This is a genomic window from Paraburkholderia sp. RL17-347-BIC-D (genome assembly GCF_046027915.1).
Taxonomy (GTDB): domain Bacteria; phylum Pseudomonadota; class Gammaproteobacteria; order Burkholderiales; family Burkholderiaceae; genus Paraburkholderia.
The window spans coordinates 55,772-111,225 of the sequence record NZ_JARESS010000027.1 but is presented as its reverse complement, the minus strand read 5'-3'; the positions used below and the strand labels follow the sequence as shown (position 1 = coordinate 111,225).

Annotated in this window: 58 protein-coding genes, 1 tRNA gene, 1 pseudogene and 1 riboswitch (2 of these 61 running past the window's edge); of the genes and pseudogenes, 12 read left to right on the top strand and 48 right to left on the bottom strand. The window is 63.3% G+C overall.

Features of this window, described 5'->3' with window-relative positions:
• The 7 genes from P0D96_RS30105 to P0D96_RS30075 all read right to left on the bottom strand — a co-directional run.
• Positions 1-25: transfer RNA gene (locus tag P0D96_RS30105), tRNA-Thr, on the bottom strand (it extends 51 nt beyond the left edge of the window).
• Positions 26-44: 19 nt separating this feature from the next.
• The gene (locus P0D96_RS30100; RefSeq protein ID WP_132376758.1) at positions 45-554 is read right to left on the bottom strand and encodes a ClpXP protease specificity-enhancing factor; all 510 of its coding nucleotides are present in this window, start codon (positions 552-554) and stop codon (positions 45-47) included.
• A 70-nt stretch (positions 555-624) separates the two neighbouring features.
• Positions 625-1,236, bottom strand: a complete 612-nt coding sequence (locus tag P0D96_RS30095) for a glutathione S-transferase N-terminal domain-containing protein (protein ID WP_006052302.1) — start codon at positions 1,234-1,236, stop codon at positions 625-627.
• Between the two features lie 95 nt (positions 1,237-1,331).
• Positions 1,332-2,087, bottom strand: a complete 756-nt coding sequence (locus P0D96_RS30090) for a cytochrome c1 (RefSeq protein WP_408317076.1) — start codon at positions 2,085-2,087, stop codon at positions 1,332-1,334.
• A 22-nt stretch (positions 2,088-2,109) separates the two neighbouring features.
• On the bottom strand, positions 2,110-3,489 hold the full coding sequence (locus P0D96_RS30085) for a cytochrome b (protein ID WP_408179077.1): 1,380 nt from the start codon (positions 3,487-3,489) through the stop codon (positions 2,110-2,112).
• Positions 3,489-4,109, bottom strand: coding sequence for a ubiquinol-cytochrome c reductase iron-sulfur subunit (gene petA / locus P0D96_RS30080; protein WP_012434493.1), 621 nt, complete (start codon positions 4,107-4,109; stop codon positions 3,489-3,491). Before petA ends, P0D96_RS30085 begins: the two co-directional genes overlap by 1 nt.
• 231 nt (positions 4,110-4,340) lie before the next feature.
• On the bottom strand, positions 4,341-5,087 hold the full coding sequence (locus P0D96_RS30075; RefSeq protein ID WP_106284204.1) for a Nif3-like dinuclear metal center hexameric protein: 747 nt from the start codon (positions 5,085-5,087) through the stop codon (positions 4,341-4,343).
• A gap of 19 nt (positions 5,088-5,106) precedes the next feature.
• On the opposite strand from P0D96_RS30075, the gene P0D96_RS30070 reads away from it, so the two are divergent.
• Entirely contained in the window at positions 5,107-6,327 is a 1,221-nt protein-coding gene (locus tag P0D96_RS30070) for a Do family serine endopeptidase (RefSeq protein WP_408286954.1), read from the top strand.
• A 153-nt stretch (positions 6,328-6,480) separates the two neighbouring features.
• Here P0D96_RS30070 and P0D96_RS30065 read toward each other — a convergent pair whose 3' ends face one another.
• From P0D96_RS30065 to P0D96_RS29915, 31 genes and pseudogenes are all read right to left on the bottom strand, one after another.
• Positions 6,481-6,699: a DUF1493 family protein gene (locus P0D96_RS30065; RefSeq protein ID WP_408286952.1), complete on the bottom strand. Its 219-nt coding sequence runs from the start codon at positions 6,697-6,699 to the stop codon at positions 6,481-6,483.
• Positions 6,696-7,181 (bottom strand): annotated as a pseudogene (locus tag P0D96_RS30060) (STM2901 family protein). Before P0D96_RS30060 ends, P0D96_RS30065 begins: the two are co-directional and overlap by 4 nt.
• 182 nt (positions 7,182-7,363) lie before the next feature.
• Positions 7,364-8,143, bottom strand: coding sequence for a twin-arginine translocase subunit TatC (gene tatC / locus P0D96_RS30055; RefSeq protein WP_408286950.1), 780 nt, complete (start codon positions 8,141-8,143; stop codon positions 7,364-7,366).
• Positions 8,144-8,177: 34 nt separating this feature from the next.
• Positions 8,178-8,696: a Sec-independent protein translocase protein TatB gene (gene tatB, locus P0D96_RS30050; RefSeq protein WP_408317074.1), complete on the bottom strand. Its 519-nt coding sequence runs from the start codon at positions 8,694-8,696 to the stop codon at positions 8,178-8,180.
• Positions 8,697-8,735: 39 nt separating this feature from the next.
• Positions 8,736-8,975: a Sec-independent protein translocase subunit TatA gene (gene tatA, locus P0D96_RS30045; RefSeq protein WP_132376752.1), complete on the bottom strand. Its 240-nt coding sequence runs from the start codon at positions 8,973-8,975 to the stop codon at positions 8,736-8,738.
• A 228-nt stretch (positions 8,976-9,203) separates the two neighbouring features.
• Positions 9,204-9,569 carry a histidine triad nucleotide-binding protein gene (locus P0D96_RS30040; RefSeq protein ID WP_342960584.1) on the bottom strand — a complete coding sequence of 122 codons (366 nt, stop codon included), beginning with the start codon at positions 9,567-9,569 and terminating at the stop codon, positions 9,204-9,206.
• An 81-nt stretch (positions 9,570-9,650) separates the two neighbouring features.
• Positions 9,651-10,046 (bottom strand): DUF4870 family protein, encoded by a 396-nt coding sequence (locus tag P0D96_RS30035; protein WP_408179074.1) that lies wholly within the window; start codon positions 10,044-10,046, stop codon positions 9,651-9,653.
• Positions 10,047-10,138: 92 nt separating this feature from the next.
• On the bottom strand, positions 10,139-10,534 hold the full coding sequence (locus P0D96_RS30030) for a phosphoribosyl-ATP diphosphatase (protein WP_408286946.1): 396 nt from the start codon (positions 10,532-10,534) through the stop codon (positions 10,139-10,141).
• Entirely contained in the window at positions 10,531-10,941 is a 411-nt protein-coding gene (gene hisI, locus P0D96_RS30025) for a phosphoribosyl-AMP cyclohydrolase (protein ID WP_207915672.1), read from the bottom strand. Before hisI ends, P0D96_RS30030 begins: the two co-directional genes overlap by 4 nt.
• 1 nt (position 10,942) lies before the next feature.
• A complete protein-coding gene (hisF, locus tag P0D96_RS30020) occupies positions 10,943-11,716 on the bottom strand; it encodes an imidazole glycerol phosphate synthase subunit HisF (protein ID WP_408317071.1) in 774 nt (257 codons plus the stop codon).
• Between the two features lie 152 nt (positions 11,717-11,868).
• On the bottom strand, positions 11,869-12,621 hold the full coding sequence (gene hisA / locus P0D96_RS30015; RefSeq protein ID WP_042329166.1) for a 1-(5-phosphoribosyl)-5-[(5-phosphoribosylamino)methylideneamino]imidazole-4-carboxamide isomerase: 753 nt from the start codon (positions 12,619-12,621) through the stop codon (positions 11,869-11,871).
• Between the two features lie 214 nt (positions 12,622-12,835).
• Positions 12,836-13,477 (bottom strand): imidazole glycerol phosphate synthase subunit HisH, encoded by a 642-nt coding sequence (gene hisH / locus P0D96_RS30010; RefSeq protein ID WP_408235018.1) that lies wholly within the window; start codon positions 13,475-13,477, stop codon positions 12,836-12,838.
• The gene (locus P0D96_RS30005; protein WP_132376748.1) at positions 13,474-14,094 is read right to left on the bottom strand and encodes a MarC family protein; all 621 of its coding nucleotides are present in this window, start codon (positions 14,092-14,094) and stop codon (positions 13,474-13,476) included. The genes hisH and P0D96_RS30005 overlap by 4 nt, the downstream gene beginning before the upstream one ends.
• 90 nt (positions 14,095-14,184) lie before the next feature.
• Entirely contained in the window at positions 14,185-14,772 is a 588-nt protein-coding gene (gene hisB, locus P0D96_RS30000) for an imidazoleglycerol-phosphate dehydratase HisB (protein WP_064267519.1), read from the bottom strand.
• A 115-nt stretch (positions 14,773-14,887) separates the two neighbouring features.
• Positions 14,888-15,958: a histidinol-phosphate transaminase gene (gene hisC / locus P0D96_RS29995; protein ID WP_408317069.1), complete on the bottom strand. Its 1,071-nt coding sequence runs from the start codon at positions 15,956-15,958 to the stop codon at positions 14,888-14,890.
• Between the two features lie 180 nt (positions 15,959-16,138).
• Positions 16,139-17,461, bottom strand: a complete 1,323-nt coding sequence (gene hisD / locus P0D96_RS29990) for a histidinol dehydrogenase (RefSeq protein ID WP_408317067.1) — start codon at positions 17,459-17,461, stop codon at positions 16,139-16,141.
• Between the two features lie 53 nt (positions 17,462-17,514).
• Positions 17,515-18,213, bottom strand: a complete 699-nt coding sequence (gene hisG / locus P0D96_RS29985) for an ATP phosphoribosyltransferase (protein ID WP_408286939.1) — start codon at positions 18,211-18,213, stop codon at positions 17,515-17,517.
• Complete coding sequence (gene murA / locus P0D96_RS29980) at positions 18,210-19,472, bottom strand: UDP-N-acetylglucosamine 1-carboxyvinyltransferase (protein WP_408179071.1); 1,263 nt, start codon at positions 19,470-19,472, stop codon at positions 18,210-18,212. The genes hisG and murA overlap by 4 nt, the downstream gene beginning before the upstream one ends.
• Before the next feature lie 111 nt (positions 19,473-19,583).
• Positions 19,584-19,823, bottom strand: a complete 240-nt coding sequence (locus P0D96_RS29975; RefSeq protein ID WP_006052280.1) for a BolA family protein — start codon at positions 19,821-19,823, stop codon at positions 19,584-19,586.
• Between the two features lie 15 nt (positions 19,824-19,838).
• Positions 19,839-20,594: an ABC transporter permease gene (locus P0D96_RS29970; RefSeq protein WP_408317065.1), complete on the bottom strand. Its 756-nt coding sequence runs from the start codon at positions 20,592-20,594 to the stop codon at positions 19,839-19,841.
• A complete protein-coding gene (locus P0D96_RS29965; protein WP_132376743.1) occupies positions 20,591-21,523 on the bottom strand; it encodes an ABC transporter ATP-binding protein in 933 nt (310 codons plus the stop codon). The genes P0D96_RS29970 and P0D96_RS29965 overlap by 4 nt, the downstream gene beginning before the upstream one ends.
• Positions 21,524-21,693: 170 nt before the next feature.
• A complete protein-coding gene (locus P0D96_RS29960; RefSeq protein ID WP_408179069.1) occupies positions 21,694-21,987 on the bottom strand; it encodes an STAS domain-containing protein in 294 nt (97 codons plus the stop codon).
• Positions 21,984-22,616: an MlaC/ttg2D family ABC transporter substrate-binding protein gene (locus P0D96_RS29955; protein ID WP_408179068.1), complete on the bottom strand. Its 633-nt coding sequence runs from the start codon at positions 22,614-22,616 to the stop codon at positions 21,984-21,986. The genes P0D96_RS29960 and P0D96_RS29955 overlap by 4 nt, the downstream gene beginning before the upstream one ends.
• Before the next feature lie 114 nt (positions 22,617-22,730).
• Positions 22,731-23,738, bottom strand: a complete 1,008-nt coding sequence (locus tag P0D96_RS29950; protein ID WP_132376740.1) for an MlaA family lipoprotein — start codon at positions 23,736-23,738, stop codon at positions 22,731-22,733.
• A gap of 11 nt (positions 23,739-23,749) precedes the next feature.
• Positions 23,750-24,304, bottom strand: coding sequence for an outer membrane lipid asymmetry maintenance protein MlaD (gene mlaD, locus P0D96_RS29945; RefSeq protein ID WP_408286937.1), 555 nt, complete (start codon positions 24,302-24,304; stop codon positions 23,750-23,752).
• Between the two features lie 91 nt (positions 24,305-24,395).
• A complete protein-coding gene (mlaE, locus tag P0D96_RS29940) occupies positions 24,396-25,163 on the bottom strand; it encodes a lipid asymmetry maintenance ABC transporter permease subunit MlaE (RefSeq protein WP_132376738.1) in 768 nt (255 codons plus the stop codon).
• Positions 25,160-25,981, bottom strand: a complete 822-nt coding sequence (locus P0D96_RS29935) for an ABC transporter ATP-binding protein (protein WP_408286936.1) — start codon at positions 25,979-25,981, stop codon at positions 25,160-25,162. The genes mlaE and P0D96_RS29935 overlap by 4 nt, the downstream gene beginning before the upstream one ends.
• Positions 25,982-26,075: 94 nt before the next feature.
• The gene (thiE, locus tag P0D96_RS29930; RefSeq protein WP_408286935.1) at positions 26,076-27,179 is read right to left on the bottom strand and encodes a thiamine phosphate synthase; all 1,104 of its coding nucleotides are present in this window, start codon (positions 27,177-27,179) and stop codon (positions 26,076-26,078) included.
• Positions 27,176-27,991 carry a thiazole synthase gene (locus tag P0D96_RS29925; RefSeq protein ID WP_012434521.1) on the bottom strand — a complete coding sequence of 272 codons (816 nt, stop codon included), beginning with the start codon at positions 27,989-27,991 and terminating at the stop codon, positions 27,176-27,178. Before P0D96_RS29925 ends, thiE begins: the two co-directional genes overlap by 4 nt.
• Positions 27,992-28,047: 56 nt before the next feature.
• On the bottom strand, positions 28,048-28,245 hold the full coding sequence (gene thiS / locus P0D96_RS29920; RefSeq protein WP_132376735.1) for a sulfur carrier protein ThiS: 198 nt from the start codon (positions 28,243-28,245) through the stop codon (positions 28,048-28,050).
• Positions 28,246-28,326: 81 nt separating this feature from the next.
• Positions 28,327-29,457, bottom strand: coding sequence for an FAD-dependent oxidoreductase (locus tag P0D96_RS29915; RefSeq protein WP_408179065.1), 1,131 nt, complete (start codon positions 29,455-29,457; stop codon positions 28,327-28,329).
• 216 nt (positions 29,458-29,673) lie between these two features.
• A riboswitch (TPP riboswitch) is annotated at positions 29,674-29,797 on the bottom strand.
• A 380-nt stretch (positions 29,798-30,177) separates the two neighbouring features.
• Between P0D96_RS29915 and P0D96_RS29910 the strand changes: the two genes are divergently transcribed.
• The 5 genes from P0D96_RS29910 to P0D96_RS29890 all read left to right on the top strand — a co-directional run bounded on the left by P0D96_RS29910 (position 30,178) and on the right by P0D96_RS29890 (position 35,057).
• Positions 30,178-31,929 carry an ABC transporter ATP-binding protein/permease gene (locus tag P0D96_RS29910; RefSeq protein ID WP_408286932.1) on the top strand — a complete coding sequence of 584 codons (1,752 nt, stop codon included), beginning with the start codon at positions 30,178-30,180 and terminating at the stop codon, positions 31,927-31,929.
• A complete protein-coding gene (locus P0D96_RS29905) occupies positions 31,926-32,735 on the top strand; it encodes an SDR family NAD(P)-dependent oxidoreductase (protein WP_408317062.1) in 810 nt (269 codons plus the stop codon). The genes P0D96_RS29910 and P0D96_RS29905 overlap by 4 nt, the downstream gene beginning before the upstream one ends.
• 310 nt (positions 32,736-33,045) lie before the next feature.
• The gene (locus P0D96_RS29900; protein ID WP_408179062.1) at positions 33,046-33,516 is read left to right on the top strand and encodes a hypothetical protein; all 471 of its coding nucleotides are present in this window, start codon (positions 33,046-33,048) and stop codon (positions 33,514-33,516) included.
• A 79-nt stretch (positions 33,517-33,595) separates the two neighbouring features.
• Positions 33,596-34,237, top strand: coding sequence for a hypothetical protein (locus P0D96_RS29895; protein ID WP_408179061.1), 642 nt, complete (start codon positions 33,596-33,598; stop codon positions 34,235-34,237).
• A gap of 91 nt (positions 34,238-34,328) precedes the next feature.
• Positions 34,329-35,057 carry a response regulator gene (locus P0D96_RS29890; protein ID WP_408179060.1) on the top strand — a complete coding sequence of 243 codons (729 nt, stop codon included), beginning with the start codon at positions 34,329-34,331 and terminating at the stop codon, positions 35,055-35,057.
• 76 nt (positions 35,058-35,133) lie between these two features.
• Here P0D96_RS29890 and P0D96_RS29885 read toward each other — a convergent pair whose 3' ends face one another.
• The 3 genes from P0D96_RS29885 to P0D96_RS29875 all read right to left on the bottom strand — a co-directional run bounded on the left by P0D96_RS29885 (position 35,134) and on the right by P0D96_RS29875 (position 36,764).
• The gene (locus tag P0D96_RS29885) at positions 35,134-35,805 is read right to left on the bottom strand and encodes a flagellar basal body L-ring protein FlgH (protein ID WP_132376729.1); all 672 of its coding nucleotides are present in this window, start codon (positions 35,803-35,805) and stop codon (positions 35,134-35,136) included.
• 74 nt (positions 35,806-35,879) lie between these two features.
• Complete coding sequence (locus P0D96_RS29880) at positions 35,880-36,593, bottom strand: hypothetical protein (RefSeq protein ID WP_408317059.1); 714 nt, start codon at positions 36,591-36,593, stop codon at positions 35,880-35,882.
• A 3-nt stretch (positions 36,594-36,596) separates the two neighbouring features.
• Positions 36,597-36,764 carry a DUF6726 family protein gene (locus tag P0D96_RS29875; RefSeq protein WP_308706150.1) on the bottom strand — a complete coding sequence of 56 codons (168 nt, stop codon included), beginning with the start codon at positions 36,762-36,764 and terminating at the stop codon, positions 36,597-36,599.
• A gap of 648 nt (positions 36,765-37,412) precedes the next feature.
• Here P0D96_RS29875 and P0D96_RS29870 point away from each other — a divergent pair.
• Positions 37,413-38,153 carry a response regulator gene (locus P0D96_RS29870; RefSeq protein WP_132376725.1) on the top strand — a complete coding sequence of 247 codons (741 nt, stop codon included), beginning with the start codon at positions 37,413-37,415 and terminating at the stop codon, positions 38,151-38,153.
• Positions 38,150-39,421: an ATP-binding protein gene (locus tag P0D96_RS29865; protein WP_408179055.1), complete on the top strand. Its 1,272-nt coding sequence runs from the start codon at positions 38,150-38,152 to the stop codon at positions 39,419-39,421. The genes P0D96_RS29870 and P0D96_RS29865 overlap by 4 nt, the downstream gene beginning before the upstream one ends.
• A gap of 162 nt (positions 39,422-39,583) precedes the next feature.
• Here P0D96_RS29865 and P0D96_RS29860 read toward each other — a convergent pair whose 3' ends face one another.
• Positions 39,584-40,534 carry a tyrosine-protein phosphatase gene (locus tag P0D96_RS29860; RefSeq protein WP_408286926.1) on the bottom strand — a complete coding sequence of 317 codons (951 nt, stop codon included), beginning with the start codon at positions 40,532-40,534 and terminating at the stop codon, positions 39,584-39,586.
• Between the two features lie 335 nt (positions 40,535-40,869).
• On the opposite strand from P0D96_RS29860, the gene P0D96_RS29855 reads away from it, so the two are divergent.
• Positions 40,870-42,129, top strand: coding sequence for an MFS transporter (locus P0D96_RS29855; RefSeq protein ID WP_132376722.1), 1,260 nt, complete (start codon positions 40,870-40,872; stop codon positions 42,127-42,129).
• Positions 42,130-42,146: 17 nt separating this feature from the next.
• Positions 42,147-43,421 carry a D-amino acid dehydrogenase gene (locus P0D96_RS29850; protein ID WP_408317057.1) on the top strand — a complete coding sequence of 425 codons (1,275 nt, stop codon included), beginning with the start codon at positions 42,147-42,149 and terminating at the stop codon, positions 43,419-43,421.
• A gap of 181 nt (positions 43,422-43,602) precedes the next feature.
• Here P0D96_RS29850 and P0D96_RS29845 read toward each other — a convergent pair whose 3' ends face one another.
• From P0D96_RS29845 to P0D96_RS29835, 3 genes are all read right to left on the bottom strand, one after another.
• A complete protein-coding gene (locus P0D96_RS29845; protein ID WP_408317055.1) occupies positions 43,603-45,072 on the bottom strand; it encodes a glutamate synthase subunit beta in 1,470 nt (489 codons plus the stop codon).
• A gap of 120 nt (positions 45,073-45,192) precedes the next feature.
• Positions 45,193-49,896, bottom strand: coding sequence for a glutamate synthase-related protein (locus tag P0D96_RS29840; RefSeq protein WP_132376719.1), 4,704 nt, complete (start codon positions 49,894-49,896; stop codon positions 45,193-45,195).
• Between the two features lie 295 nt (positions 49,897-50,191).
• On the bottom strand, positions 50,192-50,899 hold the full coding sequence (locus tag P0D96_RS29835; protein WP_007180173.1) for a transposase: 708 nt from the start codon (positions 50,897-50,899) through the stop codon (positions 50,192-50,194).
• 187 nt (positions 50,900-51,086) lie between these two features.
• On the opposite strand from P0D96_RS29835, the gene P0D96_RS29830 reads away from it, so the two are divergent.
• Both P0D96_RS29830 and P0D96_RS29825 read left to right on the top strand, forming a co-directional pair.
• Entirely contained in the window at positions 51,087-51,812 is a 726-nt protein-coding gene (locus P0D96_RS29830; protein WP_342960587.1) for an OmpW/AlkL family protein, read from the top strand.
• A 351-nt stretch (positions 51,813-52,163) separates the two neighbouring features.
• Positions 52,164-52,544, top strand: coding sequence for an ElaB/YgaM/YqjD family protein (locus P0D96_RS29825; protein ID WP_132376718.1), 381 nt, complete (start codon positions 52,164-52,166; stop codon positions 52,542-52,544).
• A 121-nt stretch (positions 52,545-52,665) separates the two neighbouring features.
• Here the strand turns inward: P0D96_RS29825 and P0D96_RS29820 are convergent, their stop codons facing one another.
• From P0D96_RS29820 to P0D96_RS29810, 3 genes are all read right to left on the bottom strand, one after another.
• Positions 52,666-53,871, bottom strand: coding sequence for a deoxyguanosinetriphosphate triphosphohydrolase (locus P0D96_RS29820; protein WP_408317053.1), 1,206 nt, complete (start codon positions 53,869-53,871; stop codon positions 52,666-52,668).
• Positions 53,872-53,942: 71 nt separating this feature from the next.
• Positions 53,943-55,028: a 3-dehydroquinate synthase gene (gene aroB / locus P0D96_RS29815; protein WP_408317051.1), complete on the bottom strand. Its 1,086-nt coding sequence runs from the start codon at positions 55,026-55,028 to the stop codon at positions 53,943-53,945.
• A protein-coding gene (locus P0D96_RS29810; protein WP_106284162.1) for a shikimate kinase crosses the window boundary here: on the bottom strand, positions 55,028-55,454 show its 3' portion. 125 nt of this gene lie beyond the right edge of the window; only the last 427 of its 552 coding nucleotides appear in the window; the start codon falls outside the window, past its right edge; its stop codon occupies positions 55,028-55,030. The genes aroB and P0D96_RS29810 overlap by 1 nt, the downstream gene beginning before the upstream one ends.

The following is a 55,454-nucleotide window of genomic DNA, read 5'->3' as shown; positions in this document are numbered from 1 at the left end:
GCTCTACCTGATGAGCTAAGCCGGCATGAGGCCGTGATTCTACTTCATTTTACGATCTTGAGGCGAGCCCTTCCGCCGCCTTTCGATCCATCGTCGTCAGGCTGCGGACCGTCCGTCTCGCTATCCGCTTTGGCGGTGGCGGCATCCGTTGCCGGCGCCGTTTCGACCACGCGTGGCGCGGGCGCCTCGGTCTCGTCCGCCACTTCCGCGTCGGCGCCCGAATCCTGCGCTTCACCGCCCGTCGACTCGACCGGGAACGCCATGCCCTGCCCGTTTTCGCGCGCGTAAATCGCGAGAATATTGGCGATCGGCACCTCGATCTTGTGCGACTTGCCGGAGAAACGCGCGCTGAACTCAATCCACTCGTTGCCCATCTGCAACTGGCTGGTCGCCTCGAAGCTGATGTTCAACACGATTTCGTTGTCGCGCACAAACTGACGCGGCACGCGCGTCTGATTGTCGACCCGGACCGCGATGTGCGGCGTATAGCCGTTATCCGTGCACCACTCGTAGAGCGCGCGCAGCAGGTAAGGCTTGGTGGAAATCTCTTGCATCAACAGTCCTCTTACCGGGCGCGGGCCCGCGCTCACTCCGCCGCGCGGCGCCCTCGCCCCAAAGCCAAACTCAACGACGCATCACCTTTTCCGAAGGCGTCAGCGCTTCGATATAAGCCGGGCGGCTGAAAATGCGTTCGGCATACTTCATCAGCGGTGCGGCGTTCTTCGACAGCTCGATGCCGTAATGATCCAGACGCCACAGCAACGGCGCGATCGCGACGTCGAGCATCGAGAACTCTTCGCCGAGCATGTACTTGTTCTTCAGGAAGATCGGTGCGAGTTGCGTCAGACGATCGCGAATCGCGAGACGGGCCTTCTCGTGATTCTTCTCGGCGGCCTTACCCTTTTCGTTTTCGAGCGTGCCGACGTGAACGAATAGTTCCTTCTCGAAGTTCAGCAGGAACAGGCGGGCGCGGGCGCGCTGCACCGGATCGGCCGGCATCAGTTGCGGGTGCGGGAAGCGCTCGTCGATATACTCGTTGATGATGTTCGATTCGTACAGAATCAGGTCACGTTCGACGAGAATCGGCACTTGACCGTACGGATTCATCACGGCGATGTCTTCCGGCTTGTTAAACAGGTCGACGTCGCGGATCTCGAAGTCCATGCCCTTTTCGAACAACACCAGCCGGCAGCGCTGGGAGAACGGGCAAGTTGTGCCGGAGTACAGAACCATCATGTTTACGTTTCCTCAAAAAGCTGAAAGGCCAGCGCGCGGAAAAACCGTTCAGCAGGTTTTTCCTGGCGCCGGCCCCACGCCGGGTGACGGCGTGATTATTTGATATGTTTCCAGTACGCGGCGTTCAATCGCCAAGCGAAAAAGCTCAGGATACCGAGGAACAACAGCACCCACACGCCAAGCTGTTTGCGGGTTTTCTGGGTCGGTTCGGACATCCATGACAGGTACGACACAAGGTCGGCCACAGCAGAATCATAATCTACCGGCGACATCGTCCCCGGAGTGACCTGCTGGAAGCCGACAAATTTGTGTACCGTCTCGCCAGTTTTTTCGTCGGTTTCGTCACCGAACTTCGCGGTACGTTGCCCCTGAAGCTGCCACAGCACGTGAGGCATGCTCACGTTTTCATACACCAGATTGTTCCAGCCGGTCGGCCGCGTATTGTCGCGGTAAAAGCTGCGCAAATACGTGTACAGCCAATCCTTGCCGCGCGCTCGCGCTTCCACCGACAAATCCGGCGGACTCGCGCCGAACCACGCTTGCGCGTCGGCCGGACGCATCGCCACGGTCATGGTGTTGCCGACTTTATCCGTGGTGAAGAGCAGGTTTGCCTGAATTTCGTTCGGCGTAATGCCGATGTCGGTCAGGCGGTTGTAGCGCATCAGGTTCGCGCTGTGGCAATTCAGGCAGTAGTTTACAAACAATTGCGCGCCGTGCTGCAAAGAAGCGAAATTCTCCGCGTTATCCGGCGCGCGGTCGAGAGGGAAATTCTCGTCCGCGTAAGCCGGGGCGGCCAGCACCGCGAGCAGTGTCGCGCCGATCAGCGCGCACTTCGTAAGCAGTTTTTTCATTTCGTGTTCTCCTGGCTCGCGATTAGTGAGGCTTGAACCGCACCCGTTCGGGCGGCTGCTTGAACGTGCCAAGCCGCGTCCAGAACGGCATACCGAGGAAAAACGCGAAGTAGATCAGCGCGCAGATCTGGGCGATCAACGTGGCGGCCGGCGACGGCGGTTTAGTGCCGAGGAAAGCCAACGTCAGGAACGCGGCCACGAAGATGCCGTAGAACACCTTGTGAAAAAACGGCCGGTAACGGATCGACTTGACCGGCGAGCGGTCGAGCCACGGCAGGAAGAACAGCGACACCACCGCACTGCCCATCACCACCACGCCCCAGAACTTCGACTCCGTGAACGCCATGGCCAGAATCACCAGCACCGCGAGCGCCGGCAGGCCGAGCTTCCACTTGCCGCGCGCGCGCACCAGCGCGAGCAGGCCGAGCAGCCCGATCACGACCATTAGCACGATCTTGAACGGATCCGTAGTGGCGCGCAGCATCGCGTAGAAGGCGGTGAAGTACCACACCGGGGCGATTTCAGGCGGCGTCTGCAGCGGGTTGGCCGGCACGAAGTTGTTCGCTTCGAGGAAGTAGCCGCCCATCTCCGGCGCGAAAAAGATGATCGCCGCGAAGATCAGCAGGAACACCGTCACGCCCATGAAATCGTGCACCGAGTAGTACGGGTGGAACGGGATGCCGTCGAGCGGAATGCCGTCCGGGCCCTTCTTCGCCTTGATTTCGATGCCGTCCGGGTTGTTCGATCCCACTTCGTGCAGCGCGACCAGGTGGGCGACCACCAGACCGATCAGCACCAGCGGAATCGCGATCACGTGAAACGCGAAGAAACGGTTCAGCGTGACGTCGGAGACCACATAGTCGCCGCGAATCCACAGCGACAGATCCGGCCCGATGAACGGAATCGCCGAGAACAGGTTCACGATCACCTGCGCGCCCCAGAACGACATTTGCCCCCACGGCAGCAGATAGCCGAAAAAGGCCTCGGCCATCAGGCACAGGAAAATCGCGCAGCCGAAGATCCACACCAGTTCGCGCGGCTTGCGGTACGAGCCGTACATCAGCCCGCGGAACATATGCAGATACACGACGACGAAAAACATCGACGCGCCCGTGGAGTGCATATAGCGGATCAGCCAGCCCCACGGCACCTCGCGCATGATGTACTCGACCGACGAGAACGCAAGCGTCGCGTCGGGCTTGTAGTTCATGGTGAGGAAGATGCCGGTGACGATCTGGTTGACCAGCACCAGGAGCGCAAGCGAACCGAAGAAGTACCAGAAGTTGAAGTTCTTCGGCGCGTAGTACTCGGAAACGTGCTTCTTCCAGGTGGAAGTCATCGGAAAGCGCCGGTCGATCCAGCCGACCAGCCCGGTCGTCTCTACTTCGTGTTCGATCGCCATTACGCTTCTCCTTTCTCGTCCTTGCCGATCACGAGGCCGGTGGCCGAGGTGAACATGTAAGGCGGGATGTCGAGGTTCTGCGGCGCAGGTTTGTTCTTGAAGACGCGGCCGGCCATGTCATAGGTGGAGCCATGGCAAGGGCACAGGAAGCCGCCTGGCCAGTCGTCTGGAAGATTGGGCTGCGCGCCCTCCTGGAAGCGCGGCGTCGGCGTGCAGCCCAGATGGGTGCACACGGCGACGGCGACGAAAAGGTTCTTGTGGTCAGTGCGTGAACGGAACTCGTTGTTGCAGTACTCCGGCAACGGCATCGAAAAAGGATTCTTGGTGTGGGGATCCGCTACTTCGTTATCGGCTTTCTGGACATCGGCGAGCATCCGGTCGGTGCGGTTGATGATCCACACCGGCTTACCGCGCCAGGCAACGGTCTTCATGTCGCCGGGCTTGAGATCACTGATATCGACTTCGACCGGGGCACCTGCTGCCTTGGCCTTTTCAGATGGTGCAAACGAACTAACAAAGGGTACGACAGTGGCAACGCCTCCTATGCCACCTGCTACGGTCGTCGCTATCAGCCAGGTACGGCGGCTGCCGTCGACGCGTTCATCTTCCTTGTCTCGCATCACACGCCCCACTTCTGAGTTGGATTTTTCCTTCACGTCTCTTCTACCGCCGCTAGTTTGCGCGAATGGAGTCGCCATTTACAAGGGCCGATTGCCAAAAACCGTGCGAAGCCTTTGATAAATCAGGGTTTCTCCGTACGAATCGCAAACCTTTTTGCACCTCCTTTTAAGTGCCCCCTCCGTTATTCGTGCCTTTTTCTACGCTAATGCGTTTTACCTGATTCTTGCGATTCAAACGGGATTAGGGATATCGATAAAGAGGTGCTCGATATCGAACTGCTCGGACAGATGCTTGCCCACCGCCTGCACGCCGAAGCGCTCGGTGGCATGGTGGCCCGCCGCGAGAAAAGCCACACCGCTTTCCGCCGATGTGTGCATCACCGACTCCGACACTTCGCCGGTCAGATAAACGTCCGCGCCGGCGTTGATGGCCGCGTCGAACATGCCTTGCGCGGCGCCCGTGCACCAGCCTACGCGACGCAGTTCGCGGTCCGCGTCGCCGAACACGAGCGGCGTGCGGCCGAGCGTCTGTTCGACTTGCGCGGTGAAGTGCGCGAGCGTGATCGGCATGGGAAACGTGGCAAGCCAGCCGAGATCGTTCTCGCCGAAGCGCGCGTCGCTGATCCAGCCCATCTTCTGGCCGATCTGCGCGTTGTTGCCGAACTCGGGATGGTCGTCGAGCGGCAGGTGATAGGCGAACAGGTTCAGGTCGTTGGCGATCAGCAGCTTCAGCCGCGCGTGTTTGCGGCCGGTGATCTGCGGCGCTTCGTTGCGCCAGAAGTAGCCGTGATGGACCAGCACGGCGTCCGCACCCCAATCGAGCGCAGCCTCCAGGAAGGCCGCCGAAGCGGTCACGCCGGTCGCGAGCTTATTGATCTTGCGACGCCCTTCGACCTGCAGTCCATTGGGGCAATAGTCCTTGAAGCGCGCGGTTTCAAGGAGATTGTTCAAGTACAATTCAAGTTCGATCCGATCCATATAAACCTCTAGTCTTCAGATGCTTAGACGCTTTTGGCTGTTCTTTGCCCAAGCGGTGACCGTGCTGTTGGCGCTCATGTTCATCATTGCGACCCTCAAACCGCAGTGGCTCCAGCGTCAAGGGCAATTCGGCAAGCAACTCGCCGAACCGATCGTCGCCCTGCGGGAAGTAGCGCCAGGCATCGGCAGCGGCCCAGCTCAGGCGTCGTACGCGGACGCCGCGCAAAAGGCCATGCCCGCGGTCGTCAATGTGTTCTCCAGCAAGGATGGCTCACTGCCACCCGACCCGCGCGCAAAAGATCCGCTGTTCCGCTACTTCTTCGGCGACAAGAACCGCAAGCAGCAGGAACAGCCCGCGTCCAATCTGGGCTCCGGCGTGATAGTGAGTTCGGAAGGTTACATTCTAACGAACCAGCACGTCGTGGACGGCGCCGATCAGATCGAAATCGCGCTGGCCGACGGCCGCACCACGAATGCGAAGGTGATCGGCGTCGATCCGGAAACGGATCTGGCCGTGCTCAAGGTCAACATGACCAATCTGCCCACCATCACGCTCGGCCGCATGGATCAGACACGCGTGGGCGACGTGGTGCTGGCGATCGGCAACCCGTTCGGCGTCGGCCAGACGGTGACCATGGGCATCGTCAGCGCGCTCGGGCGCAATCACCTTGGCATCAACACGTTCGAAAACTTCATTCAGACCGACGCGGCCATCAACCCGGGCAATTCGGGTGGCGCGCTCGTCGACGTGAACGGCAATCTGCTCGGCATCAACACCGCGATCTATTCGCGCTCCGGTGGCTCGCTCGGCATCGGCTTCGCGATTCCCGTCTCGACGGCGCGCAGCGTGCTCGAGAGCATCATCACCACGGGTTCGGTCACGCGCGGCTGGATCGGCGTCGAACCGCAGGATGTCACGCCGGAAATCGCCGAATCATTTGGGTTGGATCAGAAGTCGGGCGCGATTGTCGCGGGCGTGCTGAAGAATGGTCCCGCGGACCGCGCGGGCATCAAGCCGGGCGACATTCTCATGAGCGTGAATGGCCAGGAAATCACCGACACCACGCGTCTCCTGAATGTGATCGCGCAGATCAAGCCGGGCACGGCCGCGAAGGTGCATCTCGTGCGCAAGAGCCGCGAGATGGATCTGGAAGTCACGATCGGCAAACGGCCGCCTCCGCCGAAGCAACCGGCCGAGGACAACGGCGGTGGTGATCAGCAAGAAGATGACGGGGGTTGAGGTTTAGCTGCGTGGAAGACCGCTAGGCTTCCCACTGCCCCGTTTTCATAGCCTCTTCAAGCATGCCGAGCGTAAGCGATCTACCGCCAAGGGTTTCGCGCGCATTCGCGCTGAATGGCGACTTGGCCACCGTAGCGAGAAACGAGCCGATATTCAATTTCGCAGCGGGGAGTAGTGATGGAGATCAAACCCGTTTAGCTCGACGTGAAACTGGGCGGCCCATCTTTTCATGAATTCGGAGATGTAATCCGGATTCATGAAAAGATCGTGATAGAGGTCCGTTTCTCTCGTGAGTTGGAGTCGGCCGACAATCGGTTTGCCGGCATCTTCTGTAACGAACGCTTCAAGGTTGTTCCAGATATCTGCGGTCACAGTCGGTCCTCTGCTTTTACAAGTCCGTTACGAGATAACCGAACGGTAAATGATTGTAGACGCATCGGAAGCGAGGAGGACCAGCCAACACCCGGAATTGCGCGTCCAACGAACGCGCCAACACTACGGGTAAATTTGATTCTCAGCAAAATAAGACTTTTGAACGATGTGACTGTCGGCAGCAGCCTCTACTTGAGTTCGTATGGCAACACACGGCGGGACACAACCGATGCGATTGAGGTTCCCTTGACCGCACCCGAGAACTTGCCACGCGTCGGAATGAATCGCTGTCCCAGCAAGACGCTCGCAACACCAGCGAAATCGTCCACACCGAGTTGCTTGCATGTCTCGTCAATTGTGATAAGAGAGAAGATCTCTTCTCGACTTAGCCCGTCATGTATTCCGTATTTATTGATTTGACATACGAACGCCCGTCTAATGGCCAGGCAAAAATAATATCGCTCGATAAGAGCGATAAACAATCAGACGCCTTAAGACTTTTCAACTCGCATTCTAAGAACGTGTGCTTTTTGTTCGACGTTTGAATGTCCACAAGAGCAAGCATCCAAACCTACCGCAACATGAGCGAAAACAAAAAGGGCAGCCCGTGATGAGCTGCCCTTTTTGTTAACTCATGCGGAACCGCAGGAAAACCCCGCGCCGCTCACTCCGAAGCGCTCGCATCCTCAACCACCACCGGCTGCTTGCCAACAATCAACCGCGCCGCGATGATCCCTGCTTCGTACAACACGATCAGCGGAATCGCCAGAATCAATTGCGAGAACACGTCCGGCGGGGTGACCACGGCCGAGATAACAAAGGCGCCGACGATCACATAGGGACGAATCTCCTTGAGCTTCTTGAGCGTCACCACGTTCATGCGCACCAACAGCACCACGACGATCGGCACTTCGAACGTCACGCCGAATGCAATGAACATGGTCAACACGAAGCTCAGGTAATTGTCGATGTCCGTGGTCATCTCCGCGCCGAGTGGCGCGTTGTAGTGCGCCATCACGCGGAAGATAGTTGGGAACACCACGAAATACGCGAACGCCATGCCACACAGGAACAGCGTGTAGCTGCTACCCACCAGCGGGCCGACCAGTTTCTTCTCGTGCTGATAAAGACCCGGCGCGACGAATGCCCAGATCTGATACAGCACGATCGGCAGCGCGATCACGAAGGCCACCAGCATGGTCACCTTCATCGGCACGAAGAACGAGCCGGTGACGTCGGTGACGATCATCTTGCCGTCCTTCGGCAGGTTCTGCATCAAGGGCCGCGCCAGCAACCGGAAGATATCCGGCGCCCAGTACACGAGCCCGACGAACACCACGACGACGGCAAGGCCGGCGCGAATGATACGGTCGCGCAATTCAACGAGGTGGGAAATGAAGGTCTCTTCAGTGCCTTCGTCCTGGGTATGCTGGGGGTCGCTCACACCGGCCCTCGGTTAGAGATTGTCGTTCTGATCATCAGAAAAACCGCGTCGGGCGACGCATACTGGCCGGCGTATGCCGCGCCACGCGCGCCGCACCCGACTGCACGCGCGTGCGGCGCGTGGTCGCGCGCTTGTACCAGGTGGGCATGGCCGTCTGCTTGACACGCCAGTTCTTGCGTTTGGGCGCCGCCGCCGGCGTGCTGCTCGGCCACGATGCATTGCCGACGTCTTCAAGCGCGCCACCGGCAATGCTCGGCGACACCGACGTGCCGCTGTTCCACGCGTCGTTCAGTTCGGTCTCGTGCTTGCGCAGATTATCCTTAACGGAGGTTTCGACGTTGGTCGCGGCGGCTTCGAACTCGCTTTTCATGCGACGCAGTTCGTCGAGTTCGATTTCGCGCGTGACTTCGGCCTTCACGTCGTTGATATACCGCTGCGCGCGGCCGAACAGCGCGCCGGCTGTGCGGGCGACGCGTGGCAGGCGCTCAGGCCCGAGTACGACCAGCGCGACGACGCCGATCAGCGCCATCTTGGTTAGACCGAGGTCCAGCATGAAGTGGAATGTCCGTCAGTAACGCGGTTAAGCCGCGGCTTAGCGGTAATCGCCCGAACGCGGCGTCTTTTCCTTCGCTTCCACATCCACGGCGCCGTTGCGCGGCAGTTCGCGCTGCTGCGCTTCGCCGCCCGGCGTTTCGGCTTCCTTCATGCCTTCCTTGAAGCCCTTCACCGCGCCACCCAGATCGGTGCCGATATTGCGCAGCTTCTTCGTGCCGAACACGAGCGCCACGATCAACAACACGATCAACCAATGCCAAATACTCAACGAACCCATGACTACTCTCCTTAAACCCGACACCGCACCGTAATGCGGTGAACCTCGTACGCCTTGCGGCATGAATCGAAGCGCGTACGCTTCATCTGAACATTACCGCGAGCCCTTCCGACTCAACCCGCGACACGGTATGTCATTGTGACCAGACGATCGCGTCGGCGTCGTTACAATGCGGCAAAAACAACGGCCGCGGTATTGTGCGTGACCAAAACTCGCCGCGCAGCCGCGTCAGCCCATGCGCTGCCAGGGGCGCGGCCCCGCGAGAATGTGTGCGTGCAGGTGATACACCTCTTGCCCGCCGCCCGGCCCGGTATTGATTACCGTGCGAAAACCCGTTTCGCCGCCGGTGTACGCCACGCCCAGCTGATCGGCCAGACGTGCCGCCAAAACTAGCATTCTACCAAGCAGCGGCGCATCGCCTTCAGTGCAATTCGACAGCGTGGCGATGTGCTTGCGCGGAATGACCAGCACATGCGTCTCGGCGGCCGGACGAATGTCGCGAAAGGCGACGAATTCGTCGTCTTCGTGGACTTTGGTCGACGGGATCGCGCCGGCGGCGATTTTGCAGAAAAGGCAGTTCGGGTCGTGGCTCATCGTATTCCTGACACAGTATGGCTGAAGCGCGAAGCGTACGCGGCGCGATTCATGTCAGGCCCGGCAACCGTCGGACGAAACTCAGAACCAGGCGCGCGGATTCGCGAGCGGCTTGTTATCGTACAGATACAGCCAGCCTTTGATAATACGGTACAACATCCAGATGCTCACGGCCCACAGGACCGGAATGCCGATCACCACGAACAGCAGCACGCCGCCGATCGCATAACCCAGCAAGGCCATCCAGAAGGAGCGGATCTGCCACTCGAAATGGGCTTCGTACGGCGTGCCCACCACGTCGGGCCGCTTCACGTAGTTGATGATGATCGCGATCAGGATCGTCAGGCCGCCTGTCAGCCAGTGGACCGCATACAGCGCGTACAGAACGTGGGTGAGCGTGCGCAGGCTGCGTTCGCGCTCTGGCTCGATAGCATTGCGATAGACCGGCGGCGGATAGCTTTCGTGCGACTGTTCCATGCTTGCGTCCTCCCAAGGATGCGATCAGATGCGTTCAGTGCAATATGGGCGCCGGTGCTCCCCACTTCAAGACGCGAGCGGCCCAACGACGATCAGTCGCCGTTCTGCTCGCGGTCGCGGCTCTTGCGTAGCGCCTTCTCCTCGATGCCCGACATGCCTTCGCGGCGCTCCAGCTCGGCGAGCACGTCCGCCGGGCTCAGATCGAAGTGCGACAGCATCACGAGGCAGTGAAACCACAGGTCCGCGACTTCACCGACCAGCGCCTTCGGCGCGCCGCCGTGGCGCGCATCCTTGGCGGCCAGCACGACTTCGGTGGCTTCTTCGCCGATCTTCTTCAGCACCGCGTCGTCGCCCTTGTGGAACAGGCGCGACACGTACGACACGTCCGGATCGCCGCCCTTGCGGCTGTCGATGATCGCCGCGAGGCGCAGCAGCGTGTCATTCGTGGTCGCGGGGTTGGACGACGTGGTTTGCGTGGATTGCGTCATTTGTAAATGTGTTCAGGGTCTTTCAGCACGGGATCGACGGCGACCCAGTCGCCATCGTCCACCGCGCCTTCGAATTTCTGGAAAAAGCACGAGTGGCGGCCGGTGTGACAGGCAATGCCCGACACCTGCTCCACTTTCAGCAGCACGACGTCTTCGTCGCAATCGAGCCGCACCTCGTGCACATGCTGCACATGGCCGGACTCTTCGCCCTTGAACCACAGACGCTGACGCGAGCGCGAGAAATACACCGCACGGTTGGTTTCGATGGTCTTGGCCAAGGCTTCACGGTTCATCCACGCGAACATCAGCACGTCGTTCGTCGACGCCTCCTGCGCGATCACCGGCACGAGGCCGTTCGCGTCCCACCTGACCTTGTCGAGCCAATTGACTGCCGAGGGATTCACCACGTCACAACCTCACCGAAATGCCCTGATCGGCCATGAAGCGCTTGGCCTCGCCCACGGTGTGTTCGCCGTAGTGGAAGATGCTCGCGGCGAGTACTGCGTCCGCGTGGCCGCTCTTGATGCCGTCGGCCAGATGCTGCAGATTGCCCACGCCGCCCGAAGCGATCACCGGAATCGGCACCGCGTCGGACACCGCGCGCGTGAGTGCAAGGTCGAAACCGCTCTTTGTCCCGTCGCGGTCCATGCTGGTGAGCAGGATTTCGCCGGCGCCGAGTTCGGCCATCTTGCGCGCCCATTCGACGGCTCCGAGGCCAGTGGCCTTGCGTCCGCCGTGCGTGAAGACTTCCCAGCGCGGCGGCTCGCCGTCCGCGGAGACGCGTTTCGCGTCGATCGCGACCACGATGCATTGCGAGCCGTATTTGTCCGTCGCGTCTTTCACGAGCTGCGGATTCGCCACCGCCGACGAGTTCATGCTGATCTTGTCCGCGCCCGCGTTCAGCAGGCGCCGCACGTCTTCGACAGCGCGCACGCCGCCGCCAACCGTCAGCGGGATGAACACTTGCGAGGCGACCGCTTCGATGATCGGCAGGATCAGATCGCGCTGATCCGAGGTCGCGGTGATATCGAGGAAGGTGAGTTCGTCGGCGCCCTGATCGTCGTAACGGCGGGCGATTTCGACCGGGTCGCCCGCATCGCGTAGTTCGACGAAGTTGACGCCCTTGACCACGCGGCCAGCCGTGACGTCGAGACAGGGGATGATGCGTTTAGCTAGAGCCATGATCTTGCAATTCTGCCAATACCGCTGATGAGGCCGCTCGCTTTGAATTCAGACGAACGGCACAGTGCCGGCGCGGCGAGCCGCGCGCGCCGGGCGCCCTGAGGCGCCTCTGCGCGAATGATGAGCCAAACGCGACGCCGCTTGAACGACCTTTAAGCGTCGTCCGATTCGCGCAGCCGGTCCGCGAGGGTTTGCGCCGCCGCGAAGTCGAGATCGCCCGAGTAAATCGCCCGGCCGCAGATCACGCCTTCGATGCCTTCGTCTTCGACTTCGCACAGCGATTCGATGTCGGCGAGGTTGGACAAGCCACCGCTCGCGATCACCGGAATCTTCACCGCGCGCGCAAGGCGCACCGTCGCTTCGATGTTGATGCCCTGAAGCATGCCGTCACGGCCGATATCGGTGTAGATGATCGACTCGCAGCCGTAGTCCTCGAACTTGCGCGCCAGATCGGCCACTTCGTGGCCGGTCAGCTTGCTCCAGCCGTCGGTCGCGACCTTGCCGTCTTTCGCATCCAGCCCGACGATGATATGGCCGCCGAACGCCGTGCAAGCATCCTGCAGGAAGCCGGGGTTCTTCACCGCCGCCGTGCCGATGATCACGTACGACAAACCGTCGTCCAGATAGCGCTCGATCGTATTCAGGTCGCGGATGCCGCCGCCCAGCTGCACGGGAATCTCGCCGCCCACTTCCTCGATGATCGCGCGAATCGCGTCTTCATTCTTCGGCTTGCCGGCGAACGCGCCATTCAGGTCGACGAGGTGCAGACGCCGGGCACCGCGATCGACCCAGTGTCGGGCCATCGCCGCCGGTTCCTCGGAAAATATCGTCGCCTGGTCCATATCGCCCTGTTTGAGGCGTACACACTGACCGTCTTTCAGGTCGATGGCGGGAATCAGCAGCATAGCAATCGGGTGTTGTCTGGGAAGGGGTTGAAGGTCGGCGGCGGCGGCTGGTGGTCCAGCCCGCCGGGGCGCCGTTTCGCTAGTTTAGTACAACTCTTTCGACGCCCTTGCGCGGCGTCGTGGGTGAGCGAAATCGTGATGTTGCGATTGCGGCGCGCGGCACACGCTCCGCTTGTGGCGAAACGGCGCATGGCAACAGGATGAAGAAAGGCGCTCACGGGTTCCAGTGCACGAAGTTGCGATACACGCGCAGCCCCGCTTCGGCGCTCTTTTCCGGGTGGAATTGGGTCGCGAAGATGTTATCCCGCGCCACCGCCGAGGTAAAGGGCACACCGTACACCGTTTCGCCCGAGGTATGGGCGGCGTTGTCCGGCACCACGTAATAACTGTGCACGAAGTAGAAGAACGCGTTGTCCGCGACGCCGTCCCACAGTGGGTGCGGCTGCGCCTGGCGCACGCGGTTCCAGCCCATTTGCGGGACTTTGAAGCGCGAACCGTCGTCCTGCACCTGGCCTTCCAGGTCGAAGCGCAGCACTTTGCCGGGCAAGAGGCCCAAGCCGGGCGTGCCGCCCTCCGCGCTCCAGTCGAACAGCATCTGCTCGCCGACGCATACGCCCATCAGCGGCTTGCTGCGCGACGCTTCAATCACCGCTTCCTGCAGGCCGGATTCGGCCAGGCTGCGCATGCAGTCGGGCATCGCGCCCTGGCCGGGCAGCACGACGCGGTCGGCCGCGCGAATCGCTTCAGGCTGGTCGACGATCGCCACGTCCGCTTCCGGCGCGGCTTTGCGCAGTGCCTGGGCCACCGAACGCAGGTTGCCCATTCCGTAATCCACAATCGCTATCGAAGTTTTCATTTCAAGTTAGGCAGCAATGCCTTCAATCCATCGACGATGAATTCCACCGCCAGCGCCGATAACATCAAACCCATGAGCCGCGTGCCGATGTTGATACCCGTGCGACCGACCCAGCGGGCAATCGGTTCGGCGAGCCGCAGCGAAAAAAAGCAGATCGCCGCCAGCACCGCGCCGATCGCGACGAGGCTGATCCGGTCGTACCAGTGCGCCGAACCGGCCGCGTAGATGATCGTGGTGCTGATCGCGCCCGGACCGGTCAACAGCGGAATCGCCAGCGGCACGACCGCGATGTTGTCCTTCTGCTCGGCTTCATGGCGCTCTTCCGGCGTCGAACGGCTGTTGCCGATCTGCGCGTTCAGCATGTTGATCGCCATCAGCAGCATGATGATCCCGCCGCCCACTTCGAGCGAGCCGACCGAAATACCGAAGAAGCTGATGATCTGCTGCCCGAGCAGCGTGGTGATCGTGATCACGCAGAACACCGAAATCGCCGCAATGCGAATGGTTCTACGCCGCTCGGCATCGCTCTGATTCGCCGTCAGGCTCATGAAGAACGGGATCGCGCCGACCGGGTTGATCAGTGCCAGCAGCGAAATAAACGACTTCAGAATGTCCATCGCACACCGGGCGCGAGCGCATCGGCGCTGGTCCCGGTCCTGGTAAGTGAGTTGGCCAATGAGCCGGCCAACGAGCCGGCTAGTGAGCGCTTAAAGGCTGCCCTTGGTCGACGGAATCTGCCCCGCCGCGCGTTCGTCCAGTTCGGTGGCCATGCGCAACGCACGCCCGAACGCCTTGAATACCGTTTCCATCTGATGGTGGGCGTTCAGGCCGCGCAGGTTGTCGATATGCAGCGTGACGCCGGCATGATTCACGAAGCCGCGGAAAAACTCGATGGACAGATCGACGTCGAACGTGCCGATGCGCGCGCGCGTGAACGGCACATGGAATTCGAGGCCCGGACGGCCGGAAAAATCGATCACGACGCGCGACAGCGCTTCGTCGAGCGGCACGTAGGAATGACCGTAGCGGCGGATGCCCTTGCGGTCGCCGATCGCTTTCGCGACGGCCTGGCCGAGCGTGATACCGGTGTCTTCGACCGTGTGATGGTCGTCGATATGCAGGTCGCCATGCGCTTCGATTTCGAGGTCGAACAATCCATGCCGCGCGATCTGGTCGAGCATGTGGTCCAGAAACGGCACACCGGTGGCCAGCTTTTGCTGACCGGTGCCGTCCAGATTGATCTTCACACGGATCTGCGTTTCGCTGGTGTTGCGAACGACTTCCGCAAGGCGCATGGTAATTCCTCGAATCTAGCTAGAAAGCGATAGGTAGGTGGGATGGGAAAACGGCGGGCCACGCGCGCTTTTCCGCAATATGGGAAAACGCTTGCGCGGCCGTTCGGCACGCCGTTCAGTTCAGCACGAGTTTCAGTGCAGCGATCAATTGGGCGTTTTCTTCCGGCGAACCGACGGTCAAACGCACGCAATTGGCCAGCAATGCATGCATTTTACTCACGTTTTTGATCAGAACCCGCGCCGTCAGTAGCGTTTCGAACAGCACCGACGCGTCGGGCACGCGCACCAGCAGGAAATTACCGGCGCTCGGGAACACTTCGGCGCCCGGTAATTGGGACACCGCGTGCGCCAGTTTCGTACGTTCGTCGCGTAATTGCGCGGCTTGCGAGTCGAGCACGTCGACGTGGTCGAGCAGGAAATCGGCGGCGGCTTGCGTGAGCACGTTGGTGTTGTACGGCGGCCGCACTTTGTCGAATTCGGTCAGCCAGCCCGGTTTGCCGACCAGGTAGCCCAGACGGATCCCGGCGAGGCCGAGCTTGGACACCGTCCGCATCACGACGACGTTGTCGAACGCGTCGGCGCGCGGTAACCAGCTTTTCTGCGCGAACGGCTGGTAAGCCTCGTCGATCACCACGAGGCTCCTGGTTGCCGCAGCGATGATGCGTTCCATGTCGGCGTCGTCGTACAACGTGCCGGTCGGGTTGTTCGGGTAGGCAAGATAGATGATCGCCGGCTGGTGCTCGGCGATGGCGGCCAGCATCGCTTCGGTGTCGAGCGTGAAGTCCGCTTGCAGCGGCACGCCGATGAACTCGAGATTCGCCAGCTTCGCCGACATCTGATACATCACGAAGCCCGGCACCGGTGCGAGCACCTTGGCGCCCGGCTGCGCGCACGCGACCGACACCATGCTGATGATTTCATCCGAGCCGTTGCCGAGCAGCACGTCGCAGCCGGCCGGCACGCCCATCACACGCTTGATCTTCTCGATCAACGCATCCGGACGCGGCGCCGGATAGCGATTCAGCGCGATGCCGGCCAAGTGCTCGCCCAGATGCGCGGCCAGCACCGGCGGCAGCGTGAACGGATTTTCCATCGCGTCGAGCTTGATGTAGCCCGTGGCGTCGGGGACCGGATAGCTCGTCATCGCGAGCACGTCGCGGCGGATGATGTCTTGAGGTGTCGTCATAGGTCAGGTGAGCGGGCCGCGGGGGGAACGCCGGCCCGGCGTCGGCGGCCTGCGGGCCGCCCCAGGTTGGTCTGTGTTGTCTTTATTAAACGGAGAACCGCGCGCAATCCGTCGCCGACGTTCGCGGGCACCGGCTCGATGCCCGCATTGCCCGCGGTTTCAGCGTCGGATCAACCGCGCTTAGCCGGTTTGCCGCATCCGGTATTCGGCGCTGCGGGCATGCGCCTGCAGGCCTTCGCCGTAAGCGAGCTCGGCTGCGATCTCGCCGAGCGTCTGCGCGCCTTCCGCGCTGACCTCGATCACGCTTGAACGCTTAAAGAAATCATAGACGCCCAAAGGAGACGAGAACCGTGCGGTACGAGACGTAGGCAAAACGTGATTCGGCCCCGCGCAGTAGTCGCCGAGGCTTTCACTGGTGTAGCGGCCGAGGAAGATCGCGCCGGCATGGCGGATCAGCTGGCCCCACTGATGCGGCTCCAGCGCGGAGATTTCGAGGTGTTCCGGGGCGATGTCGTTGGCGATCGCGCAGGCTTGCTCCATATCGCGCACCTTGACCAGCGCGCCGCGGCCTTCCAGCGACGCGCGGATCACGTCGCGGCGCGGCATGGTGGGCAGCAGTTCGTCGAGCGCGTCTTTCACGCGGCCGATGAACGCGTCGTCAGGGCACAGCAGAATGGACTGCGCGAGCTCGTCGTGCTCGGCTTGCGAGAACAGGTCCATCGCGACCCAGCGCGGGTCCGTGGTGCCGTCGCACAACACGAGGATTTCCGACGGCCCGGCGATCATGTCGATACCGACCGTGCCGAACACCCGGCGTTTGGCCGATGCGACGTACGCGTTGCCGGGACCGCAGATCTTGTCGACCGCGGGAATGGTTGCCGTGCCGTAGGCCAGCGCGCCGACCGCCTGCGCGCCGCCGATCGTGAACACGCGGTCCACGCCGCCCAGCAGCGCGGCCGCGAGCACCAGCGGATTCTTCACACCGTCCGGCGTCGGCACGACCATGACGATTTCACGCACGCCGGCCACCCGCGCCGGAATCGCGTTCATCAGGACCGACGACGGATACGCCGCCTTGCCGCCCGGCACGTAGATACCCGCGCGATCCAGCGGCGTGACCTTCTGGCCGAGCACGGTGCCGTCGGCTTCCGTGTACTGCCAGCTATGGCTGCCGCATTCGATCTTCTGCTTCTCGTGGTAACCACGCACCCGCGCCGCCGCCGCTTCGAGCGCCGCACGGCGCTTCGGCTCGAGGCTTTCGAGCGCCGCTTCCAGTTCCGACATCGGCAGTTCGAGCGCGTCGACGCTCTTCGCCTCGACACGGTCGAAGCGCTTCGTGTACTCGAGCACCGCAGCGTCGCCGCGCGCCTTCACGTCGTTCAGAATCTGCGCGACCGAGCGCTCGATTGCTTCGTCTTCGCTCGCCTCGAACGCGAGCACCGCGTGCAGCGACTTCTGGAAGTCGGGAGCGGTGGAATCGAGTTTGCGAATCTTGATAGACATACGGGTATCCGTTTCGGTAAGGCGCGCTTTAGAACGTGGTCACACTGACACGATCAGGCCGTCGCGGCGCCGGTTTTCGACGCGCGTTCGAACGCGTCGAGAATCGGCCGCAACGCGGCGCGCTTGAGCTTCAGCGCCGCCTGATTCACAACGAGGCGCGACGAAATCTGCATGATCTCCTCCACCTCGACCAGATTGTTGGCGCGCAAGGTATTGCCCGAGCTCACCAGGTCGACGATCGCATCGGCGAGACCGACCAGCGGTGCCAGTTCCATCGAACCATACAGCTTGATCAGATCGACGTGCACGCCCTTGGCGGCGAAATGCTCACGGGCGGTTTCAACGTACTTGGTCGCCACCCGCAAACGGGCGCCCTGGCGCACCGCATTCGCATAATCGAAACCGGCGGCGACCGCGACCGACATGCGGCAACGCGCAATATCCAGGTCGACCGGCTGATACAGGCCGCTGCCGCCGTGTTCGAGCAGCACGTCCTTGCCCGCCACGCCGAAGTCGGCCGCGCCGTATTCGACATAGGTCGGCACGTCGGTGGCGCGCACGATGATCACGCGCAGGTTCGCGTCCGTGGTTGGCAGGATCAGCTTGCGCGAGGTTTCCGGGTCTTCGGCCACCTCGATGCCGGCTGCGGCGAGCAGCGGCAAGGTCTCCTCGAAGATACGCCCTTTCGACAACGCCAGCGTGAGCGGTGCGCTCACCGCCGGCGACGACGAAGTTTGCGCCATGGCGCTCATGCCTGGCTCCCCGAGACCCGGCGCACCTTCGCGCCGATGGCGGTGAGTTTGGTTTCCATCCGGTCGTAACCGCGGTCGAGGTGATAGATCCGGTCGATCAGCGTTTCACCGTCGGCGCGCAAGGCGGCGATCACGAGACTCGCGGACGCGCGCAGATCGGTCGCCATCACCTTCGCGCCGGACAGCTGGTCGACACCGGTCACGAGCGCGGTGTTGCCATCGATCGTGATGTTGGCGCCGAGACGGTTCAGTTCCTGCACGTGCATGAAGCGGTTTTCGAAGATCGTTTCGACGACCTGCGAGGTGCCCGTCGCGATCGTGTTCAGCGCCATGAACTGCGCCTGCATGTCGGTCGGGAACGCCGGGTATTCGGAGGTGCGGAACGTGACCGCGCTCGGACGCTTGTCCATGCGCACGCGCATCCAGTCGTCGCCCTCTTCGATCGTGACGCCGGCTTCGCGCAGCTTTTCGGTGACCGCTTCGAGAATCAGCGGACGCACTTTGCGCAACGTGACATCGCCACCGGCTGCCGCCACCGCGCACAGGAACGTGCCGGCTTCGATCCGGTCCGGAATCACCGTGTGCTTCGCGCCATGCAGCTTGTCGACGCCCTGGATCACGAGACGGTCCGTGCCGATGCCTTCGATCTTCGCGCCCATCTCGACCAGCAGATGCGCGAGATCGCCGACTTCCGGCTCACGCGCCGCGTTCTCGATGACGGTTTCGCCTTCGGCCAGCACGGCGGCCATCAGCAGGTTTTCGGTACCGGTCACGGTGATCATGTCGGTGACGATGCGCGCCCCCTTCAGACGCTTCGCGCGCGCTTCGATGAAGCCGTGCTCGATCGTGATCTCGGCGCCCATGGCCTGCAGGCCTTTGATGTGCTGATCCACCGGACGCGCGCCGATCGCGCAGCCGCCAGGCAGCGAAACACGCGCGTGACCAAAGCGCGCGACCAGCGGGCCGAGCACGAGGATCGACGCGCGCATGGTCTTCACCATTTCGTACGGCGCGACGAGGTTATCGACCTTCGACGCGTTCAGCGACACACGCCCGTCGCCGCTTTCGATCTGCACGCCCATCTGGCCGAGCAGCTTGAGCATCGTGCGCACGTCTTGCAAGTCGGGCACGTTTTCCAGATGCACCGGCTCCGCGCTGAGCAGACTCGCGCACAGAATCGGCAATGCCGCATTCTTCGCACCCGAGACGACGACTTCACCCGACAGCGGGTAGCCACCTTCAATGACGAGTTTATCCATGCCTGTCAGTTCCTGATTGACCCGGACTTCGGCCGGGGCTGCTTTGACTGTGTTCGGCGCGCCGCTACCGGCGTCACGCCCTTCTTGAGTAATTCGCACTAAATTTCCAGATTACGCGTTCTGCCATTCGGCGGGCGTCAGCGTCTTCATGCTGAGCGCGTGGATTTCTTCGCGCATGCGGTCGCCGAGCGCCGCATACACGAGTTGATGTCGCTGGATCAGACGCTTGCCTTCGAAGCTCGGCGAAACGATGGTCGCAAAGAAATGCTGGCCGTCGCCTTCGACTTCGAGATGCTGGCAGGCGAGCCCAGCCGCGATGTATTGCTTGACCTGTTCGGGAGTCGGCAACATGAGAGAAGCTCCTGATCAGTGGCGCAGTTTGTAGCCGGAAGCGAGCATGCGCATCGCCACCACGGCCAGCACCACAAAGAAACCGGCAACGATCGCGAGGCTCGCGAGCGGATTGATATCCGACATCCCGAAGAAACCGTAGCGAAAGCCGTCGATCATGTAGAAAAAGGGATTCAGCCGCGACACTTCGCGCCACACCGGTGGCAGCGTGTGAGTGGAGTAGAACACGCCCGAGAGGAACGTGAGCGGCATGATCAGAAAATTTTGAAACGCGGCAAGCTGATCGAATTTGTCGGCCCAGATACCTGCGATCAAACCGAGCGTGCCGAGAATCGCCGCGCCGAAAGTCGCGAAGAGAATGATGTAGAGCGGCGCGCTGAAACTGACCGGCACGAACCAGATCGTCACGATGAATACGCCGAAGCCGACCGCCAGCCCGCGCGCCACGGCCGCGAGCACATAGGCGCCGAACATCTCGTAGTGCGACAGCGGCGGCAGCAACACGAACACCAGGTTGCCGGTGATCTTCGACTGGATCAGCGAGGACGAACTGTTTGCAAATGCATTTTGCAACACGCTCATCATCACGAGACCCGGAATCAGGAAACTCGTGTATTCGACGCCCGGATAGACCTGCACATGACCGCGCAACGCGTGGCCGAAAATCGTCAGATACAGGAGCGCGGTGATGACCGGCGCCAGCACGGTCTGGAACGCCACCTTCCAGAAACGCAGGAGCTCTTTGTAAAACAGCGTACGGAAACCGCTCATGCAAGCCCCTCGATCACTTCCGGACCGTTCATCACCTGAACGAACACATCTTCGAGGTCGGCTTTGCGAACCTCGATTTCTTCGAATATGCAGCCCGCTGCGCGGCACTGCGCGAGAATTGTTTCGACGTCGTCGTAGCTCGCCAGACGCAGCAGATGCTGACGGCCATTGCCGTTGCCCGTGCCGCTTTCCACTTCGAGCGGACGCAGATCGACCGGCAAGACGCCTTGCGAGAAACGCAGGAACAGCTGCATGCCGGCGAAGCGTTGCAACAGCGCGCTGGTGCGCTCGAGCGCGACGACTTCGCCGCGCCGCAGCATCGCGATGCGGTCGCACAGCGATTCGGCTTCTTCCAGGTAATGCGTGGTCAGCACGATGGTGTGGCCTTCGCGGTTCAGACGCGAAATGAATTTCCACAGCGTTTGCCGCAATTCGACGTCGACGCCCGCGGTCGGCTCGTCGAGCACGATCACGGGCGGCCGATGCACCAGCGCCTGCGCGACCAGCACGCGGCGCTTCATGCCGCCCGACAGCGCGCGCATGTTGGCATCGGCTTTGTCGGTGAGGTCGAGATTGGCCATGATCTCGTCGATCCACGCGTCGTTGTTGCGCAGCCCGTAGTAGCCGGACTGGATGCGCAAGGTTTCGCGGACCGTGAAGAACGGATCGAACACCAGTTCTTGCGGCACCACGCCGAGCGCGCGGCGTGCGTCGCGAAAATCGCTGACGACGTCGTGGCCGCGCACGGCAATGCTGCCTTCGTCGGCGCGCGCGAGCCCGGCGAGGATGCTGATGAGCGTCGTCTTGCCCGCGCCGTTCGGACCGAGCAGTCCGAAGAACTCGCCTTCTTCAACTGTGAGGCTGACGCCCTTGAGCGCCTGCAAATCCTTGTAGCGCTTCTTGACGTTACGAATTTCTATGGCTGACATGACTGTGGGCCGCGTGCGTCGCGGCGCCTAAAGGAGCCCTGGGAGGGCGCACAAATGCTGGAAGGAACGGAATTGGGGCCGGTTATGTGCCCCAAAAAACGTTTGATTATAGGGCAAAAATCTGTAGCCCTATCTCAGCAGGAGGTGTTTGGATGTGACGCGTTAGAGCGTCAATGTCGCGAGGCGATGAGGGTATCGACGCCGTAGGCTTGCGCGAGACTGGCGAGACCAGCCGGCAGATTGACGATCTCGAACGCGGCACCGCGTGCCTGGGCGGCACGCTGCCACGCGAGGAGGACGGCCAGCGCGGACGAATCGAACTGCGCAAGCGGTGCGCAGTCCACGCCCGTCGCGCCCGCCGCGATACGTTGCAAACCCGCCGCGAGCGCGGCATTCGCGCTCGCGTGGGTCAGCGTCGCGCCGCTCTCGAAGCGGCTGACGACGGGGCTCAGCACTTCGCTCACGACTGCTTGCCCGCGGCGAGTTGCTGGTTGCGCTGCGTGAGGAACTGGATCAGTCCGTCCACGCCCTTCTGCTGGATCTGCTCGTTGAACTGCTGCTGGTACGCCTGGATCAGCCATGCGCCGAGCACGTTGATGTCATACACACGCCAGCCTTGCGGCGTCTTGTACAGACGGTAGTCGAGTTCGATCGGCGAGCCGTTGTTCATCACAACCGAGCGCACCACCGTGTCGGTGTCGTCCGGGTTCATGCGGAACGGCTTGTACTGGATCTCCTGATCGCGCACCTGAGCCAATGCGCCCGAGTACGTACGGATCAGCAGCATCTTGAACTGCTCGACCACCGCGTTTTGCTGCTCCGGCGTAGCGGTGCGCCAGTTGCGGCCCATCGCCAGTTGTGTGGTGCGGCGGAAATCCGTGTAAGGCAGGATCTTTTCGTTGACCAGCCTGGTGATGTGCGAGATATCGCCTTGCTGGATCGACTTGTCTGCACGAATTGCGTCGATCACCTGCTGGGTGACCGTCTTGACCATGCCGTCGGGCGAATTGGTGTCGACCGTTTGTGCCGATGCACCGGCACTAGCAAACGAGAACAGCGCGGCGAACAGCGGAATCAGGAAGAATTTTTTCATTTGGAGCCTTGCCTTAAAAATAGTGCAACCGTTTGAACCGACATTAGCACGCGAGTTCAGCAGCAATCCATGCGCAAACTGCGAGAGTCGTATCGATCTGTTACGGGCGCACGATCAACGCAATTTGAATGACGGAAAGTTGAAACGCGTGGGCGGGACCAGTTGACCGGCCGGGATCTGCGTCGTCTCAGGGCCGCCGTTCAGGTCCAGCGGCGGTGATTCCGAGCTACCCGAAGCGGCCTCTGGCGCGGCAGCGGTGGCCGATGCCGCTTGCGGCGGCGTTGCCGCGGTCGCACCCGAAGCCGCCTTCGCGGCAGCAGCACCCTGCGTGCCCGCCGCACCAGCCGCCGCGCCGCTGTCGACGTCGTCGTACTTCGGCAGCGGCGCTTCGTCGCCGTAGTTGGGCAGCGCCGCCGACTGCTTGCCATCCGACAGCAGATACTGACGGCGTTGCAAATACGCGTTACGCACGAACGAATATTTGTCGAGCGCGGCGCCTTCCAGCACATCGCTCGCGTTCAACAGATTCGCGCGCGTGTTGACGATGTTCAAGCCGTAGAGCGCCCAGCTCAGACCATCCGGATGAATGTAGCTGAGCGGATTCACATAGTAGTTGCCGATCGAGCCGACCGCGTCGCGCACGGTGCTCGGCCCGAACAGCGGCAGCACGAGATACGGGCCCGCCGGCACGCCGTAGTGGCCCAGCGTGAGGCCGAGGTCGTTGTCGTGCTTGGGCAGCTTGGCGAGCGTCGCCACGTCGAACAGGCCGCCCACGCCGAACACGGTGTTGATCACGATCCGCATGATGTCTTCGACACCGTCGGTGATCTTCAACTGCAGCAGGTTGTTTGCCGCAATGTAGACGTCGCCGATGTTCGAGAAGAAGTTCGTCACGCTGTCGCGCACCGGCTGCGGCGTGATGAACACGTAGCCCTTCGCGACCGGCTTGAGCGCGTACTGATCGAGCTTGTCGTTGACCGTGAAGATGGTGCGGTTCAAGCCTTCGAGCGGGTCGCCCTTGGTCGGCGTCTGCACCGTCGAACAGCCGGCGAGCAGCGCTGCGGCTACCGCCAGCTTACCGGCCTGGAAGGCGCGCGCGCCGCTGATGCGTGTGGTCTGCATTCTTGTTCTCCTTATTGAGCGGCCGCGCCGGAGGCGGGCAAGCTCGGCGCCGCCGGCGCCACCGCAGGCGCGGGCGTGCCCGTCGCCGCGCCAGGTTTGGACGCGCCCGAATCCGCGGCCTTGCTGTACAGAAATTGGCCGATGAGGTTTTCCAGCACGATCGCCGACTGCGTCATGGAGATGGTGTCGCCCGCCTTGAGCATTTCGGTGTCGCCGCCGGGTTCGAGCCCGATGTATTGCTCGCCGAGCAGACCCGAGGTCAGGATCTTCGCCGAGGTGTCTTTCGGAAACTGGTACTGCTTGTCGAGGTCGATCGTGACGACGGCCTGGTACGCGTTGCTGTCGAAGCCGATCGAATCGACGCGGCCAACCGTCACGCCGGCGCTTTTCACGGGCGCGCGCGCCTTCAATCCGCCGATATTGTCGAACTTGAGCTTGACCGGATACGTTGCCTGGAACGACAACGAGCTCATGTTGCCGGCCTTCAGCGCGAGAAACAGCAACGCCACGAAACCCAGCACCACGAACAGGCCGACCCAGAAGTCGAGAGCAGCAGTCTTTTTCATCGTCATCCCAAAGTGAATCCGCCACGCCGCCGATACTCCCCGCCGCGCGCGCCCAGTGACGCGTCGCCGGCGGAAAACGCGCAGCGCAGTCTTAGCTGAACATCAGTGCGGTCAGCAGAAAATCGAGGCCGAGCACCGCAAGCGACGCGTACACGACCGTCTTGGTCGTGGCGCGCGACACGCCTTCCGGCGTCGGCTTGGCTTCATAGCCTTGAAACAGCGCAACGAACGTCACCGCGAGCCCGAACACCACGCTCTTGACGACCCCGGCGCCGACATCGCGCCAGACATCGACGCCGCCTTGCATCTGCGACCAGAACGCGCCGGCATCGACGCCGATCAGCAGCACGCCCACCACATAACCACCGAACACGCCGACCGCGCTGAAGATCGCGGCGAGGATCGGCATCGAAATAATGCCCGCCCACAGGCGCGGCGCGACCACGACCTTGACCGGGTCGACCGCCATCATTTCCATCGCGGTCAGTTGCTCGCCGGCCTTCATCAAGCCGATCTCGGCGGTGAGCGACGTCCCGGCGCGCCCGGCGAACAGCAGCGCCGTGACCACCGGACCGAGTTCGCGCACGAGCGACAGCGCGACCAGCAGGCCGAGCGCCTGCTCGGAGCCGTACCGGTTCAGCGTGTAATAGCCCTGCAGGCCGAGCACGAAGCCGACGAACAGGCCCGACACGGCAATGATCACCAGCGAATAGTTACCTACGAAGTGGATCTGCTTCGTGACAAGACGCGGACGGCGCAACAACGGGAAAAATTCGAGCAGCAGCCGGAAGAAAAACCGCGTGGCGTAGCCGGCCGTGCCCAGCCCGTCGATCACCGAGCGGCCGATCGCACTGATCATGACTGACCTCCGCCGATGCCGAAGTCCGCCGCGAGCGGCGTCTTGCTGGGATAGTGAAATTTGAAGGGGCCGTCCGGCGCGCCGTCGATGAACTGACGCACGGTGGCATCGGTCGACGCGCGCAGTTCGGCGGGCGTGCCTTCGGCGTGAACCCCGCCGTTGGCGAGGAAGTAGACGTAATCGGCGATCGCGAACGATTCCGGCACGTCGTGCGTGACGAGAATCGAGGTGGCGCCGAGCGCCTGATTGAGCGCGCGAATCAGGTTCGCGGTGATGCCGAGTGAGATCGGATCGAGGCCGGCGAACGGCTCGTCGTACATCATCAGTTCGGGATCGAGCGCGATGGCGCGGGCCAGCGCGACACGCCGCGCCATGCCGCCCGAAATCTCCGACGGCGCCAGGTCGCGCGCGCCCCGCAGACCGACCGCGTTGAGCTTCATCAGCACGAGGTCGCGGATCAGTTCTTCGGGGAGGTCGGTGTGCTCACGCAGCGCGAAGGCGACGTTTTCGAACACGGACATGTCGGTGAACAGAGCGCCAAACTGGAACAGCATGCCCATCTTGCGGCGCATCGCGTACAGGCCGTCGCGCGTTTGCCGGCCGACGTCCTGGCCCTGGAACAGGATCTGGCCGCGCTGCGCGCGCACCAGGCCGCCGATCAGGCGCAGCACCGTGGTCTTGCCGCAGCCCGACCCGCCCATGACCGCGACTACCTGGCCGCGCTTGAAGCGCAGATTCAGGTTCGACAGGACGAGCCGGTCGCCATAACCGAAGTCGACGTCGCGCAGCTCGAGTAAGGTCTCGGGAGAGGAAGACACGAAACGGACAGTCCTTTTACACGGAAGGCGAATTATAGGGCCATCGTGCAAAAGTTGCCCTGAGGCTGCCCCGTCCCTTGACTAAACGTGACGATTATTGCGCAAACGCTTGTTGCAGTGCATAAACGGCGGCGGCAGGATCCGCTGCTTCCGTTACTGCCCGCACCACAGCCGCGCAACCGACGCCCGTCGCCAGCACGTCGGGCAGCACCTGCAGATCGATCCCGCCGATCGCCACCAGCGGCACCACGCCGTCGAGCAGCCGCACGTAGCGGGCTAGACGCTTGAGGCCCTGCGGCGCGGTCGGCATGACCTTGGTGGTGGTCGGAAACACCGCGCCCAGTGCAATGTAGCTCGGCCGGAAATGCAGCGCTTTCAGAATCTCGTAGAAACCGTGGGTCGACAGCCCGAGCCGAATGCCTCCCGCCGCGAGCGCGGCGAGGTCAGCCGTATGCACGTCTTCCTGACCGAGATGGACGCCGTACGCGCCGGCTTCGAGCGCGGCCAGCCAATGGTCGTTGATGAACACCTGGGCGTCGTGCTGGCGGCCGACGGTCACGCAGCGGGCGATTTCGCGCTTCAGTTCATCGGCGGGTTCGGCCGATTTGCGGCGCAACTGCACGGTCTTCACGCCGAAGCCCACCACGCGTTCGACCCATTCCGCCGTCGGCAGCACCGGATAAAGGCCGAGCCGGTCCGGGCAGCGCGCGAACGCCTGGGCCGGCGCGTCGGGCAAGCCGGCGAGACGCGGGAAATGGCTGAGATCGGCGGGAAAGGCGTCGTCGGCGCGGGTTTCATCGCCGTCGCGCCAGGCCAGCGCGAGCACCAGCGCGTCATGCGGGTCGAAGCCGCAGTCGAGGAAAGCCGCCAGCGCGGCAATCCAGTCTTCCGCCAGATGGCCTTCGAGGCGGTATTTTTCGCCGCCAAGATGCAGCGTCGCTTTGTCTTCAGCGGCTTCGATCACGCCGGCGCCCCGCACCAGCCAGCGCGCCACCTGCTCGCCATGCTGCTGCGCGTCGGCGATGACGATCAGATCGCCGCCGTTCGGTTCGTCCGGCGCGGTCAGGCAGATGCGCCACGGCGCATGCGTCGGCGGCCAGTCGCCCAGCCGGGCGCGGATCCGCTCGGTGGCTTCGGTGAGTTCGTCGGCGGGCGGCCAGAACAGGTCGCGGTCTTTCAATGTCAACGTCTGTGTCATGCGGCGCTCCCGTCTTGATGCCAGAACGGCATGCCGACCACCGGCGTGCTCGCGTGCGCGCTTTCGCGCTCGGCCATCGGCCCCGCCAGAAAAGCCTGGCGGCCCGCTTCGACGCCCAGCGCGAAGGCGCGCGCCATCGCGTCGGGGTGCGTCGCCTGCGAAACCGCCGTGTTCAGCAACACGCCGTCGAAACCCCATTCCATGACCTGCGCAGCATGCGACGGTACGCCGAGGCCGGCGTCGACGATCAGCGGCACGTCCGGCAGCCGCTCACGCAACACGCGCAAGCCATACGGATTGATCACGCCCTTGCCGGTGCCGATCGGCGCGCCCCACGGCATCAGCGCCTCACAACCGGCGTCCAGCAGACGACGGCCGATCACCAGGTCTTCGGTGCAATACGGCAGCACCTTGAAGCCGTCCTTGACCAGTTGCGCGGCCGCTTCGATCAGGCCGACCGGGTCGGGCTGCAGCGTGTAGTCGTCGCCGATCAGTTCGAGCTTGATCCACTCGGTCTCGAAGATTTCGCGCGCCATGTGCGCGGTCGTCACCGCCTCGCCGACCGTCAGGCAGCCGGCCGTGTTCGGCAGGAGCGGCACGCCGTGGCGCTTGAGCAGGTCGAAGAAGCCGGCTTCGGCGCCGCCTTCGTTCATCTGCCGGCGCAACGCGACGGTCACCATGCCGGGCCGCGCCGCGTCGATCGAATCGGACAGCGATTGCAGCGACGGATAGCGCGAAGTGCCGAGCAGCACGCGGCTCGCGAAGGTCTGGCCGTAGAGCGTGAGCGCATCGGCGGTTTGGGGGGAAGTCATTTGCATAATCCTGTTTGTCTCCGGCTATCGGCGTTCCGGCAATGCGTGGCGGGCGCTCAACCGCCGGCCACGGGTTGCACGACATCGAGCTTGTCGCCCGTGCGCAGCGCGCGCGCCGCATGCTGGGTGCGCGCCACGAAGTCGCCGTTCAGCGCGACCGCGAACGGCGGACGCGCGCCGAACGCGGTGAGCGCGTCGGCGACAGTCGCGCCTTCGGGCAGCGACAACGGCTTCTGATTGATATGAATGTCCATGGCGTTCGAATACGTTTCAGTCGATGGCGAAAGCGGCGTGGCGTGGAGCGCTCGTTTGGGTAAAGACCAGTCGCGCAACGCTCATGCCGGCTCCCGCGCGGAGTCCAGTTGAAAAAGCTCGCTCCAGCGCGCATCGCGCTGCCAGTCGGCGAAGGCATCGGCGTCGCCGATGCGGCCGTCGAGCAGCGCCGCGGCGAAGCGCACGGCTTCGTCGGCGACTTCGGGCACGATCATGTAGCCGTGCCGGTACAGGCCGTTCACGCGCAGTGTCTGCGCACCGTCCCACAGCAAGGCCGGACGGTGGTCCGGCAAAGTTGGGCGGCACTGCGAATTCAGTTCGAGAATGCGTGCCTCGCCGAAGCCGGGATGCACGGAAAACGCCGCGCTCAGCAGTTCGAGCGCGGAACGCACGCTGACCGGCGACATGTCCTCGCCTTCCACTTCGGTCGCGCCGATCACGTAGAGGTCGTCCTGCTTCGGCGCGATGTAGAGCGGGTAGCGTGGATGCAGCAGCCGCACCGGCCGCGTCAGTTTGATACCGGGCGCATGCACGCGCGCCACTTCGCCGCGAATGCCGCGCAACGTAGGCAGCACGGGCTTCGCGCCGAGGCCGCGGCAGTCGATCGTGATGCGGGCGGGAGGCAGCGCGCGATCGTCGACGGGCGTATTCCAGTGCGTGTCGACACCACGTTGCGCGAGGCCCGCAGCCAGCGCGGTCAGCACCTGACGGTTATCCAGTTGCCCTTCACGCGGCAACAGCCAGCCCTGATTGAAGCGTCCCGCCAAAGCAGGCTCGGCGGCGCCAAGTTGCGCGCCCGCGAGCGTGACGAAGCCGCCGTCCAGCAACTCAGCCGGGGCATTCGAGCGCACCCGGCGCTCGAACAGCGGTGCTTCGGTACGGTCGGCGTGATGCCAGACGACCAGCGTGCCATTGCGTTGAAAGAACACTGGCTCAGGAAGTTCGGCCAGCACTTGCGGCCAGGTTTCGAGCGAACTCGCGCCTAAGCGCGTGATCAGCAACTCGGCGCTGGCGGCTTCCGCGAGCGGCGCCAGCATGGCCGCGGCGACCCACGCGGCCGATTGTGTACCAGCGGCGTCGCCACGCTCATAGAGCGCCACGCGATGCCCCTGCCCGGCGAGACGCCACGCCACCAGCCGCCCGCACAGGCCGCCGCCGAGCACCGCGAAATCGGGTTGTGCAGGACGCGTCATCGCGCACACTCCGTTTCAGGACGGCAAGCAAAGCTGAAGCACGGCGCGCCGACGGCGGCGTGACGAAGAGCAAAACACATATCTGAAGAATAGGCGGTCATCGAGTCCTTTCCGTACGGCAAAAAAACGCACGTACCCAGGACGAAACCGGCGGGTGAGGCCGGCCGGGCAATGCGCGATCCAATGACGGACGCTGCCCGGCGGGGAATGGAAGACTGGCTGCTTCCGGAAACTTCCCGCGCCGGTATTACCCGGATCGGGTGCAAAGGGTGTCTCTCAGCCTCGCCGCTGCGCCATGAAAACCATGCCGCCTGTGCGCGAAGCACCCCTGTTTCGTCGAAGGTCATTAGACCATAAAAGGCGCGGCGCCCGCAAACCAGCGGCTGGCCGCGTCGCGCGCAATTTGATCCGGCACCATCTTTCACGTTATCAATACGGTCGAAGGCAGCGCTCTGGCACAATGCCAGCACAGGATGCCGCACGAACGCGGCGCGGGCGGCACGCCGTCCCGCCATGTTCGCAGCGGCACCGGCGCGGGGCCTCGCGGCGCAAATTAATTTTCGCTTAAGGGCTTCACGCCAGAATCTGACGCTCACCCGGGCGTGCGTTCGTCGAGCACGACGCCCGGGCATGTACCGCAAACCCGCCGCAGGGCAGCCCGCAGACGGGCCTGCCCCGATGGGTCAGCCCCGAATGGGCCAGCACTACTTCAGGATGCTCATGACACCGAATACCTCTGCCACCCCCGTGCTGCCGCCGGACGAAAAAGTCTCCGCCTGGAGCCTGATCAAGCCCTACTGGGTTTCCGAAGAACGAAAAACGGCATGGGGCCTGCTCATCGCGATCATCGTGATGAATCTGCTCGTGGTGTGGATCAACGTGCGCCTGAACCGCTGGAGCGCCGACTTCTACAACGCGCTGCAAACCAAGAACGTGCACGACTTCCCGCATCTGCTGATGGTGTTCTCGGGGCTCGCGTTCGGCTTCATCATTCTAGCGGTGTACGGCCGCTACCTGCGCCAGATGCTCGGCTTCCGCTGGCGCCAGTGGCTGACCACGCGCTATCTGAACGAGTGGCTGAAGGACAGCGCGTTCTACCGGATCGAACGCGACCGCCTCGCCGACAACCCCGACCAGCGGATCAGCGACGACCTGCAGTCATTCGCCACCAGCACGCTCTCGCTGACGCTCGACCTGCTGTCCACCGTCGTCACGCTGGTGTCGTTCATCACGATCCTGTGGTCACTCGCCGGCGCTCTGACCATTTCGCTCGGCGGCATGCCGATCGAGATTCCCGGCTACATGGTGTGGGCCGCGGCGCTTTACGCCGTGGTCGGTTCGCTGATCATCCAGAAGGTCGGCCATCCGCTCGTGCCGATCAACTACCAGGCGCAGAAAGTCGAGGCGGATTTCCGTTTCGGCCTGATCCGTCTGCGTGAAAACGCCGAACAGATCGCCTTCTACAACGGCATGGACACCGAGAAGACGAACGCGCACTCGCTGTTCGGCCGCATCCGCGACAACTGGTGGCAGGTGATGAAGTACACCAAGCGGCTCACGTTCGTACTGAGCTTCTATGGTCAGATCGCGATCATCTTCCCGCTGGTGGTCGCCGCGCCGCGCTACTTCGCCGGCGCCTTCACGTTCGGCGTGCTGATGCAGATCTCCAGCGCATTCGGCACCGTCAGCGATTCGTTCTCGTGGTTCATCAACAGTTACGGCACTTTGGTCGAATGGCGCGCCACGGTGAACCGGTTGCGTGAATTCAAGCGCGTCGTGCACGCGCCGCATCTGAAAGAATCGGTCTCGCCGGCTACCGCGCATGGCGGCATCAATCTGCATTTCGTCGATGAGGACAAGCTCACCACCGACGGCCTCAAGCTCGCCCTGCCCAACGGCAACCCGTTGTCGCGCATTCGCGATGTCGCGATTCAGCCGGGCTCGCGCTGGCTGGTGCGCGGCCCGTCGGGCTCGGGCAAGAGCACGCTGATGCGCGCGCTCGCCGGCTTGTGGCCGTTCGGCGACGGCTCGATCGACGCCCCGGTCAACGCGCGCATGATGTTCATCCCGCAGGTGAGCTACATGCCGATCGGCACGCTCAAAGCGGCGCTCGCCTATCCGTCCGCCGTCGACACCTACACGGACGACGAATGCCGCGAAGCGCTCGTCGTGTGCCATCTGTCGGAATACGCGGACCGTCTGCAGGAGTCGGGACACTGGACCCGCATTCTCTCGCCCGGCGAGCAACAGCGCCTCGCCGCCGCGCGCGTGCTGCTGCACAAGCCGGACTATCTGTTCCTCGACGAAGCGACCAGCGCGCTCGACGCGGAAAACGAAGCGCGTCTGTATCGCCTGTTCACGGAGCGACTGCCGAAGGCGGCGATTGTCAGCGTTGCGCATCGCGAGTCGCTGGCTGCATTCCATGACGAGACGCTCGAAGTCGAGCGCTCGGGCGAAGCGGTCGCGGCATGACCACCATGAGCCGCGTGAGTGACCTGAACGACGCCGGCAGCGCCGGATTCGAACGCGTCGTGCTGATCACCGGCGCGGGTTCCGGCATCGGCGCGGCGTTGGCCCGGCGCATCGCCGCGCCACGCTCGGCCTTGATGTTGCACGCACGCGGCGTCGATCACGACGCGCGTGAACGGCTCACGCAAGTCGCCGCCGATTGCAGCGCGAACGGCGCGCGCTGCGCGACGGTGTTCGGCGACCTCGCCGAACGCGGGGCCGCGGAACATGTGGTCCACCAAACGCTGGCGAGCTTCGGCGCACTCGATCAACTCGTCGCCAACGCGGGACACGCGCAGCGCCAAACGCTGAATGCGCTCGATCCCGACGCGCTCGGCGCAGCCTTTGCGGCGATGCCCGCCGCCTTCGCGGCGCTCGTCAAACGCGCGACACCCGCACTGGAAACCTCGAAGCGCGGCCGCGTGATCGCGCTCAGTTCGTTCGTTGCGCACCGCTATCGCGCGGACGCGCCGTTTGCCGCGACCGCCGCCGCGAAAGCAGCGCTCGAGTCGCTGGCGAAAACCGCAGCCGCCGAACTGGCACCGCACGGCGTGACGGTCAATTGCGTGGCGCCCGGCTATACCCGTAAAGATCGCGGGCCGAGTGCCGATAATGCATCGGTGTGGACTCGGGCTGCCGAAGCGACGCCGCTCGGGCATGTCGCCGAACCGGCGGATGTCGCCGCGTTGATCGCGTTCCTGCTCTCTGACGAAGCGCGTCATATCACCGGCCAGGTGATTCATGTAGACGGTGGTCTCACGCTCGGGTGAGTGACGGGCGAACCGCGCCACGCCGACCGTAGGAGCCACACGCGCGGCCACTCAGCCGCAACGCTCGCTCACGCCGCACCGCCTGACCGCTTCACCCAGCCACGCCAGATCGCAGCGGCCACCGCCGCATCCCTTCGCGATCCCAGGCAATACCCCGCAACATCCCGAAACACGCGAGAAGAGTTCGAAAGCATTTGCGAAGCGGGCAAGCTGTTCCGCGCTTTGGAAATGCCCCCCAGCGGCGACGATAGTCGTGCGGGCCGTACCACGTCCTGCCCCACGTCATTCATCGCTACTGGATTCTCCGCCCATGTCATTCGATCGCCGCTCCCATCCTTTGACCCAGCGTCTCGCGCTGGCTCTCGGCGCCGCGCTGCTCGTCACGAGCGCCGCGCACGCAGCCCAGGCGACTCAGGCAAATCTGGCCAACGAGCCGGCCGACGTTTGCCCCGCGCTCAAGCACATCGTCGACGCCGCCGATTTCCGGCAGTTGCAAACCCAAGCCGCCGCGCAACTGCCGGGCACGTCGAGCGCCGACGACTGCCGCGCCAACACGCACGCCTACGATTGCCACTGGCGCGCGCACTGGCAAGCCGACGGCGTCGTCACCGATCCGCTTGAAGAGTTCGGCGCCGATATCGCTGCCTGCTTCCCGAACGTCGTGCACGACGTCAACACACCCACGCGCCAGCATTTCATCGTCACCACTGCCGAGCGGCGCGTCAGCGTCACGGCAAGCGTGCAAGGTCAAAACGAACTGCGCCTGCGCGTCACGCGCTGAAGCTCGATCCAGAGCGCAGCTATCCGCGGTGATTCGCTGTGATTCACCGCATCCACTGACCGCCACCAGGCACCGCCTCATGACCTTCATGCCGAGCATGCGCGCTTATGCTTTCACGCGAGCCTCTCGCGCCGCGTGGGTCACGTTGCGGCGTCCCTGCGCGTGGCTCGCCGTTTCCGCCACACTGGCGGTTGGTCTGAACGGCTGCGCCTGGACGCTGATCCAGGCCGCCGATGCCACCGGCTCCGTGATTCAGGCGGGCTACGCGATCGCAGCGAACTATTCGTCGCCGACCTTCGTCAACGGCCGGCCGGCCGAGGTGAGTAACGTCTGCATCGAAGTGAATCAGAACGTGTCGGTCGGCGATTTCGTGCCGGCGCTGCAACTCGCACTCGACCGGCGCGGGATTCGTTCGGACGTCTACAATCCGGGCACCTCGCCCGCCGGGTGTGAGGCGCGCCTTGTCTACAACGCCGCGATCGACTACGGTCGCCGCTCGTTCAGCGACGAAACGATCCAGTATCTGTCGATCATCGACCTGACGCTGATTCAGAACGGCCGCATTCTCGTCACGGCCCGTTATCAGACCGGCGGCCTGAACACCGATCGCTTTTCCTCGGCGTCGACCAAGCTCAACGGCCTGATCGAGCGAATGGTGGTCGATCGAACCGACTTCGCGCGGCAGCCGCTGCAGACCATTCAGACCTCCCAGGCGAACTAGGCACGCGGGCTCTTGCTTTCTCTTACACGGGAAAGGATTCGAAAGCGTTACGCGCTTTGCTCCGCCCGCGCCGTTCTCTAAGATGACCTGAATGAACCAATCCATTCTGGTCGTCGACGACGACCCCGTCGTACGTGAGCTCGTCAGCGGCTATCTGCAAGGGCGCGGCTTCAAGGTGGACACGCTCGAGCATGGCATGGCGCTGCAGCGTCGCTTGCAGGACGAGCGTCCCGCCTTGATCGTGCTCGACATCATGATGCCGGAGCTCGACGGCATCAGCGCGCTGCGCGCCTTGCGCGTGGCCGGCGACGACATTCCCGTGATTCTGCTGACCGCGCGCTCCGATCCGATCGATCGCGTGATCGGCCTCGAACTCGGCGCGGACGACTATCTCGGCAAGCCCTTCGAACCGAGCGAACTGGTCGCGCGGATTCGCACCGTGCTGCGCCGTCGTGGCAGTATTGCGCCGAGCGCGCCGGAGCAGCGCGCGCCGTACCGTTTCGGCCGTTTTGAAGTGAATTTCCCGGCGCGCGAATTACGCCGCGATGGCGAGCGCATCACGCTGCGTTCGAGCGAATTCGCCATGCTGAAGGTATTCGTCAGCCACGCTATGACCGTGCTCACGCGCGCGCAGTTGCTGGAGAAACTGCACGGCAATAGCGAGTTGCATCGGAATCGCAGCCTGGACGTCTCGATCTGGCGTTTGCGCCGGCTGATCGAAGTGGATCCGTCCGAGCCGCGCTATGTGCAAACCGTGTGGGGACGCGGCTACGTATTCGTGCCGGACGGTGAAATCGGCGCGGCCGAACGCAGCGCCTGACGCATGCATGAAGTGCGACGGACATCCCACTTCATGCATCTCTTGCGTTTCAGGTATCCAACGCGTCGTCGCCGGCTCAGAACGTCAGCACGCTCATGAACATTCGCTGCAGCCAACCCATCGTCGTGGAGTCGGACACCATGCCCACGCCCGCCTGTTCGATGCGCGCGTTCGCGACCTTGCTCGACGCCACGTAGTTGCCCGCTTCGATATCCTTAGGATTGACGATGCCCGACAGTCGCAGCCGGTCGCGGTTGCCGCTCATCGCAATCACCTTCTCGCCCGACACCACGAGATTACCGGTCGACATCGTGCCGATCACAGTGACGGCGAGCGTGCCGCTCATGCCGCTGATGTCGGTGATATTGCCCTGCCCTTTGTATTCAGTGCTCGCCGAGCCGATGTTGAACAGGCGCGCGAGCCGCGCGGCGGCATTGGTGGACTGGTCGGCGGCGTCGGCGGTAATGCTGCTCGAACGGCTCGCCGCCGCGGTCGCGCTGTTGTTGCCGCTATACGATTCCGCTAGACGGATCGTCAGCACGTCGCCGATATGCTGGGCGCGCGGCGTTTCGTACAGCAGCAACGGCGTGCCAGCCTGATAGATCGCGCCTTGCGTGTTGACGTTCAGCGGCGCCGAGGCGAGCGGCGGCGCCATCGGCGTATCGACGATCGAGTTTTGCTGGTGGCTCGCGCAAGCCGCAAGGCAAGCCGCCGCGCCCAGCGCGACAGTCAGACGTAGCGCAGTCATGCATGCTCCTTGTTCGAAAAGGGCCTGATGGCCATACTCATTGGCCCACTCATTGGCCACACTCGTGCCGCGCATCAACCCGCCTCCGTGCCGCTCGCCTGCCATTGCCGCACGACCGACTTCACCCACGCGTCCGAGCCCTTCAGCAGATAAGTGAGCGTGCCGTTGCGCGTGCCCGGCAGAAAGCACAACGTGATCGAACTCACCGCGTTTTCCCAGACATAGGTGGGCATCGCGCCGGACGCCGACACGTTCTGCGTCGCGAGACGCGGCGGCCCGTAGCGGTCCGCGAGCGCGTCGCGCAAGTCCTCGGCGGTGATCTCGTCGATCACGAAAGAAATCTCGTACAGATGCAGCGCGCTTTGCCCGTCCACGCGCGCGAAGCGCAGCACGTGCTCTAACGCAGGTGCGCCATCGACCACCGCCTGCGACACCGCCCAGCCGTTGTCCGCGCGATGCGCCCAGCGGCATGCCACCGTCAGACTGTCGTGCGACTTGAGCCGCATGCCGAGCGCGCCCGCCTGCACGTCCGTCTCGCAGACCGGCACGCTGCCGAGCGGCGTCGCCCGCACGCTCGAGCCCGCGCGGAATTCGTCGAGCGTGATGCCGAGCGCGATGCCACGAAACGCGAACGGCGCGTCTTGCGGGCGCCGCCGTGCATCGACGGAAGGCTCTCTCGACGCGGTGCTCGCCGCACTCGCGTCGCGCGCGGGCGGTTGCGCTTCAGCGCTCGACGACAGCACGCCGCCCAGCAACGCCAGCGCCCAGACAATCCGTTTGAGTGTCATGATTCAGTCGATGGCGGATGAACACATGTCGAACGGCGAGGCCGCGGCATGGCCGACGACCGGGATGATTTTCAGCGTGGCCGAAGTCAGCCGGCACGGCAGCGCGGCAACGGCGCAGCCACCCAGGGGCAGCAGCGCCGCGCCGAGCGTCAACCACGCAACGACACGCATGAAGCGGTGAAGAATTCTCGGGGTCGACACATGGGCCTCGGTACGTCAGGCTGTCGTATTGACGTGGTGCCCGACCAGCCCAGCGGGCAGCGACGGCTGCGGCTGGGTGGCGGACTCCCTGGCTTGCCCGGCGGCGCCCGGGTTGTTGGCGGCTGCGGGCCTTTCGGCCGGCGGCATCGGCGCCAAGGAAGAAAAGCGGGTTGAAGTGAGATTGCTTGGAACGGTCATGGTGAGCCTCGCGTGGCGCTAGGTTTCGATTTCACGCCGCTTGCCGTGGGCCCAAGGCGTTAGGCTGTTCTCAGCATGCGGCGCAACGTACTGCACGACGAATCATCTCGCCGACCACGCAGTGCCGATGCACGAAGGAAAGCGCGCTTTCCACCGGTTCTTACGACCTGTTCCTACCCGTTGCGACCTGTTTCGACCGGTTCCAGATGCGCGCAAATTCTTTCTTCGGAGGGATGTTGGCGATGCGAAACGAATTCAGCACCACTGCGCGTGTCGCCAGATATGGCGCCGCTGAAATATGCCGCGAGCCTTGCGTGGCAGGCCTGACAAGCGAGCCGCCGCGAAGCGGCGCGGCATGCCGTAAGCATTGGTAAGAAAACAGTCGGCCGCGCGTCGCGCGCGCCAGTCTAAAATTTCGCCATGAATCCACAGGTCCTCATCGTCGACGACGATCCGGTCGTACGCGATCTACTTTGCAAGTTTCTGCAATCGAACGGCTTCGACGCGTCCGTGCTCCACGACGGCACGCATCTCCAACGCCGGCTCGAACGCGAACGGCCGTCCGTCGTCGTGCTCGACATCATGATGCCGAACACCGACGGCTTGCGCGCGCTCACCGCGCTGCGCGCCGCCGGCGACGACATTCCGGTGATCTTCGTGACGGCGCGCGGCACCGTGGCCGACCGCATCGTCGGGCTCTCGCTCGGCGCAGACGACTACCTGACCAAGCCGTTCGATCCGCGCGAATTGCTGGCCCGCATCCACACGGTGCTGCGCCGGCGCGGGCCGTCCACCACGAGCGCGCCGGAAGCCCGCAAGCCGTATCGCTTTGGGCCGTTCGAACTCGACTTCGCCACGCGTTCGCTGTGCCGCGACAACTCGAAGCTGGCGCTGCGCGACAGTGAGTTCGCGCTCCTGAAGATCTTCGTCAACAATCCGTACAAGGTGCTGTCGCGCGTGCTGATTCACGATCTCGTGCATCGCGACAATCTCGCCTTCCGCGACCGCAGCCTCGACGTGCCGATCTGGCGCCTGCGCCGCGTGATCGAAGACGACCCGTCGAATCCCTGCTACGTGCAGACGGTGCGCGGCAAAGGCTACGTCTTCGTGCCCGACGCCGACGGCACGCCCTTCGCCGACGAGGCCGCCGCAAGCGCATGAAAAACCCGCTGAACACGCTGTTCGGCAGAATGGCGTTACTCTCGGCGGCGGTGTTGTTCGCAATTCAGGCCGGCTGGTTCGTGCTGGTGGTGATGCAGCCGCCGCGTCATGAAATCGACGGCTTCGCGCGCGGCATCCTGCTGGTGCTGCAAGCCATCAACGGCGAGCCGATGAAAGGCGCCGCGCTCGCGCCCGCCATGCGCGTGCATCTCGTGCCCACCTGGAACATGCCGGCGAGCGTGCATCTGCACCAGCCGACCCAGCGTCCGCTGGAAGAACTGAGCCGGCATCTGCGCGAGAACCTGCCGCCCGGCACGCAGATCGCCGTCGACGACCTGCGCCCGCCGCAGTTATGGGTGCTGTTTCCCGGCAAGTCGAACTGGGTCGTGGTGCCGGTCGACGTGCCGCCGCGCCCGCGCTTCCTGATCGAGGCGATCTCGATGCTGCTCGCCGCGCTGATCCTCTCGCTGTTCGCGGTCTGGCAGATGCAGCGGCCGCTCTCGCGCGTCGCCGACGCCGCGCGCGCATTCGGCTCGGGCGGCCGTCCGGAACCCGTGACGGTGCAAGGCCCACGCGAATTGCGCGATCTCATCGGTTCGTTCAACGACATGATGCGGCGCCTGAACGAAGCGGGCGACGACCAGGCCGTGATGCTGGCCGGCGTCGCGCACGATCTGAAGGCGCCGCTCACACGCCTGAAGTTGCGCGCGAGCGTGCTGGTCGCCGAAAGCGAACGTGCCGGTCTGATTCGCGATGTCGACTCGCTCACCAATATCGTCCAGCAGTTTCTCGAATTCGCGGGCCAGTCCGCCGACACCGGGCCGCCGGTCGAAGTCGACGACTTTTTGCAGGAACAGTTCTCCGCCAGCGACAGCACCGAAACGCCGCTCTTCACGCTCGATCTGCGCGCCGGTTCGGCGTTCAAGCTGCCGCGCACGTTGCTGGACCGGCTGGTCACGAACCTCGTCGATAACGCGCTCGAACACGGTGCGCCGCCGGTGGATATCGTCACCGCCCGCACTGACGGCCATTGGGTGATCAGCGTGCGCGACCACGGTCCCGGCATCCCCGACGACCGCATCGCCGCCGCGATGAAGCCGTTCGTCCGGCTCGACGCCGCGCGTGGCGGCGAAGGCCATTGCGGCCTCGGCCTCGCGATCGTCGCTCGGCTCGCGCACGATCGCGGCGGACGGTGTCACGTACGCAATCACGCGCAGGGCGGACTGGAAGTGCGGATCGAATTGCCGGTGGTGCCGGCGTTGACGTAAGAGAGAGTTGGGCGGGCGCTTACGCGCCCTTACTGGATGAACCATCACAGGCGCGGCGGCTTTATAGTCGCCCCCGGCAACCTCGATGCCGCCCTTCTCTGTCCGCCCAGTCACTTGGGGCGGACTTTTTTTTGCCTGCTTTGAGCGCGCGGCGTGGACGGCTCAGACCACCAAGCGGCTGTGCAAAGTGTCGATGGTCGTCTGCGCGACGCCGAGGCCTTGCGTCAGATAGCTCACCATCGTGCCGTAGCTCGCCTGCACCTGGTCGAACCCGGCCTGCAGATAATTTTCCTGAACATTCATCAAAGGCGCTTCGGCCGATGCGACGGCGTCGCCGTCCTGCGCGCGCAACCTGTCGGTTTGCGCCTTGATCGACGGCACCAGATAGACGTTGCTCAGCAGATAGTCCTGCATGATGACGTCGAGCGGAACGTTCGCGATGCTGAGCAGAAGCGCCGCGACCCAGCCAGCGCGGTCCTTGCCCGCGTTGGAGTGAAAGAGTTGCGCGCCGGGTCCGTCGGCGAGCCTCGTCAGCAGCGCACCGTAAGCGGCGCGCTGGGCGGCGCCGGTGACATAGCCGCGCGCCTGCGCCTCCATGAACGCGACGGCGGCACCCGCCGTATCGAAGGGCTGCGCCACGAAGTCCGTGATGCCGAGCACGTTGAGCGTCTGGCTAGTCGCACCGCCCGGCAAGACATCGGCGGTGCGCGCGATTTCACCGGGCGTGCGCAGATCGTAGACCGAGGCAATGCCGAGCCGGTCTATCGTGGCCTGGTCGGTGGCGTTGAGCGTCAATGCGTTCGCGCGATAGAACGCGCCTCGGCGCATCTGCTTGCCGTCGACGGTCGGATAACCCGCGGCCGCTCCCGCCAGATCGCGGAAGTTGTCGACCGACGCAAGGCGCGGCGTGGCCGGCTGATCGGCGTCGAGGTTGCCGCCGCCGCACGCGGACAGCAGCGAACTGCCCATGCCGGAAACCAGCAGCACACTGGCTGAGCGCTTCAGAAAAGTGCGGCGCGAGGCCAGCGGCGCCTCGTCTGAGATCTGGCTTGCCCGCGGGAACGTGCTCGCGGAGCGACGGGATGGCGAGCAGGTTTTTGCGGTAGCGGGCATTCGGCGTGGCTGTCGCGGGCGTGAGTGGATTAGTCGCAGCATCGGCGCTGCGAGCGCAGTTTAACCACGGCAAATAATGTTTGGGTTACACGGTAGTAGTTGGTAAGGAAAAAGATCTTCGCGCGTATCGCCCGAACAGCGTGATCGCCAGCCTGGCTGTGGGTCTGGCCTTTCCTCGGCCTGATTTCTCCGGCATTTCATCTGTTATCGGTTTCTTACCCTTCCCTGCCATTTTTGACCACAACTGGCCCCACGACGCCCCATCCCCGTAGAATACAAACACCCCACATTCACGCCAACGGCAGGCCAACAAGCACTGGAGACCACAACAAAACATGCCTTCTCTCCAATGGTTCACCGAACTGACACAACGAGAACGCCGCACTCTGTACGCCGGCTTCGGCGGTTACGCGGTCGACGCCTTCGACTTCATGATTTACTCCTTCCTCATTCCGACGCTGATCGCGACATGGGGCATGACCAAAAGCGAAGCCGGCATGATCGCCACCAGTTCGCTGATCTCGTCGGCGGTGGGCGGCTGGCTCGCCGGCATTCTCGCTGACCGCTACGGCCGTATCCGCGTGCTGCAGTGGACCATCGCCACCTTCGCGCTCTTCACCTTTCTGTCCGGCTTCACGCATTCGTTCTGGCAGTTGCTCACCACGCGCACGTTGCAAGGCATCGGCTTCGGCGGTGAATGGTCGGTCGTGACGATCATGATGGCCGAGACCATTCGCTCGCCTCAGCATCGCGCGAAAGCCGTGGGCACCGTGCAGAGCAGCTGGTCGTTCGGCTGGGCGGCTGCGGCCATCATTTACTGGGCGTTCTTCGCGCTGCTGCCGGAGCAATACGCATGGCGCGCCTGCTTCTGGATTGGCCTGCTGCCCGCGGCGTGGATCATCTACATTCGCCGCAACGTGAGCGATCCGGATATTTTTCTCGAAACGCGCCGCGCTCGTGAGAGCGGTTTCGACACCTCGCATTTCCTGCAGATCTTCTCGGGCGATCACCTCAAAACCACTTTGCTCGGCAGTGCGCTGTGCACCGGCATGCTCGGCGGCTATTACGCGATCACCACCTGGCTGCCGACCTATCTGAAGACCGTGCGCCATCTGTCGGTGTTCAACACCAGTGGCTATCTGATCGTGCTGATCGTCGGTTCGTTCACCGGGTATATCGTCGGCGCGATTCTGTGCGACAAGATCGGCCGGCGCGCGTCGTTCGTGCTGTTCGCGATCGGCTCTTTCGTACTCGGCATGTTCTACACCATGCTGCCGATCACCGACGGCATGATGCTCGCGCTCGGCTTTCCGCTCGGCATCGTGGTGCAAGGGATTTTCGCGGGCGTGGGCGCTTACCTGTCGGAGCTTTATCCGAACGCGATACGCGGTTCGGGTCAAGGGTTCTGCTACAACCTCGGACGCGGACTCGGCTCGTTCTTTCCGATTCTGGTAGGTACACTGTCGCAAACCATGACGCTGGTGAAGGCGATGGGCATCGTGGCCGGCTCGGGCTATCTGCTCGTGATCGTCGCCGCGTTGTGTCTGCCTGAAACCAAGGGCAAGGTACTCGGCGCGACTCGCACCGCCGCCTGAATCCGCAGTACACACACATGAAAACGATTGTTCTGGGCGGCGGCGTCATCGGCGTCGCCACGGCTTTTTACCTGCGCCAGCAGGGCTGCGAAGTCACCGTGATCGAGCGCGAGCCGGACGTCGCGCTCTCCACCAGTTTCGGCAACGCGGGCGTGATCGCGCCGGGCTATGTGACGCCTTGGGCCGCGCCCGGCATGCCGACGAAGATTCTCAAATACCTGTTCAAACCGGCCTCACCCCTGATCTTCCGCCCGACCTTCGATCCGGCTCAATGGCGCTGGATCGCGCGCTGGCTGCGTGAATGCGACCTCGAACGGTTTCGCGTCAACAAGCAGCGCATGCAGCGCATTGCTTATTACAGCCGCGAGTGCCTGCACGAATTCCGCGCCTGCTATCCCTTCGACTACGGCCGCAGCCAGGGCTATCTGCAGTTGTTCCGCAGCGAGTACGACGTCGAGCTTGCGCAGCCGGCGCTCGCCGTGTTGCGCGATGCGGGCATCGCGCATCGTGAGGTTAGCGCGGCGCAATGCGTCGAGATCGAGCCTGGTTTGCGCTGGGCGCGCCAGGCGCCGCTCTCGGGCCTCTATCTGCCCGACGACGAAGCCGGCGACTGCGCCCGCTTCACCCGCGAACTGCGCGCGATCTGCGAGCGCAACGGAGTGCGCTTTCGTTTCGACACGCGCGTCACGTCGCTCGATGTGCAAGGCGGTGCGTTGCGCACGGTGGGTATCGAGAGCGAGCGCGGCGCCGAAATGCTGCACGCGGATGCCGTGGTGGTAGCGCTAGGCGTCGATAGCGCAGCACTGCTGGCGCGGCTCGGCGTGAAGGTGCCGCTTTATCCGGTGAAAGGCTATTCGGCGACGCTGCCCGTCACCGACGAAGAAAAAGCCCCGCGCGCCGCGCTGATGGACGAATCGCTGAAAACGGCGATCACTCGCTTCGGCAACAATCTGCGAGTGGCCGGCACTGCGGAACTCGGTAATCGGCAGACCACCTTGCGCGAACAGGCGCTGCAAACGCTGATGAAAGTGCTCAGCGACTGGTTCCCGCACGCGGCCAATCCCACGTCCGCGCATTTCTGGGTAGGCCGCCGTCCGATGACACCCGATGGCGCGCCGCTGCTCGGCCCGTCCGGCGTGGAGAAACTGTGGTTGAACCTCGGGCACGGCTCGACGGGCTGGGCGATGTCGATGGGTTCAGGGCGCGTGGTCGCGGATCTGATCACGCACCGCAAGCCGGAGATCGATCTCGATGGACTGACCTTGGCGCGGTATCGCAAGCCTCGCGGGTAGACACACACATAGCGCCGCGCCGCGCAGACATTAAAAAGCCGGGTCACCCTCTCAGGTGCCCGGCTTCATTTTTTACCGCTCGATGTGCCGCTGACGGCGCACATTGTCGTCTCCACCTCTTCCTGCAAGCAGTAGCCGGTTTCCACGCCACAGTCAGAGCGTGAAAAACCGACGGAGACGTTTACCGCGGCAGTTCCGAATGACCCATCAGGAACGCATCGACCGAACGCGCGCACTGACGGCCTTCACGAATCGCCCACACCACCAGCGATTGACCACGGCGCATGTCGCCCGCGGTGAACACCTTGTCCACCGATGTGTAATACGCCTTGTCGCCTTCGGTCGACGCACGCACGTTGCCGCGCGCATCCTTGTCGACGCCGAACGCTTCCAGCACCGGCGACACCGGCTGCGTGAAACCCATGGCGAGCAGCACCAGATCGGCCTTCATTTCGAATTCGGAGCCCGGCACTTCCTGCATCTTGCCGTCCTTCCATTCGACGCGCGCGGCGATCAGCTTCTCGACCTTGCCGTTCTTGCCTTCGAGGCGCTTGGTCGCGACCGCCCAATCACGCGAGCAGCCTTCGTCATGCGACGACGAAGTGCGCAGCTTGATCGGCCAGTACGGCCACACGAGCGGCTTGTTCTCTTCTTCCGGCGGTTGCGGCAGCAGTTCGAACTGCGTGACGCTCTTCGCGCCGTGACGATTCGACGTGCCCACACAGTCCGAACCCGTATCGCCGCCGCCGATCACGACGACATGCTTGCCCTTCGCGAGCAGCTGGTTCGCGACCTTGTCGCCGGCATTGACCTTGTTCTGTTGCGGCAGGAATTCCATCGCGTAGTGGATGCCTTCCAGCTCGCGGCCCGGCACCGGCAGATCGCGCGGCGTTTCCGAACCGCCAGCGATCACCACGGCGTCGAATTCTTCCTTCAGCTGATCCGGCGTGATGGTTTCCTTCGCCGTGCTGCCGATGTGCGCCGGCAGCGAATCTGCCTTGCCGATGAACACGCCCGCGCGGAACGTCACGCCTTCGGCTTCCATCTGGCGCATGCGGCGATCGATCAACCACTTCTCCAGCTTGAAGTCGGGAATGCCATAACGCAGCAAACCACCGATGCGGTCGTTCTTTTCGAACACGGTGACATCGTGCCCCGCGCGCCCGAGTTGCTGCGCGACGGCCAAACCGGCGGGGCCGGAACCGACCACGGCGACCTTCTTGCCGGTCTTGTGCTTCGGCGGCTGCGGCGCAACCCAGCCTTCGGCCCATGCCTTGTCGATGATCGCGTGTTCGATCGACTTGATGCCGACCGGGTCGTCATTGATGCCGAGCGTGCACGCCGCCTCGCACGGCGCCGGGCAGATGCGGCCCGTGAACTCGGGGAAGTTGTTCGTCGAGTGCAGCACTTCGATCGCGTTCTTCCAGTCCTGATGGAACACCAGGTCGTTGAAGTCCGGGATGATGTTGTTCACCGGGCAGCCGTTGTTGCAGAACGGAATGCCGCAGTCCATGCAGCGCGCGCCTTGAATCTTCGCTTCGTCGTCGGTCAGTGCGGCGACGAATTCCTTGTAGTGCTTCACACGCGTGAGCGGAGCTTCGTACGCCTCGTGGCGGCGTTCGAACTCGAGAAAACCGGTTGCCTTGCCCATGTGGTTCTCTTCTCTATCTGTATCTAGGGGTGATCTGGACCCGTCGCGTCGCACCGTTGAACGGTCGCGCGCGGCGGGTACGGCTAAAGGTGACGTCTTGCTGTTGAACAGCGTTGCGAATCAGGCGGCGAGCACTTCCTTGTTCGCCTTCTTCGCGGCCATTTCGCCCAGCGCGCGCTTGTATTCGGTCGGGAACACCTTCACGAATTGACGGCGCGACGCGTCCCAGTTTTCGAGCAGCGCCTTGGCGCGCGGCGAACCCGTGAACTGGAAGTGACGCTCGATGAGTCCCTTGAGCAGCGCTTCGTCGGTCGTGCCGGTGTGCCACAGGCCCTTGTCAACCGTGCGTTCCTGTTCGGCCGTTTGCAGGACCGGATCGAGCGCGACCATCGACTTGTTGCACTTGCCTGCGAACGTGCTGTCCGGGTCGTACACATAGGCGACGCCGCCCGACATGCCGGCCGCGAAGTTACGGCCCGTTTCGCCGAGCACGACCACCGTGCCGCCCGTCATGTATTCGCAACCGTGGTCGCCCGTGCCTTCGACAACCGCCGTCGCGCCCGAGTTACGCACGCAGAAGCGCTCGCCCGCGACGCCGCGGAAGAACGATTCACCTTCGATCGCGCCGTACATGACCGTGTTGCCGCAAATGATGTTCTCTTCCGACTTGCCGCGGAAATCGTTGGTCGGACGGATGATGATGCGGCCGCCCGACAGGCCCTTGCCGACGTAATCGTTGCCGTCGCCAACCAGGTCCAGCGTGATGCCCTTGGCGAGGAACGCGCCGAAGCTCTGGCCCGCGGTGCCCTTCAACTGGATGTGGATCGAGTCGTCGGGCAGGCCGTCGTGGCCGTACTTCTTCGCGATCGTGCCGGACAGCATCGCGCCGACCGTACGGTTCACGTTACGCACCGGCTGGATGAACGAGACGTGCTCGCCCTTCTCGATCGCCGCCTTCGCCTTCTCGATCAGCGTGTGATCGAGTGCCTTGTCCAGACCGTGGTCCTGCACGTCCACATGCTTGCGCGCCACTTCGGCCGACACTTGCGGCAGATAGAACACGCGCGAGAAGTCGAGGCCCTTCGCCTTCCAGTGCTCGATGCCCTTCTTCATATCGAGCAGTTCGGCATGGCCGATCAGGTCGTCGAACTTGCGGATGCCCAGTTGCGCCATGATTTCGCGCGCTTCTTCCGCAACGAAGAAGAAGAAGTTCACGACGTGTTCCGGCTGGCCCTGGAACTTCGCACGCAGCACCGGATCTTGCGTCGCGACGCCGACCGGGCAGGTGTTCAGATGGCACTTGCGCATCATGATGCAGCCTTCGACGACGAGCGGCGCCGTCGCGAAACCGAACTCGTCCGCGCCGAGCAGCGCGCCGATCACGACGTCGCGGCCGGTCTTCATCTGACCGTCGGCCTGCACGCGGATACGGCCGCGCAACTGGTTCAGCACCAGCGTTTGCTGCGTTTCGGCGAGACCGAGTTCCCACGGCGTGCCGGCATGCTTCACCGACGACAGCGGCGACGCGCCCGTGCCGCCATCATGGCCGGCGATCACGACGTGATCGGCCTTCGCCTTGGCGACACCTGCGGCAACCGTACCGACGCCCGATTCCGACACCAGCTTCACCGAGATGCTTGCCGCCGAGTTGGCGTTCTTCAGATCGTGGATCAGCTGCGCCAAGTCTTCAATCGAGTAGATGTCGTGGTGCGGCGGCGGCGAAATCAGGCCGACGCCCGGCACCGAGTAACGCAGCTTGCCGATGTAGTCGGACACCTTGTGGCCCGGCAACTGGCCGCCTTCGCCCGGCTTCGCGCCCTGCGCCATCTTGATCTGGATCTGGTCAGCGGACGCGAGGTATTCCGCGGTCACGCCGAAACGGCCCGACGCCACCTGCTTGATCTTCGAGCGCAGCGAATCGCCTTCCTTCAACGGAATGTCGACGATCACTTCGTCGCCGATCACCGACTTCATGGTGTCGCCGTTCTTGATCGGAATGCCGCGCAGTTCGTTGCGATAACGGTTCACGTCCTCGCCGCCTTCGCCGGTGTTCGACTTGCCGCCGATGCGGTTCATCGCGACTGCCAGCGTGGCGTGCGCTTCCGTGCTGATCGAACCCAGCGACATCGCGCCGGTGGCGAAACGCTTGACGATGTCTTTCGCCGATTCGACTTCGTCGAGCGGGATGGCCTTGGTCGGGTCGAACTTGAACTCGAACAGGCCGCGGAACGTCATGTGACGCTTGGTCTGATCGTTGATCAGATGCGCGTATTCCTTGTACGTCTGATATGAGTTGCTGCGTGCCGAATGTTGCAGCTTGGCGATCGCATCCGGCGTCCACATGTGTTCTTCGCCGCGCACGCGGTAAGCGTATTCGCCGCCCGCGTCGAGCATGTTCGCGAGGACCGGGTTGTCGCCGAACGCCTCGCGATGCAGACGGATCGCTTCTTCCGCGACGTCGAACAGGCCAATGCCGCCGACCTTCGACGACGTGCCCTTGAAGTACTTCTGCACCAGATCTTCAGCGAGACCGACGGCTTCGAAAATCTGCGCACCGGTGTACGACATGTAGGTCGAAATGCCCATCTTGGACATGACCTTCTGCAGGCCCTTGCCGACTGCCTTGGTGAAGTTGTAGACCGCCTTCTCCGCCGATAGGTCGCCCTTCAGGCCGGCTGCGAGCTGGCCAAGCGTTTCCATCGCGAGGTACGGGTGCACGGCTTCGGCGCCGTAGCCCGCGAGCAACGCGAAGTGGTGCGTTTCACGCGCCGAGCCGGTTTCCACGACCAGGCCCGCGCTCGTGCGCAGACCATGCTGCACGAGATGCGTGTGGATTGCGGCAGTGGCGAGCAGCGCCGGAATCGCGACGTTGTCGCGGTCGGTCTTACGGTCCGACACGATCAGCATGTTGTAGCCGGACTTGACCGCATCGACGGCTTCCGCGCACAGCGAGGCGAGGCGCGCTTCAATGCCTTCCTTGCCCCACGCCACCGGATAGCAGATGTTCAGTTCGTACGAGCTGAACTTGCCGCCCGTGTACTGATCGATCGCGCGGATCTTGGCGATGTCCTTGAAGTCGAGCACCGGCTGCGACACTTCGAGACGCATCGGCGGGTTGATGTTGTTCGTGTCCAGCAGGTTCGGCTTCGGACCGACAAACGACACCAGCGACATCACCATGTTTTCGCGGATCGGGTCGATTGGCGGGTTCGTCACTTGCGCGAACAGCTGCTTGAAGTAGTGGTAGAGCGTCTTGTTCTTGTTGGACATGACCGCCAGCGGCGAGTCATTGCCCATCGAGCCGACGGCTTCTTCGCCGGCTTGCGCCATCGGCGCCATCAGGAACTTGAGGTCTTCCTGCGTGTAGCCGAACGCCTGCTGACGATCCAGCAAAGCAGCGGCTTCGCGGCGCTCCGTCACGACGTCTTCGGCCTTCGGCTCGATTTCGTCGAGCTTGATGCGCACGGCGTCGATCCAGCTCTTGTACGGCTTGGCGTTCGCGAGGTTGTCCTTCAGTTCCTTGTCGTCGATGATGCGGCCGTGTTCCATGTCGATCAGGAACATCTTGCCCGGCTGAAGACGCCACTTCTTGACGATCTTCGACTCGGGGATAGGCAGCGTGCCGGCTTCCGACGCCATGATGACCAGGTCGTCGTCCGTGACGATGTAGCGCGCCGGACGCAGGCCGTTACGGTCGAGCGTGGCGCCGATCTGGCGGCCGTCGGTGAAGGCGATCGCAGCGGGGCCGTCCCACGGCTCCATCATCGCGGCGTGGTATTCGTAGAACGCGCGGCGGTTGTCGTCCATCAGCGTGTGCTGCTCCCAGGCTTCCGGGATCATCATCATCATCGCGTGGACGAGCGGGTAGCCGGCCATCACCAGCAGTTCGAGACAATTGTCGAACGAGGCGGTGTCCGATTGGCCCGGATAGATCAGCGGCCAGAGCTTCGGCAGATCGTCGCCGAGCACGTGCGACGCGATTGCGCCGGTACGCGCGTTCAGCCAGTTGACGTTGCCCTTCACCGTGTTGATTTCGCCGTTGTGGGCGATCATGCGGTACGGGTGAGCCAGTTCCCACGCCGGGAACGTGTTGGTCGAGAAGCGTTGGTGCACCAGCGCCAGCGCCGACACCGTGCGCTCGTCCTGCAGGTCGCGGTAATACACGCCGACCTGGCCGGCCAGCAGCAGGCCCTTGTAGACGACCGTGCGCGCCGAGCACGACGGCACGAAGTATTCCTTGCCGTGCTTGAGCTTGAGCGCCTGGATGCGATGGCTCGCGGTCTTGCGGATCACATACAGCTTCCGCTCGAGCGCGTCCGTCACCATGATGTCCTTGCCGCGGCCGATGAAGATCTGGCGGATCAGCGGCTCGCTCGCCTTGACGGTGGGCGAGATCGGCATGGTGTGGTCGACCGGCACGTCGCGCCAGCCCAGCACGACCTGGCCCTCGGCCTTCACCGTGCGTTCCAGCTCCTGTTCGCAAGCCAGACGCGACGCGTGTTCCTTCGGCAGGAAGACCATGCCGACGCCGTACTCGCCGTGCGGCGGCAGCACTACGCCCTGCTTGGCCATTTCCTCGCGATAGAAGCCGTCCGGAATCTGAATCAGGATGCCCGCGCCGTCGCCCATCAGCGGATCGGCGCCGACGGCGCCCCGGTGGTCAAGGTTCTCGAGAATCTTCAGGCCCTGCTCGATGATCTCGTGGCTTTTCTTGCCCTTGATGTGTGCGACAAAGCCGACGCCACAGGCGTCGTGCTCGTTTTGCGGGTCGTACAGACCTTGTGCGGCGGGAACCGGATGAGTCGGTTGCTGGTGGTCGTTCATGGGGACACCGTCTGTGAGGGGCCGGACAGGCCGTTAAACCATTTTTTCTATTGCCGCAGTGCGATTCACAACCGCGACGGCGCGCTCAACGCTCGATGCTACGCGCGTCAAAAAGCGCCGGAATTCGGAATATACGCGACGAATCAATGGAATAGCAAATAAAACGTGATCATCGAACCCCAATTATCAAGTTGGTGCATTGCACCTTATTTTTATTGGTGCCACATCTAAATCGTGCAAAAGAAAACGGCATACGAAGATGCCGTTTCGATGCAGCCCTTTGATGCGAAACGCTTTATTGCTGCTGCGGCGTCTCGCGCACCTTGCGCGGCCGTCCGCGTGGCAGCGGCGACACACGCCGGTTGGCTGCCCGCGCCGCCCATTCACGGTATGTATCACTCCCCAAAACCCAGCCCTTCAGCGTGGCTTGTTGAAGCTGGCTGGCTTCGCGTTCGTCGAGCGGCTGCTCGCACAGTTCGCGGTACGCACGCTGTCGTTCGAACGGCGTATTGCCGAGCGACCAGTACAGCGGATGGTCGGTAATCAGGCTGTCGAGCGTGAGGCCGATGTGATGGCGGTAGCTCGACCAGCGGTAGTCTTCCGGCGCGCTCACGAGCCCCGCGCGCACCGGGCACATCTCGACGACGCGGCTCGCCAGCAGGAAGTAGCGCTCGCCTTCGATCACCGTGGCGCGGTAGCGGCCTTCCCACAAGGTGCCGCGGCGCGCGTAACGCCGGTTGAAGTGCGCCACGTAGCGGCGCCCAACCGCCTGCATCGCCTTGGGCAGACTCGACTCCTCGGTGGGCGTAACGAGCAGTTGCACCGCGCCCGGCATCAACGCATAGGCGTGGATGGATAAGTGATGGTCGCGAGAAGCCGCTTTCAAACAATCGATGAAGAGCTCGTAGTCCTGGTCGTCGACGAATGCGGGCTGCTGATCGAGCCCGCGGAGGATGACGTGCTGCGGCTGGTCAGGGACATAGAGACGTGCAAGCCGTGCCATGCTGGAGTATCCGATAGTCGCGTTGGTACATACCCGAAGGTCCGAAGAACCGCATGCGCCAAAGGTTCGGCGCGGCGCGGCAAAGCCAGAAACCGCGCGGAGCTTAGGGAGAAAGCTCTAACCGCCGCGTATGGTTTGTTTCAAACGTTGTAGTCATAATGAGCGGGCCTTTTTTGGAGGAGCACATATGAAATTAAAACAGGCCGTAACGGGGATCGCGGCGCTAGCCTGCATGACAACGGCAGCGCATGCGCAATCGGCCGGTAGCTTTTTCGTCACATCAGGCTGGTTCCATCTAGCGCCTCAATCGAGCAGCGAACCGTTGAAGGTGACAAGCATCGGCGGCAGCCCGACCAACATCACCGAAGCCAACACCGGTGCAACACTCAGTTCCGCCGACACCATCGGCTTCACTGCCGGCTACTTCGTCACCGATCACATCGCAGCCGAGTTCGTGATTGGCGTCCCGCCTTCGTTCGACCTGGAAGGCTCGGGCAGCCTCGCCCAATTCGGCAAGCTGGGCCAGGCAAAACAGTGGAGCCCGACTCTGCTGTTCAAGTACTACTTCAACGCCCCGACTGCCGCTTTCCGCCCGTATCTCGGCGTTGGCGTGAGCCGCATCTGGTTCACCGACGAAAAGATCACCAACAGCGCATTCGAGGCAAACGTACTGCATGGTCCGACCAGCGTCACTACGGATAGTTCGTGGGAGCCGGTGTTTAATGCCGGCTTCACTTACGCCTTCAACCAGCACTGGTTCGCCGGCTTTTCCGTTTCCTACCTGCCGCTCAGCACGACTGCCAAGCTGAACACCGCGGCGAACACGCCGGTCGGCACGCTGAACGTGCAATCTGAAACCAAGATCAAGCTGAACCCGATCGTTACCTACGTCAACATCGGTTACCGTTTCTAACGCTTCGAGAAAATTAGGGGCCGTAGAGTTAGGGTAGTCGAATTTTCGTGGCTTGGACAACGCCGTCATACATCCAATGGCGGCGTTTTTATTTTTGTGGGCGCTTCATGGCTGCCGGTTCGGCGCTCGTGGAAGCCACGCGCCGACCGGCTGTCAGCGTTGTAAATTTGACCCGGATTCGCGTCAGCCAGTGCAATATGTGCTGACGAATCAGCGTCCAGGCCACGGCAGGTGGGGCCTCTCGGGTTTGGCATCGAAGTTGCGTTCGCATGGTGTTTCCCGCGTCGCGACGTGAATCTGCGTCTTCGTGACAACGCGCGGGACCCTTTTCACCTCATCGACGGAGCGACCATGACTGCACTTCCGAATACGCGAGACGCCCTCGGCGAATCCTGGACCAGCACCAGCCGCCGTGCGCGGCGTATCGCTCGCCACAGCCGCCACGCGGCCGAAGATATCGCAGGCGAACTGCGCACGCTAATGTCGGAACTCGAATCCACGCTGGCGGACGGCACCCAGGCCGACGCGGTGGCGTTGCGCAGCAAACTTCGCAAACAACTCGAGGTCGCGCGCGCCCGCTTGAACGACACGCGCGAAGCCGTGCGCGAACGCGCCGAAGTGGCGATCGCCGATGCCGACGATTACGTGCATGAGAATCCGTGGCAGACGATCGCGATCGTCGGCGGCGTCGCGTTGATTGCGGGCGCGTTGTTCGCGTCGCGGCTGCGTTAAGACGGCTACAGCGCGGGGCGCGCCCTCGGCCTGGCGGTTGTTGCAGGTGCGCTGAACCGGCGCCGTGCACTGGTGCCGGCTCGCGGGCCGTCCGTGCCGGCGCAGCCTCGCGCCGCGCTGCTCAGTTGTCGTCGATCACGAACAGCCGCTGGTATTCCTTGACCGCGTAGCGATCCGTCATGCCCGCGATGTAGTGGGCGATCAGGCGCGGTTGCTGCGTCGCGTCGGTCGACTGGTAGCTCGGCGGCAGCAGCCGCGGATCGTCCGTGAACGCGTCGAACAGACCCGCGACGACGCGGCGTGCCTTGTTGGCCATGCGCATCACGCGGTAATGGCGGTACAGGTTCTTGAACAGAAAGCGCTTGAGCGCCGCGGCCTGCGCGGCAATCGTGTCGCTGTGCGCGACGAGCGCGGGCGACAAGCGCACGGCATCCAGCGACGCCGGCGCGTGCCGGTCCAGGTTCAGCTTGGTCGTGTCGATCAGATCGACGATCAACGTATTGATGATGCGGCGCACCGTTTCGTGAATCAGCCGGCGCCCTTCGATCTGCGGAAAATCGCGGCGCGCCGCCTCATAGTGCACTTGCCACAACTCCACTTCGGCGAGTTGCTCGACGGTGAGCAGGCCCGAACGCAGGCCGTCGTCGACGTCGTGATTGTTGTACGCGATCTCATCGGCGACATTCGCGATCTGTGCCTCGATGGACGGCTGCCGCCCTTCCAGAAAGCGCTCGCCCAATGCACCGAGCCGCCGCGCGTTCTCGCGCGAGCAGTGCTTGAGAATCCCCTCACGCGTTTCGAAGCAAAGGTTCAAGCCGTTGAACGCGCCGTAGTGCTCCTCCAGATCGTCGACCACCGCCAGGCTCTGCAGATTGTGCTCGAAGCCGCCGTGCTCGCGCATGCATTCGTTGAGCGCGTCCTGCCCGGCATGCCCGAAAGGCGTATGGCCTAAATCATGGGCGAGCGAAATGGCTTCGACGAGATCTTCGTTCACCCGCAGATTGCGCGCGACCGACCGCGCGATCTGCGCGACTTCCAGGCTGTGCGTCAGACGCGTGCGAAACAGGTCGCCCTCGTGGTTCACGAACACCTGAGTTTTGTACTCGAGCCGACGGAATGCCGTCGAATGGACGATGCGGTCGCGGTCCCGCTGAAATTCGGTGCGCGCGCTGGGCGCGGCTTCCGGATAGCGGCGGCCGCGCGATTGCGCGGAGTGCGCCGCGTACGGCGCGAGGTGCGCTTCGAGTGCTTCCTGCGAACGCACGCCGATCGTCGACGCGCCTGCCGCCGGGTCATGCTTTACATCGTCGCTGCGCCTGTCAGTCACCGGGTTCTCCGAAACATGGGCGGCGCCTCGTGACGCTGGTGCGTGTTGCGTTGCTGGATGCCCCGCGAGACTCAGACGGCGGCGGCCAGCGTGGCGTGCACCTCGGCGTCGGGCGCCTGGGTGATCAGCGTCTCACCGAAACGCTTCAGCAGAATGAATTTGATCGCGCCGGCTTCCGCCTTCTTGTCGACCCGCATGAGTTCGACATAGCGCGAGTCGCCAAGAGCGGGCGCCCGCGTCGGCAAATGCGCGGCGACGATCACGTCGACCAAGCGCTTGCGTGCGGCCTCGTCGAGATAGCCCAAGCGCACGGACAGATCCGCCGCCATCACCATTCCGCAGCCGACCGCCTCGCCGTGCAGCCATTCGCCGTAGCCGAGGCCGGCTTCGATCGCATGGCCGAAGGTGTGACCGAAATTGAGAATGGCGCGCAGTCCGCCTTCGCGTTCGTCCTGCGCGACCACCGACGCCTTGATTTCGCAAGACCGCTTGACCGCCTCAGCTAGCGCTTCGGGTTCGCAGCGGTTCAATGCTTCGATATTGGCTTCGATCCAGCTAAAGAAACCCGCGTCGGCGATGGCGCCCGTCTTGATCACTTCGGCGACGCCCGCCGCGAGTTCTCGCGCCGGCAGCGTGCGCAGCGCGCCGATGTCGGCGATCACGGCCTGCGGCTGGTAGAACGCGCCGATCATGTTCTTGCCAAGCGGGTGATTGATGCCCGTCTTGCCGCCCACCGAAGAATCGACCTGCGACAGCAACGTGGTCGGCACCTGAATGAACGGCACGCCGCGCATGTAGCAGGCGGCCGCAAAACCCGTCATGTCGCCGATCACGCCGCCGCCCAATGCGATCAACGTGGTCTTGCGATCGGCGCGGCCGCCGAGCAGCGCGTCGAAAATCAGGTTCAGGGTTTCGAGGTTCTTGTACGCCTCGCCGTCCGGCAACACGACCGTGGATACCTGCTTGCCGAGCGGCGCCAGCGCGGCGCGCAGCTTGTCGCCATACAGCGGCTCGACGGTGGCGTTGGTGACGACGGTGACCGAGCTGCCGGCGATATGCGGCGCGAACAGCGCCGTCTGGCCAATCAGATCGGCACCGATATGGATGGGGTAGGCGCGTTCGCCCAGTTCGACGTTGACGGTAATCATACGGTCCATTATGACGCAGGATGTTTGGCGACGCCGGCCATCTCGAGCTGCATCAGAACCATGTTGACGAGTCCGTTGACCGAAGGCCGGCCGGTTTCGATCACGAAATGCGCGCATTCCCGGTACAACGGGTCGCGCACTTCATAGAGTGCTTCGAGACGCGCTTTGGGGTCTTCGGTCTGCAAAAGCGGGCGATTCTTGTCGCGCCGCGTGCGCAGCCAAAGGTCGTGCGGATTGGCGCGCAGGTAGATGACCACTCCGCGATTCTGCAGTGCTTCGCGATTTTCCGGCCGCAGTATCGCGCCGCCGCCGGTCGCGAGCACGATATTGTCGCGCCCCGTGAGGTCGGAAATCACGCTGGCTTCGCGCTCGCGGAAGCCCGCTTCGCCCTCCAGCTCGAAGATCACCGGGATGCGCGCGCCCGTGCGCGCCTCG

Excerpts from the sequence above, each read along its gene's own strand:
- P0D96_RS30100 (WP_132376758.1), bottom strand. The coding sequence starts at position 554 with ATGCAAGAGATTTCCACCAAGCCTTACCTGCTGCGCGCGCTCTACGAG.
- P0D96_RS30095 (WP_006052302.1), bottom strand. The coding sequence starts at position 1,236 with ATGATGGTTCTGTACTCCGGCACAACTTGCCCGTTCTCCCAGCGCTGC.
- P0D96_RS30090 (WP_408317076.1), bottom strand. The coding sequence starts at position 2,087 with ATGAAAAAACTGCTTACGAAGTGCGCGCTGATCGGCGCGACACTGCTC.
- P0D96_RS30085 (WP_408179077.1), bottom strand. The coding sequence starts at position 3,489 with ATGGCGATCGAACACGAAGTAGAGACGACCGGGCTGGTCGGCTGGATC.
- petA (WP_012434493.1), bottom strand. The coding sequence starts at position 4,109 with ATGCGAGACAAGGAAGATGAACGCGTCGACGGCAGCCGCCGTACCTGG.
- P0D96_RS30075 (WP_106284204.1), bottom strand. The coding sequence starts at position 5,087 with ATGGATCGGATCGAACTTGAATTGTACTTGAACAATCTCCTTGAAACC.
- P0D96_RS30070 (WP_408286954.1), top strand. The coding sequence starts at position 5,107 with ATGCTTAGACGCTTTTGGCTGTTCTTTGCCCAAGCGGTGACCGTGCTG.
- tatB (WP_408317074.1), bottom strand. The coding sequence starts at position 8,696 with ATGCTGGACCTCGGTCTAACCAAGATGGCGCTGATCGGCGTCGTCGCG.
- tatA (WP_132376752.1), bottom strand. The coding sequence starts at position 8,975 with ATGGGTTCGTTGAGTATTTGGCATTGGTTGATCGTGTTGTTGATCGTG.
- P0D96_RS30040 (WP_342960584.1), bottom strand. The coding sequence starts at position 9,569 with ATGAGCCACGACCCGAACTGCCTTTTCTGCAAAATCGCCGCCGGCGCG.
- P0D96_RS30035 (WP_408179074.1), bottom strand. The coding sequence starts at position 10,046 with ATGGAACAGTCGCACGAAAGCTATCCGCCGCCGGTCTATCGCAATGCT.
- P0D96_RS30030 (WP_408286946.1), bottom strand. The coding sequence starts at position 10,534 with ATGACGCAATCCACGCAAACCACGTCGTCCAACCCCGCGACCACGAAT.
- hisF (WP_408317071.1), bottom strand. The coding sequence starts at position 11,716 with ATGGCTCTAGCTAAACGCATCATCCCCTGTCTCGACGTCACGGCTGGC.
- hisA (WP_042329166.1), bottom strand. The coding sequence starts at position 12,621 with ATGCTGCTGATTCCCGCCATCGACCTGAAAGACGGTCAGTGTGTACGC.
- hisH (WP_408235018.1), bottom strand. The coding sequence starts at position 13,477 with ATGAAAACTTCGATAGCGATTGTGGATTACGGAATGGGCAACCTGCGT.
- P0D96_RS30005 (WP_132376748.1), bottom strand. The coding sequence starts at position 14,094 with ATGGACATTCTGAAGTCGTTTATTTCGCTGCTGGCACTGATCAACCCG.
- hisB (WP_064267519.1), bottom strand. The coding sequence starts at position 14,772 with ATGCGCCTTGCGGAAGTCGTTCGCAACACCAGCGAAACGCAGATCCGT.
- hisC (WP_408317069.1), bottom strand. The coding sequence starts at position 15,958 with ATGACGACACCTCAAGACATCATCCGCCGCGACGTGCTCGCGATGACG.
- hisD (WP_408317067.1), bottom strand. The coding sequence starts at position 17,461 with ATGTCTATCAAGATTCGCAAACTCGATTCCACCGCTCCCGACTTCCAG.
- hisG (WP_408286939.1), bottom strand. The coding sequence starts at position 18,213 with ATGAGCGCCATGGCGCAAACTTCGTCGTCGCCGGCGGTGAGCGCACCG.
- murA (WP_408179071.1), bottom strand. The coding sequence starts at position 19,472 with ATGGATAAACTCGTCATTGAAGGTGGCTACCCGCTGTCGGGTGAAGTC.
- P0D96_RS29975 (WP_006052280.1), bottom strand. The coding sequence starts at position 19,823 with ATGTTGCCGACTCCCGAACAGGTCAAGCAATACATCGCGGCTGGGCTC.
- P0D96_RS29970 (WP_408317065.1), bottom strand. The coding sequence starts at position 20,594 with ATGAGCGGTTTCCGTACGCTGTTTTACAAAGAGCTCCTGCGTTTCTGG.
- P0D96_RS29965 (WP_132376743.1), bottom strand. The coding sequence starts at position 21,523 with ATGTCAGCCATAGAAATTCGTAACGTCAAGAAGCGCTACAAGGATTTG.
- P0D96_RS29955 (WP_408179068.1), bottom strand. The coding sequence starts at position 22,616 with ATGAAAAAATTCTTCCTGATTCCGCTGTTCGCCGCGCTGTTCTCGTTT.
- P0D96_RS29950 (WP_132376740.1), bottom strand. The coding sequence starts at position 23,738 with ATGCAGACCACACGCATCAGCGGCGCGCGCGCCTTCCAGGCCGGTAAG.
- mlaD (WP_408286937.1), bottom strand. The coding sequence starts at position 24,304 with ATGAAAAAGACTGCTGCTCTCGACTTCTGGGTCGGCCTGTTCGTGGTG.
- mlaE (WP_132376738.1), bottom strand. The coding sequence starts at position 25,163 with ATGATCAGTGCGATCGGCCGCTCGGTGATCGACGGGCTGGGCACGGCC.
- thiE (WP_408286935.1), bottom strand. The coding sequence starts at position 27,179 with ATGACACAGACGTTGACATTGAAAGACCGCGACCTGTTCTGGCCGCCC.
- P0D96_RS29925 (WP_012434521.1), bottom strand. The coding sequence starts at position 27,991 with ATGACTTCCCCCCAAACCGCCGATGCGCTCACGCTCTACGGCCAGACC.
- thiS (WP_132376735.1), bottom strand. The coding sequence starts at position 28,245 with ATGGACATTCATATCAATCAGAAGCCGTTGTCGCTGCCCGAAGGCGCG.
- P0D96_RS29915 (WP_408179065.1), bottom strand. The coding sequence starts at position 29,457 with ATGACGCGTCCTGCACAACCCGATTTCGCGGTGCTCGGCGGCGGCCTG.
- P0D96_RS29910 (WP_408286932.1), top strand. The coding sequence starts at position 30,178 with ATGACACCGAATACCTCTGCCACCCCCGTGCTGCCGCCGGACGAAAAA.
- P0D96_RS29905 (WP_408317062.1), top strand. The coding sequence starts at position 31,926 with ATGACCACCATGAGCCGCGTGAGTGACCTGAACGACGCCGGCAGCGCC.
- P0D96_RS29900 (WP_408179062.1), top strand. The coding sequence starts at position 33,046 with ATGTCATTCGATCGCCGCTCCCATCCTTTGACCCAGCGTCTCGCGCTG.
- P0D96_RS29895 (WP_408179061.1), top strand. The coding sequence starts at position 33,596 with ATGACCTTCATGCCGAGCATGCGCGCTTATGCTTTCACGCGAGCCTCT.
- P0D96_RS29890 (WP_408179060.1), top strand. The coding sequence starts at position 34,329 with ATGAACCAATCCATTCTGGTCGTCGACGACGACCCCGTCGTACGTGAG.
- P0D96_RS29885 (WP_132376729.1), bottom strand. The coding sequence starts at position 35,805 with ATGACTGCGCTACGTCTGACTGTCGCGCTGGGCGCGGCGGCTTGCCTT.
- P0D96_RS29880 (WP_408317059.1), bottom strand. The coding sequence starts at position 36,593 with ATGACACTCAAACGGATTGTCTGGGCGCTGGCGTTGCTGGGCGGCGTG.
- P0D96_RS29875 (WP_308706150.1), bottom strand. The coding sequence starts at position 36,764 with ATGCGTGTCGTTGCGTGGTTGACGCTCGGCGCGGCGCTGCTGCCCCTG.
- P0D96_RS29870 (WP_132376725.1), top strand. The coding sequence starts at position 37,413 with ATGAATCCACAGGTCCTCATCGTCGACGACGATCCGGTCGTACGCGAT.
- P0D96_RS29865 (WP_408179055.1), top strand. The coding sequence starts at position 38,150 with ATGAAAAACCCGCTGAACACGCTGTTCGGCAGAATGGCGTTACTCTCG.
- P0D96_RS29860 (WP_408286926.1), bottom strand. The coding sequence starts at position 40,534 with ATGCCCGCTACCGCAAAAACCTGCTCGCCATCCCGTCGCTCCGCGAGC.
- P0D96_RS29855 (WP_132376722.1), top strand. The coding sequence starts at position 40,870 with ATGCCTTCTCTCCAATGGTTCACCGAACTGACACAACGAGAACGCCGC.
- P0D96_RS29850 (WP_408317057.1), top strand. The coding sequence starts at position 42,147 with ATGAAAACGATTGTTCTGGGCGGCGGCGTCATCGGCGTCGCCACGGCT.
- P0D96_RS29845 (WP_408317055.1), bottom strand. The coding sequence starts at position 45,072 with ATGGGCAAGGCAACCGGTTTTCTCGAGTTCGAACGCCGCCACGAGGCG.
- P0D96_RS29840 (WP_132376719.1), bottom strand. The coding sequence starts at position 49,896 with ATGAACGACCACCAGCAACCGACTCATCCGGTTCCCGCCGCACAAGGT.
- P0D96_RS29835 (WP_007180173.1), bottom strand. The coding sequence starts at position 50,899 with ATGGCACGGCTTGCACGTCTCTATGTCCCTGACCAGCCGCAGCACGTC.
- P0D96_RS29830 (WP_342960587.1), top strand. The coding sequence starts at position 51,087 with ATGAAATTAAAACAGGCCGTAACGGGGATCGCGGCGCTAGCCTGCATG.
- P0D96_RS29825 (WP_132376718.1), top strand. The coding sequence starts at position 52,164 with ATGACTGCACTTCCGAATACGCGAGACGCCCTCGGCGAATCCTGGACC.
- aroB (WP_408317051.1), bottom strand. The coding sequence starts at position 55,028 with ATGGACCGTATGATTACCGTCAACGTCGAACTGGGCGAACGCGCCTAC.